The sequence below is a fragment of the Streptomyces sp. NBC_00210 genome (genome assembly GCF_045160975.1).
Classification (GTDB): Bacteria; Actinomycetota; Actinomycetes; order Streptomycetales; family Streptomycetaceae; genus Streptomyces.
This window is the reverse complement of sequence record NZ_CP108120.1, coordinates 3,171,359-3,228,438: the sequence shown is the minus strand read 5'-3', so window position 1 is coordinate 3,228,438 and position 57,080 is coordinate 3,171,359. Positions and strand designations below refer to the sequence as shown.

The 57,080-nt window shown below is 69.5% G+C and carries 54 protein-coding genes (2 of these 54 running past the window's edge); 33 read left to right on the top strand and 21 right to left on the bottom strand.

All coding sequences use genetic code 11. The features are described from left to right. Nucleotides 1-867: the 5' portion of a chitinase gene (locus OG729_RS14510; protein ID WP_405806400.1), read on the bottom strand. It extends 852 nt beyond the left edge of the window; 867 of the gene's 1,719 nt are visible here — the first part of the coding sequence; its start codon is at nt 865-867; its stop codon lies beyond the left edge, outside the window. Nucleotides 868-1,256: 389 nt separating this feature from the next. Here OG729_RS14510 and OG729_RS14505 point away from each other — a divergent pair, with 389 nt between their 5' ends. The 15 genes from OG729_RS14505 (at nt 1,257) to OG729_RS14435 (ending at nt 14,667) form a co-directional block, all read left to right on the top strand. Further along, complete coding sequence (locus tag OG729_RS14505) at nt 1,257-2,135, top strand: hypothetical protein (RefSeq protein WP_405806398.1); 879 nt, start codon at nt 1,257-1,259, stop codon at nt 2,133-2,135. Nucleotides 2,136-2,253: 118 nt separating this feature from the next. Continuing rightward, nucleotides 2,254-2,967, top strand: coding sequence for a Flp pilus assembly protein CpaB (gene cpaB / locus OG729_RS14500; protein ID WP_405806397.1), 714 nt, complete (start codon nt 2,254-2,256; stop codon nt 2,965-2,967). A 7-nt stretch (nt 2,968-2,974) separates the two neighbouring features. Further along, entirely contained in the window at nt 2,975-4,225 is a 1,251-nt protein-coding gene (locus OG729_RS14495; RefSeq protein WP_405806396.1) for a CpaE family protein, read from the top strand. Between the two features lie 27 nt (nt 4,226-4,252). After that, nucleotides 4,253-4,654 carry a pilus assembly protein gene (locus OG729_RS14490; protein ID WP_360879332.1) on the top strand — a complete coding sequence of 134 codons (402 nt, stop codon included), beginning with the start codon at nt 4,253-4,255 and terminating at the stop codon, nt 4,652-4,654. Nucleotides 4,655-4,657: 3 nt separating this feature from the next. Next, a complete protein-coding gene (locus OG729_RS14485; RefSeq protein WP_405806394.1) occupies nt 4,658-5,014 on the top strand; it encodes a TadE/TadG family type IV pilus assembly protein in 357 nt (118 codons plus the stop codon). 40 nt (nt 5,015-5,054) lie between these two features. Continuing rightward, nucleotides 5,055-6,395, top strand: coding sequence for a CpaF family protein (locus OG729_RS14480; protein ID WP_360879326.1), 1,341 nt, complete (start codon nt 5,055-5,057; stop codon nt 6,393-6,395). Between the two features lie 59 nt (nt 6,396-6,454). Further along, nucleotides 6,455-7,396, top strand: coding sequence for a type II secretion system F family protein (locus OG729_RS14475; protein ID WP_360879323.1), 942 nt, complete (start codon nt 6,455-6,457; stop codon nt 7,394-7,396). Nucleotides 7,397-7,477: 81 nt separating this feature from the next. Beyond that, nucleotides 7,478-8,365, top strand: a complete 888-nt coding sequence (locus OG729_RS14470; protein ID WP_360879320.1) for a DUF5936 domain-containing protein — start codon at nt 7,478-7,480, stop codon at nt 8,363-8,365. A 7-nt stretch (nt 8,366-8,372) separates the two neighbouring features. Beyond that, nucleotides 8,373-9,791 carry a sensor histidine kinase gene (locus OG729_RS14465; protein ID WP_405806393.1) on the top strand — a complete coding sequence of 473 codons (1,419 nt, stop codon included), beginning with the start codon at nt 8,373-8,375 and terminating at the stop codon, nt 9,789-9,791. A gap of 57 nt (nt 9,792-9,848) precedes the next feature. After that, a complete protein-coding gene (locus tag OG729_RS14460; protein ID WP_405806391.1) occupies nt 9,849-10,949 on the top strand; it encodes a response regulator in 1,101 nt (366 codons plus the stop codon). Between the two features lie 182 nt (nt 10,950-11,131). Then, a complete protein-coding gene (locus OG729_RS14455; RefSeq protein WP_405806390.1) occupies nt 11,132-11,404 on the top strand; it encodes a hypothetical protein in 273 nt (90 codons plus the stop codon). Then, nucleotides 11,401-12,021: a pilus assembly protein TadG-related protein gene (locus tag OG729_RS14450; RefSeq protein WP_405811137.1), complete on the top strand. Its 621-nt coding sequence runs from the start codon at nt 11,401-11,403 to the stop codon at nt 12,019-12,021. The genes OG729_RS14455 and OG729_RS14450 overlap by 4 nt, the downstream gene beginning before the upstream one ends. 39 nt (nt 12,022-12,060) lie before the next feature. Continuing rightward, nucleotides 12,061-12,639, top strand: a complete 579-nt coding sequence (locus tag OG729_RS14445) for a hypothetical protein (protein ID WP_405806388.1) — start codon at nt 12,061-12,063, stop codon at nt 12,637-12,639. Then, nucleotides 12,639-13,265 (top strand): OmpA family protein, encoded by a 627-nt coding sequence (locus tag OG729_RS14440; RefSeq protein WP_405806386.1) that lies wholly within the window; start codon nt 12,639-12,641, stop codon nt 13,263-13,265. The genes OG729_RS14445 and OG729_RS14440 overlap by 1 nt, the downstream gene beginning before the upstream one ends. Before the next feature lie 103 nt (nt 13,266-13,368). Then, entirely contained in the window at nt 13,369-14,667 is a 1,299-nt protein-coding gene (locus OG729_RS14435) for a hypothetical protein (protein ID WP_405806384.1), read from the top strand. Between the two features lie 136 nt (nt 14,668-14,803). Here OG729_RS14435 and OG729_RS14430 read toward each other — a convergent pair whose 3' ends face one another. Beyond that, nucleotides 14,804-15,163: a DUF192 domain-containing protein gene (locus OG729_RS14430; protein ID WP_405806383.1), complete on the bottom strand. Its 360-nt coding sequence runs from the start codon at nt 15,161-15,163 to the stop codon at nt 14,804-14,806. A 68-nt stretch (nt 15,164-15,231) separates the two neighbouring features. Here OG729_RS14430 and OG729_RS14425 point away from each other — a divergent pair, with 68 nt between their 5' ends. Both OG729_RS14425 and OG729_RS14420 read left to right on the top strand, forming a co-directional pair. Continuing rightward, a complete protein-coding gene (locus OG729_RS14425) occupies nt 15,232-16,050 on the top strand; it encodes a prepilin peptidase (RefSeq protein ID WP_405806381.1) in 819 nt (272 codons plus the stop codon). 154 nt (nt 16,051-16,204) lie between these two features. Continuing rightward, nucleotides 16,205-17,758, top strand: coding sequence for a DUF2079 domain-containing protein (locus tag OG729_RS14420; protein ID WP_405806380.1), 1,554 nt, complete (start codon nt 16,205-16,207; stop codon nt 17,756-17,758). Here OG729_RS14420 and OG729_RS14415 read toward each other — a convergent pair. Continuing rightward, nucleotides 17,736-18,890, bottom strand: a complete 1,155-nt coding sequence (locus OG729_RS14415) for a winged helix DNA-binding domain-containing protein (RefSeq protein WP_405806378.1) — start codon at nt 18,888-18,890, stop codon at nt 17,736-17,738. The two genes, OG729_RS14420 and OG729_RS14415, sit on opposite strands and share 23 nt — an antisense overlap. Before the next feature lie 143 nt (nt 18,891-19,033). Between OG729_RS14415 and OG729_RS14410 the strand changes: the two genes are divergently transcribed. Then, a complete protein-coding gene (locus OG729_RS14410; protein ID WP_405806377.1) occupies nt 19,034-19,387 on the top strand; it encodes a winged helix-turn-helix transcriptional regulator in 354 nt (117 codons plus the stop codon). A gap of 223 nt (nt 19,388-19,610) precedes the next feature. Here OG729_RS14410 and mgrA read toward each other — a convergent pair whose 3' ends face one another. Further along, entirely contained in the window at nt 19,611-20,687 is a 1,077-nt protein-coding gene (mgrA, locus tag OG729_RS14405; RefSeq protein WP_405806376.1) for an L-glyceraldehyde 3-phosphate reductase, read from the bottom strand. Between the two features lie 186 nt (nt 20,688-20,873). Here mgrA and OG729_RS14400 point away from each other — a divergent pair, with 186 nt between their 5' ends. From OG729_RS14400 to OG729_RS14370, 7 genes are all read left to right on the top strand, one after another. Next, nucleotides 20,874-21,635, top strand: a complete 762-nt coding sequence (locus tag OG729_RS14400; RefSeq protein WP_360879284.1) for an isoprenyl transferase — start codon at nt 20,874-20,876, stop codon at nt 21,633-21,635. 298 nt (nt 21,636-21,933) lie between these two features. Further along, nucleotides 21,934-23,256: a PhoH family protein gene (locus OG729_RS14395; protein WP_404724333.1), complete on the top strand. Its 1,323-nt coding sequence runs from the start codon at nt 21,934-21,936 to the stop codon at nt 23,254-23,256. A gap of 371 nt (nt 23,257-23,627) precedes the next feature. Then, nucleotides 23,628-24,338 (top strand): transglycosylase SLT domain-containing protein, encoded by a 711-nt coding sequence (locus OG729_RS14390; protein WP_360879278.1) that lies wholly within the window; start codon nt 23,628-23,630, stop codon nt 24,336-24,338. A 129-nt stretch (nt 24,339-24,467) separates the two neighbouring features. After that, nucleotides 24,468-25,817: an AI-2E family transporter gene (locus OG729_RS14385; RefSeq protein WP_405806374.1), complete on the top strand. Its 1,350-nt coding sequence runs from the start codon at nt 24,468-24,470 to the stop codon at nt 25,815-25,817. Next, on the top strand, nt 25,814-26,566 hold the full coding sequence (locus tag OG729_RS14380; protein WP_405806373.1) for a hypothetical protein: 753 nt from the start codon (nt 25,814-25,816) through the stop codon (nt 26,564-26,566). The genes OG729_RS14385 and OG729_RS14380 overlap by 4 nt, the downstream gene beginning before the upstream one ends. A 75-nt stretch (nt 26,567-26,641) precedes the next feature. Next, complete coding sequence (locus OG729_RS14375; protein WP_405806371.1) at nt 26,642-30,004, top strand: PQQ-binding-like beta-propeller repeat protein; 3,363 nt, start codon at nt 26,642-26,644, stop codon at nt 30,002-30,004. A 14-nt stretch (nt 30,005-30,018) separates the two neighbouring features. Continuing rightward, nucleotides 30,019-30,324, top strand: a complete 306-nt coding sequence (locus tag OG729_RS14370) for a hypothetical protein (RefSeq protein WP_405806369.1) — start codon at nt 30,019-30,021, stop codon at nt 30,322-30,324. Between the two features lie 68 nt (nt 30,325-30,392). Here the strand turns inward: OG729_RS14370 and OG729_RS14365 are convergent, their stop codons facing one another. Then, complete coding sequence (locus OG729_RS14365; RefSeq protein WP_405806368.1) at nt 30,393-30,926, bottom strand: alkyl hydroperoxide reductase; 534 nt, start codon at nt 30,924-30,926, stop codon at nt 30,393-30,395. A gap of 6 nt (nt 30,927-30,932) precedes the next feature. After that, nucleotides 30,933-31,487 carry a peroxiredoxin gene (locus tag OG729_RS14360; protein WP_360879260.1) on the bottom strand — a complete coding sequence of 185 codons (555 nt, stop codon included), beginning with the start codon at nt 31,485-31,487 and terminating at the stop codon, nt 30,933-30,935. A gap of 138 nt (nt 31,488-31,625) precedes the next feature. Here OG729_RS14360 and OG729_RS14355 point away from each other — a divergent pair, with 138 nt between their 5' ends. Then, nucleotides 31,626-32,576 (top strand): LysR substrate-binding domain-containing protein, encoded by a 951-nt coding sequence (locus tag OG729_RS14355; protein WP_405811135.1) that lies wholly within the window; start codon nt 31,626-31,628, stop codon nt 32,574-32,576. Nucleotides 32,577-32,595: 19 nt separating this feature from the next. Here the strand turns inward: OG729_RS14355 and OG729_RS14350 are convergent, their stop codons facing one another. The 5 genes from OG729_RS14350 to OG729_RS14330 form a co-directional block, all read right to left on the bottom strand. Continuing rightward, entirely contained in the window at nt 32,596-34,962 is a 2,367-nt protein-coding gene (locus tag OG729_RS14350; RefSeq protein WP_405806366.1) for an FtsX-like permease family protein, read from the bottom strand. Then, entirely contained in the window at nt 34,959-35,645 is a 687-nt protein-coding gene (locus tag OG729_RS14345) for an ABC transporter ATP-binding protein (protein WP_360879254.1), read from the bottom strand. The genes OG729_RS14350 and OG729_RS14345 overlap by 4 nt, the downstream gene beginning before the upstream one ends. Continuing rightward, nucleotides 35,642-36,166 (bottom strand): PadR family transcriptional regulator, encoded by a 525-nt coding sequence (locus OG729_RS14340; protein WP_405806364.1) that lies wholly within the window; start codon nt 36,164-36,166, stop codon nt 35,642-35,644. The genes OG729_RS14345 and OG729_RS14340 overlap by 4 nt, the downstream gene beginning before the upstream one ends. A 121-nt stretch (nt 36,167-36,287) precedes the next feature. Next, nucleotides 36,288-36,557 (bottom strand): hypothetical protein, encoded by a 270-nt coding sequence (locus tag OG729_RS14335; RefSeq protein WP_405806363.1) that lies wholly within the window; start codon nt 36,555-36,557, stop codon nt 36,288-36,290. Further along, entirely contained in the window at nt 36,503-37,438 is a 936-nt protein-coding gene (locus OG729_RS14330; RefSeq protein WP_405806361.1) for an SPFH domain-containing protein, read from the bottom strand. The genes OG729_RS14335 and OG729_RS14330 overlap by 55 nt, the downstream gene beginning before the upstream one ends. A gap of 269 nt (nt 37,439-37,707) precedes the next feature. Here OG729_RS14330 and OG729_RS14325 point away from each other — a divergent pair, with 269 nt between their 5' ends. After that, nucleotides 37,708-39,930: a transglycosylase domain-containing protein gene (locus tag OG729_RS14325; protein ID WP_405806359.1), complete on the top strand. Its 2,223-nt coding sequence runs from the start codon at nt 37,708-37,710 to the stop codon at nt 39,928-39,930. Between the two features lie 78 nt (nt 39,931-40,008). Here OG729_RS14325 and OG729_RS14320 read toward each other — a convergent pair whose 3' ends face one another. From OG729_RS14320 to OG729_RS14310, 3 genes are all read right to left on the bottom strand, one after another. Further along, nucleotides 40,009-41,859: a SpoIIE family protein phosphatase gene (locus OG729_RS14320; protein ID WP_360879238.1), complete on the bottom strand. Its 1,851-nt coding sequence runs from the start codon at nt 41,857-41,859 to the stop codon at nt 40,009-40,011. Nucleotides 41,860-42,220: 361 nt separating this feature from the next. Continuing rightward, nucleotides 42,221-42,898, bottom strand: a complete 678-nt coding sequence (locus OG729_RS14315) for a DUF402 domain-containing protein (RefSeq protein ID WP_360879235.1) — start codon at nt 42,896-42,898, stop codon at nt 42,221-42,223. A gap of 58 nt (nt 42,899-42,956) precedes the next feature. Beyond that, nucleotides 42,957-44,351, bottom strand: coding sequence for a class II fumarate hydratase (locus OG729_RS14310; RefSeq protein WP_405806357.1), 1,395 nt, complete (start codon nt 44,349-44,351; stop codon nt 42,957-42,959). Nucleotides 44,352-44,498: 147 nt separating this feature from the next. On the opposite strand from OG729_RS14310, the gene OG729_RS14305 reads away from it, so the two are divergent. Beyond that, complete coding sequence (locus tag OG729_RS14305) at nt 44,499-46,031, top strand: ricin-type beta-trefoil lectin domain protein (RefSeq protein WP_405806356.1); 1,533 nt, start codon at nt 44,499-44,501, stop codon at nt 46,029-46,031. Between the two features lie 80 nt (nt 46,032-46,111). Here the strand turns inward: OG729_RS14305 and OG729_RS14300 are convergent, their stop codons facing one another. After that, nucleotides 46,112-47,788: a fumarate hydratase gene (locus OG729_RS14300; protein ID WP_405806355.1), complete on the bottom strand. Its 1,677-nt coding sequence runs from the start codon at nt 47,786-47,788 to the stop codon at nt 46,112-46,114. 198 nt (nt 47,789-47,986) lie between these two features. Here OG729_RS14300 and OG729_RS14295 point away from each other — a divergent pair, with 198 nt between their 5' ends. Both OG729_RS14295 and OG729_RS14290 read left to right on the top strand, forming a co-directional pair. Next, entirely contained in the window at nt 47,987-48,652 is a 666-nt protein-coding gene (locus tag OG729_RS14295; protein ID WP_405806353.1) for a DUF1707 domain-containing protein, read from the top strand. Between the two features lie 151 nt (nt 48,653-48,803). Continuing rightward, nucleotides 48,804-49,157 (top strand): WhiB family transcriptional regulator, encoded by a 354-nt coding sequence (locus OG729_RS14290; protein ID WP_360879220.1) that lies wholly within the window; start codon nt 48,804-48,806, stop codon nt 49,155-49,157. 118 nt (nt 49,158-49,275) lie between these two features. Here the strand turns inward: OG729_RS14290 and glpX are convergent, their stop codons facing one another. Beyond that, entirely contained in the window at nt 49,276-50,307 is a 1,032-nt protein-coding gene (gene glpX / locus OG729_RS14285) for a class II fructose-bisphosphatase (protein ID WP_405806352.1), read from the bottom strand. Nucleotides 50,308-50,439: 132 nt separating this feature from the next. Between glpX and OG729_RS14280 the strand changes: the two genes are divergently transcribed. Next, nucleotides 50,440-50,964: a DUF4245 domain-containing protein gene (locus OG729_RS14280; RefSeq protein WP_405811133.1), complete on the top strand. Its 525-nt coding sequence runs from the start codon at nt 50,440-50,442 to the stop codon at nt 50,962-50,964. Between the two features lie 54 nt (nt 50,965-51,018). Here OG729_RS14280 and OG729_RS14275 read toward each other — a convergent pair whose 3' ends face one another. Next, the gene (locus tag OG729_RS14275; RefSeq protein ID WP_405806350.1) at nt 51,019-51,789 is read right to left on the bottom strand and encodes a hypothetical protein; all 771 of its coding nucleotides are present in this window, start codon (nt 51,787-51,789) and stop codon (nt 51,019-51,021) included. Nucleotides 51,790-52,041: 252 nt separating this feature from the next. Between OG729_RS14275 and OG729_RS14270 the strand changes: the two genes are divergently transcribed. Next, the gene (locus tag OG729_RS14270) at nt 52,042-52,245 is read left to right on the top strand and encodes a hypothetical protein (RefSeq protein ID WP_360879209.1); all 204 of its coding nucleotides are present in this window, start codon (nt 52,042-52,044) and stop codon (nt 52,243-52,245) included. A gap of 192 nt (nt 52,246-52,437) precedes the next feature. Here OG729_RS14270 and OG729_RS14265 read toward each other — a convergent pair whose 3' ends face one another. The 4 genes from OG729_RS14265 to OG729_RS14250 all read right to left on the bottom strand — a co-directional run bounded on the left by OG729_RS14265 (nt 52,438) and on the right by OG729_RS14250 (nt 56,219). Further along, nucleotides 52,438-53,028: a malonic semialdehyde reductase gene (locus tag OG729_RS14265; RefSeq protein WP_360879206.1), complete on the bottom strand. Its 591-nt coding sequence runs from the start codon at nt 53,026-53,028 to the stop codon at nt 52,438-52,440. A 143-nt stretch (nt 53,029-53,171) separates the two neighbouring features. Next, the gene (locus tag OG729_RS14260; RefSeq protein WP_360879203.1) at nt 53,172-53,408 is read right to left on the bottom strand and encodes an exodeoxyribonuclease VII small subunit; all 237 of its coding nucleotides are present in this window, start codon (nt 53,406-53,408) and stop codon (nt 53,172-53,174) included. 115 nt (nt 53,409-53,523) lie between these two features. Beyond that, nucleotides 53,524-54,732, bottom strand: coding sequence for an exodeoxyribonuclease VII large subunit (gene xseA, locus OG729_RS14255; protein WP_405806347.1), 1,209 nt, complete (start codon nt 54,730-54,732; stop codon nt 53,524-53,526). Nucleotides 54,733-54,851: 119 nt separating this feature from the next. Continuing rightward, on the bottom strand, nt 54,852-56,219 hold the full coding sequence (locus OG729_RS14250) for an APC family permease (protein WP_405806346.1): 1,368 nt from the start codon (nt 56,217-56,219) through the stop codon (nt 54,852-54,854). A gap of 78 nt (nt 56,220-56,297) precedes the next feature. Here OG729_RS14250 and OG729_RS14245 point away from each other — a divergent pair, with 78 nt between their 5' ends. Then, nucleotides 56,298-57,080, top strand: the 5' portion of a protein-coding gene (locus OG729_RS14245; protein ID WP_360879193.1) for a 4-hydroxy-3-methylbut-2-enyl diphosphate reductase. It continues 222 nt past the right edge of the window; only the first 783 of its 1,005 coding nucleotides appear in the window; the start codon lies at nt 56,298-56,300; the stop codon falls past the right edge of the window.

Below are 57,080 nucleotides of genomic sequence, written 5' to 3'. Positions count from 1 at the left end.
CTGCCAGTAGCCGGTCACCGCGTGCTTGGGCACCGTCCCGCCGCCACCTCCGCCGCCGGAGGCCGAGGTGGTGCCGGTCACCGCCGCGGACTTCGCGGACTCACCGGCCGCATTGGTCGCGGTCACCTGGAACTGGTACGAGGTCGAGGCGCTCAGCCCGGTCACGGTCGCCGAGGCGCCGGTGGCCGACTGCACCTTGGTGCCGTTCTGGTAGACGTTGTAGCCCGTCGCGTTGGACACGGCGTTCCAGGACAGAGCCACGGAGGACGAGGTCACGGATCCGACCGCGAGGCCGCCGGGGGTGGCGGGCACGGTCGGCGAGGGGTCGCCGCCACCGCCGCCGTCCGGGCCGAAGACGGATACGTCGTCGGCGTAGTAGGCGGCCTGCCCGTACCAGCCGTGGGTGTAGACCGTCACGGAGGTGGTGCTGCCGCCGGTCGTAAAGGTGGTGGACAGCTGCTTCCAGCCGGCGGAGTCCGGGGTCCAGGTGGAGACATCGGTCGTGCCGGTGCCGGTGGCGCCGAGGTAGGTGTACCCGCCCTGTACCCAGGCGCTCAGCGTGTACGTCGAGTTGGGCTTCACCGCGACGGTCTGCGTGCACTTGGCGTTGTCCTGCCCGGCGGGCGTGGCCTTGAGGGCGGAGGCGCCGCCGTGCACCGGGGAGGAGACATTGGCCCCACTGCCGCCGGAACAGGTCCAGTTGGCGAGCCCGGACTCGAAGCCGGCGTTCTTGGCGACATTGACGTCGGCGGCCTGCGCGGTTCCTGTGATGCCCACGAGAGTGAGACCGGCCCCGACCGCGAGCGCAAGCGCTCCGCCGAGCCACTTCCGGGACGGTCGTCTTCGTGAGCGTGTGGTGCGGTCCACTTGCTGCCTCCGGTGGGGGAGTTGGGGATGTGGAGGGGTAGGGGGAACGGTGGCCACCGCTGGGCGTACAAGTTGGTCCAGACCAATCGCGTTGTCAAGGCCTCTGGCGACGATTCGTATACGGACGCGCATCGCGCATCCGTGGTAAGTGCGGCGATCGGGCCTCGCCCCGAAGCGCCACCCTGGAATTCACCCGAGGGTTACGGGAGTTAACTCCTGACCCCTTCGTCCCATTTAGCCTGTGCGCAGCGTGTGCGGGTTGAGGCTCTCGGTTCTGAAAGGTGTTCTCTGCCTCCTCACTCGTGGATAAAGTGCTGGAACAGGAGCACGGAGCAGTAGGGATCTGCGGGCGTCGGAACTCCGGCGGCCGGAGCGAACGGGGAACCAGCGTGCCGACCGCGATAGCTGTCACCAGCGCAGATCTGGTGCTGCCGCCGACCGACCAGCAGACGCCCACCGCGGCTCTGCTGAAGTCGCCGGACACTCAGCCGTTGGATGCCGCCCTCGCCGACATGACCGTCCTGCTGGAGCAGCACGGCTATGTGATCGCCCTCTATTCCTCCTCCCTTCCGGTGGCTCATGAACGCCGGCTGCATACGGTCCGTTCCGTGCTGGAAAGCGACCGCATCGCGCTGCTGAAGGTCGACCTGCCGCCGCTCGGCCTCGCCGTACTCGTACGCCAGATGCGGCAGTTATCGGTCTGCGACTTCAGTGCGGGAGTCGTCGCATCCGCGGCCCGGCTGCTCTCGCACTATGTCTACGCGGGTGCACTGCTCGGCTCCGTCACCAAGCTGGACCGGGTTTCGGTCACTCTCAAGTCCCATGCCAAGTCCTGGGTCCCGGGCTCCCAGTTCGGCGTGCTGGCCAATCCCCACCCCCAGCTGGTCAAGGTCGGCAGCGGCGACCTCGCGGGACCCGAATTCGGCACCCAATTGATCGTCGCGAGAGGCCAGTTGCAGTCGGACTGGGTGACAGGGACCCTCGCGCCGTCCTGGCAGGTCCAGAACGTGCAGGAATCCGCACTGCCCGCCGAATCCCCCCGGTGGTGGGGCACCGGCAGGATGATCGAATTCGCCGCCTACCTTGCCGACATCTCCGTTCTCTACCAACTGGTTTCGTCCGTACGGCGAGAGGTGTGCTCCTGGTGCGGCATTCAACTGATCGGTGACCGCTGCGGGTTCTGTCTGTCCCCCCTTTCCTCCGCCGAGGACCAAACGCGTGCGCCCGGTGTCCTGAACCACTCAGCACCTACGCACCAAGGCTCGTGATCCCGCCTCCCGGGCGATCGGCACGGGCCGTGGCGGCCTGTCGAAAGCGCGCACCCACCCGCTCCGCTCGCCCTGTCCGCTCCGTCAGCCCACGTATCCGAACGAGGTTGTCCCGCCCATGAATTCACGGCAGCGCCGCGGCGTCGTACTTCTGCTTCTCTCGATTCTCTGCGCCTTCGGTGCGTTCGCCGGTGTGCTCTCGGTGATCAGTGACGTGAATTCAAAGGTCGGTCCCGAGGTCGCCGCCTACCGGGTCAAGACTGATATCGCGCCCTATACGCCCCTGAAGCCGGACCAGTTCGAGAAGGTCACCATGCCCAAGCGCTGGCTGTCGCGGAGTGCCGTGACCGATCTCGGTGCAATCAACGGAAAGATCGCGGTCACACAGCTCCGCAGCGGCTCACTGCTCCAGGACGACATGATCGTGAAGCGGCCGCAGCTGGAGAGCGGGCAGCAGGAGATCGCCATCATGATCGATGCCGCCACCGGAGTCGCGGGCAAGATCAGGCCCGGCAACCTGGTCAATATCTTCGCCACCTTCGCCGCGCAGAACGACTCCGAACGGGACCAGTCCCGGATCATCGTCGCCAATGCCAAGGTCCTGGACGTCGGCGAGCTCACCGCGCTGGGCCCCAAGAAGGGCGAACGCAGCAGCGGCCCCACCGAGGCGGTGCCGATCACCTTCGCTCTGGGCACCACCGACGCGCAGCGCGTGGCCTACGCCGAATCCTTCGCCGAGCACGTACGCCTTGCCCTGCTGCCCGACGGCAGCCCCACCACGCTGCGCCCGGGAGACGGCAGCTACGACCTCTCCGAAGACAAGAACAAGTGAGGGCCGGATGACGACTCGTATCCTCCCGGCCGTCGGTGATGCCGACGCCTCCCGATCCATCACCACTCTCCTCAGCCAGCTCCCGGACGTGGAACCGGCCTCGCCGGTGGGCGACTCGACCTCACTGCTCGACCTGCTGTCCCGGCTCGCGGGCGAGTCCCTCGACGAACTGCCCGAGGTCGTACTGGTCCACGAGCGGATCGGACCGGTGCCGGCTCTCGAGCTGATCCGGGAGGTGGCACTGCGCTTTCCGGCGGTCGGGGTCGTCCTGGTCACCTCCGACGCAAGCCCGGGTCTGTACTCGGCCGCGATGGACTCCGGTGCCCGGGGGCTGGTGGGACTGCCGCTGTCGTACGAGGTGCTGGCGCAGCGCGTGCAGGCGGCGGCGGGCTGGTCCGTCGGAGTACGACGCCATCTGGGCCAGGGGGCCGACGTCTTCACCGGCCCCGGCGGCAGAGTCGTCACCGTCAGCGGCGCCAAGGGCGGAGTCGGCACGACCGTGACCGCGATCCAGCTCGCCCTCGCCGCCCGGGCCTCCGGGCACACCGTCGCGCTCGTCGACCTGGATCTGCAGGGCGGTGATGTGGCCTCGTATCTCGATGTGCAGTTCCGCCGGTCCATCGTGGACCTGACGACCATCCAGGACATCTCGCCCCGGGTACTGCAGGACGCGCTCTTCAGCCATGAGACGGGGCTCGGGCTGCTGCTCGCGCCGAGCGAGGGCGAACGCGGCGAGGACGTCAGCGACCGGCTGGTCCGCCAGATCATCAGCGCGCTGCGGCACCGCTACGAGGTCGTCGTCATCGACTGCGGCACCTATATGAACACGGCCAACGCCGCAGCCATCGAGATGGCGGACACCACGCTGCTGGTGACCACGCCGGACGTCGTCACCGTCCGGGCCACAAAGCGCATGGTCAGGCTCTGGGACCGGCTCCAGATCCGCAAGGCGGAGGAGACCGTTGCCGTCGTCAACCGCCATACGCGCCATACGGAGATCCAGCCCGAGCTGGTCGAGAAGATCACCTCGACGCGGGTGGCCCGAGTGGCGATCCCCGCCAATTTCAAGGAACTTCAAGCCGTCGTCGATGCCGGCCGGATGCAGGACCTGGAACCCAAGTCCACGGTGAAACAAGCACTGTGGCAACTGGCGGGAGAACTGGGGCTCGTGAAGAGGGGATCGGCCGGGAAGCCGAGCAGGTTCCGCGGAGACCGGGGCTCGCTCGGCGGTGGCCGCCGCCCGGGCCGCGGAAGGTGACACCGAGGTGAGGGGGAGCGTTGCGTCATGAAGGGCCGAGCCGTACGCGTGCGTTACCGGGGCCCCTGCCTGCGTGATGACCGGGGACAGTCCGTCATCGAGTTCACGGGCATGGTCCCGATCATTCTGGTGACGATGGTCGTGCTGTGGCAGGCGGCGCTCGTCGGCTACACCTTCGTGCTCGCGGGCAACGCCGCCGACAAGGCGGTCAGCGCGGGCGCGGTGGCGGAAGGAGACCGGGACGCGGCCTGCAAACGGGCAGGCGAGGTGGACGTGCCCGGAGCGTGGACGCGCCGTATCACCTGCCACCAGGAGGGCGATCTGGTCAAAGCCCAGGCAGACCTCGAAGTCCCGCTGCTCTTCCCCGGCGGCTTCAGCCTCCCGATCACTGTGCCCGGCCGTGCCGCCGCCGCGACGGAGAGGAACTGAGCCATGCGCAAGCAGTCGGTCCGTCGGGACGACAGGGGCCAGGCGGTCATCGAGTACGGGGGATGGCTCGTGATGCTGCTCTTCGTGGCCATGGTCGCGGTCCAGGTGGGCCTGGCCGTGTACGCCGCGCAGCAGGCGGGCACGGCGGCGCGGGCAGCGGCCCGGGTGGCATCGCAGCACCAGCCGCGCATCTCCTATCAGCAGGCGGGCCGGGAGTCGGTGAGCTCCTGGCTCCAGGCGAGCTTCACCTGCTCCGGTCAGGGCGACGAGGTCACGGTCGAGGCCACGGTCACCGTTCCCTCCCTCGTCCCCGGCCTCGACTTCACCACCACCAAGAGCGCCACCATGCCCCGCGACTGAACCGACAGCACCAGGCAAGCCGTACGAGGGAGTTGAAGTCATGAGTCTGCGGGCGCGCATCAACAACCCCGAGCCGACGAACGGGCAGAGCGAGGAGAGCCGCCTCGTCGGCGTCTACCGCGCCAAGCTCCTCGAGGAGATCGACCTCGCCGAGATGTCCGCCCTCGCGGCAGCCGAGCGACGCGCTCGTCTGGAGCGGGTCCTGGGCCACATCATCAGCCGTGAAGGCCCGGTGCTCTCCACCGTCGAGCGCTCCCAGCTCATCCGCAGGGTCGTCGACGAAGCCCTTGGCCTCGGTATCCTCGAACCGCTGCTCGAAGACGCCTCCATCAGCGAAATCATGGTGAACGGACCCGAGCAGGTCTTTGTGGAGCGCAGCGGGCGGCTGGAGCTGCTCCCGATGCGCTTCTCCTCCACCGAGCAGCTGATGCAGACCATCGAGCGCATCGTCTCCACCGTCAACCGGCGGGTGGACGAGGCCAATCCGATGGTCGACGCCCGGCTGCCCAGCGGGGAACGCGTCAACGTCATCATTCCTCCGCTCTCCCTGACCGGCCCGATCCTCACCATCCGGCGCTTCCCCCGGGCCTTCACGCTCCAGGAGATGATCGGCCTGGGCTCGCTGGACGAACAGATACTGATGCTGCTGGCGGGCCTGGTTCGCGCGAAGTTCAATGTGATCGTCTCCGGCGCCACCGGTACCGGAAAGACCACGCTGCTCAACGCTCTGTCGGGACTGATCCCGGGCGGCGAGCGCATCGTCACCATCGAGGACTCCGCCGAGCTCCAGCTTCAGCAGTCGCATGTGATCACGCTGGAGAGCCGTCCCGCCAACGTCGAGGGCAAGGGCCAGGTCACCATCCGCGATCTGGTGCGCAACTCACTGCGGATGCGACCCGATCGCATCATCGTCGGCGAGGTCCGCGGCGGCGAGACGCTCGACATGCTCCAGGCGATGTCCACCGGCCACGACGGCTCGCTCGCCACCGTCCACGCCAACAGCGCCGAGGACGCGCTGATGCGACTGCAGACCCTGAGCTCCATGTCCGAGGTCGGGATCCCCTTCGTGGCGATCCATGACCAGATCAACAGCGCGGTCGACGTCATTGTGCAGCTCACCAGGCACGCCGACGGCGCCCGCAAGATCACCGAGATCGCGATCGTCGACTCGTACGGCCGTGAGGACTACCGGTTTGTCACGGTCTGCCGCTTCGACGCCCAGCCCATGGCCCCGGACGGGCGTATCTACGGGAAGTTCGAGTACTTCCCGCTGCCCCGACGGGTCGCCGACCGCCTCTACATGGCCAGCGAGTCGATTCCCCCGGCTTTCGGCGTCGCGCTGTCCGAGGAGCAGCTTGCCTCGCGCACATCGACGGCCTGACCGGCCCGCCGCACCCACCCGCCCCCGTCCGTCCGCTCACACAGAAGGCCCCGCCCGAGATGAATAACCTCCCGCTCCTGACGATGGCCGTCACGCTGCTCGGCTGTGTGCTCGCCGTCGTCGGCGTGCATGTCTACGCATCGGGACAGGCCCAACGACAGGCACTGCTGGAGCGGATGACGCAGAGCGGACAGCTCGCGATCGAGAGCGGCCGACGCCGTCGGTTCAGGGGCGTCGACCGGTGGCTGCGCAGGACACGCCTCGGCAAGCGCATCGAGCGCAAGATCTCCGCGACCGGTCTCGACCTGAGTCCGGGCGAGTACTTCGTCTACGTACTCGGCACGCTGCTTGCCCTGTACTTCATCGCCGCATCGGTCTTCGCGCCCTTCTTCGGGATCATCGCCGCCGTCATCGGGATCTGGGGCGCCAACGGGTTCCTCAACTGGCAACGCGCCAAGCGCACCGAAGCGTTCATCAACCAGCTCCCCGAACTCACCCGCGTACTGGCCAACGCCACCCAGGCCGGTCTCGCGTTGCGCACAGCCATCGGCATGGCCGTGGAGGAGCTCGACGACCCGGCCAGGGAGGAGCTGCGGCGCGTCACCGATCAGCTGGCTCTGGGCCACTCGCTCGACGACGCGCTGAACGATCTCGCCGCGCGTCTGCCGTCGCGCGAGCTGACCGTTCTCGTCACCACCCTCATCCTGTCCAACCGGGCCGGCGGCACCATCGTCTCCTCGCTGCGCAACCTCACCGAGACGCTGGAGGAGCGCAAGGAGACCCGCCGTGAGGTCACCACCCTGCTCTCGCAGGTCAAGGTGACCGCGGTGGCGGTCCCCGTGCTCGGCACGGGCTTCCTGCTGCTCATCAACGGGATGCGGTCCGGTGCCCTCGACGACATGACCAGCGCTTTGGTCGGCAGGCTCGCCGTGCTCGTCTCGGCGGGCCTCTACGCGCTCGGCTTCTTCCTCATCAACCGTCTCACCCGCGTCCGTATCTGATCCGTGTCCGTCTCTGAATCCATGTCCGTCTCTGAATCCGTGCCCGTCTGACGATCCGTATCCGAAGGGAGGGAGTACACCATGGGACTGCTGCTCGCGGCCGTCATCGGACTCGCCGTTTACGGAGCCTTCCTGGGCGTCCGCATGTACCGCGCCGAGGCAAAGCTCCCCGGCGACCTCGCCGTCGCGCTGGAGGTCGGCGCCACCCGCACCACCGCAACAGGCTCCGTCATCGACCGCCTGGGCATGCGGTACGCCCCGTCCGTCCAGCGCTTGATGGGGCCCAAGAGGGTCGATGCGGTCCGCCGGAAGCTGGACATGGCGGGCAACCCCGGCGGTCTGACCGTCGACCGCTACGCTGCCCGCCGCGCCGTATACGGCGGCCTCGGGTCGCTGGTGGCCCTCGGCATGCTGATGAACGGCCGGTTCGTACTCGCCGTGTTCTTCGTCCTGTACGGCCTGTTCTGGACCGACGTACTCCTGTGGGCAGCCATCAGCAGGCGCAAGGACGACATCGAGCGCACACTCCCCGACTTCCTCGACGTCCTCGCGGTCGTGGTCTCCGCCGGACTCGGGTTCCGGCAGGCGCTGGAGCGTGTCGCGGAGAAGTACGAGGGGCCCTGGGCGGACGAAGTGCGTATCACCCTGCGCCAGATGGACATGGGTGTGAGCAGGCGCGAGGCCTTCGAGCAGCTGCGCAGGCGCAACCAGTCGGACCAGGTGTCGATGTTCGTGTCCGCGCTGCAGCAGGGCGAGGAGCTCGGAGCGCCGATCGTCGACACCCTCATCCAGATCGCCAACGACATGCGCAGGACCGATGCGCAGAACGCCCGCCGCAAAGCAGCCAAGGCCGTCCCCAAGGCCACGCTCATCGTCACCAGCTTCATGCTCCCGGGGACGATGATCCTGATCGTGGTCGGCTTCTACTACGCCTCCAATGTCAATTTCAACGACATCTTCGGAGGTTGAACCGGACATGGGACGACTTCCGCGGCCGACCAGGACGGCGCTGACCGGTGGGGCCGAGGCGAGCGCGCCGGCGAGCGCCCCGGGACATGTGCCGTCGCTGCCGATCCAGGTCAACGCGCTCCAGGCGCTGTGCCGCCAGCTGTTCGGCTTCCGCCTGGCCATGACCGCGCTCGCCACCCCGTTCGCCCTCGCGCGCGTCGACCGGGGGCTGGGCGGCTGGCTGGTGGGCGCGGCCGTTCTCGTCACGGTCATGGTGTCCTATGTGCTGCTGCGCGACTGGGAGCGCTTCGGCCCGGTGCTGCTGCGGCACCCTTCGCTGCTCGCCGTCGACATGCTGTTCGGGGCACTGCTGCTGTTCTCCGCCTCGCCGGGTTCCACGCTCACCTATGTCACGTTCTGCACCCCGCTCCTCGCCGGGCTCGTGTACGGGTGGCGCGGCGCCGCGATCTTCGCGCCGCTCCAGTCCCTGCTGCTCGCCGCCGCCTACGCCGTCAACCAGGAGATCGAGGCGGACGCGTCGGCGCTGCTGATGGTCGGCCTCTGTGTGATGGCGGGAGCCGTCGGCAGCACGCTGCGCAACCTCCTGCTCGGATTCGGCGCCGCGTCCCAGGCGCTCACCGAGACCCGGGCCCGGCTCGCCGTCAGCGACGCGGTGGAGATGGAGCGGGCCCGGCTCGCCCGCGAGATGCACGACTCCGTCGCCAAGACGCTCCACGGCCTGGCACTGGCGGCCGACGGCCTCGCCCGCACCGCCGACCGGATGGACCCGCTGACCGTCAGGCACCAGGCCGAGCTGGTCGCCCGCTCGGCCCGCCGGGCCGCGACCGAATCACGTGAGCTCCTGTCGGATCTGCGCCGGGAGTCCGGCCTGGACGGCGGGGTCGACATCCTCGCCGAACTGCGGGCCAGAACTGAGGACTTCGCCCGGCGCCACGGCATGCAGGCCGGCTTCCGCGGGCTCGGTGACATTCCCGTGCCGCCGGTGCCCCAGGCCGTCGCCCGGCAGGCCCTGACCATCGCGACCGAGGCCATGGACAACGCCCAACGCCATGCGCACTCCAGCTGTCTGGACGTTTCGGCGGGTCTCGTGGGCGAGGTGCTGAGAATCAGCGTGTACGACGACGGGCAGGGCTTACCTCCCGGGACCACACTGGAAGACCTGCGGCGGACGGGCCACTTCGGCCTGGTCGGCATGGTCGAGCGTGCCGCCTCCATCGGGGCCCGTATCCGGATCGGCAGAGGCCGGGCGGCGAAGGGCACCGAAGTCCGCCTGGAGCTGCCTGCCGCCGCACTGAGACTCGCGCCCGGCATCCCCACACAACCGGCTCGGCCCGCGCACCACCGGACCCCCGCTGCGCAACTGACCTGCTCAACCGACCTGCTCAACCGACCTGTTCACCGACCTGTTCACAGATCTGTTCACTGACCTGTTCACGGCGTCAAATCAACCCACCGTCCCCCACTTCCGAGAGGAGGCTGCAGCATGCAGGACGACATCTCCCACAGCTCGGGGCAGAACTGGACCCAGCAGTCCCATGTCTCGCAGCACACGTCCTCGCACGCCACCTCGCTCAGCTCCGGCCGCACCACGGGCATTCCGCTGGCCTCCGCGCCACCCGCGTCACCCGCGCCCACCGGCGAATTCCCCGCCCTGCCGGGGCCGGCCGCCATGCCCGAGGCCCCGCCCCTGCGCGTTGTCGTCGCCGACGACAACCCGGTCGTACGAGCGGGCCTGACCGTCCTGCTCCAGGGCCGCGACGACCTCGAGGTCGTCGCGGAGGCGGCGGACGGACGTCAGGCCTATGAAGCCGCGGTCCAACTCCGCCCGGATGTGGTGCTGTTGGACGTCCGCATGCCCGGCGTCGACGGTATCTCGGCCCTGCCGCACCTGGTGCGACTGGCCCCGGTGCTGATGATGACCTACAGCCGGGAGAGCGAGATCGTCCACGAGGCGCTGCGCCTGGGCGCGAGCGGCTATCTCGTACACGGCGAATTCACCGCCGACCAACTCGTCACCGCAGTACGGGACATCAAGCTGGGCCGGGTGCACTTCACGCACTCCGCCTCCAGCGCACTGCTGGCGAAGGTGCGGGAAGAGGGGGCGGGCGGGGGCTGTGGCCCGGCGCTGCCCGACGGTCTGGGCACGGCGTTCACCAGCCCCTGCCAACGGTCGGCTTCGCCCGAGCAACCGTCTGCGACCGTTTACGGAGCGGACGCCCACGCTGGGGACGACCGGTCAACGAGCCAGTCGTCAGCTGCCTTTCACGCCGACCCGGTCGCACAGGGATTTGCTCGAATGCCTTCGCTTTCGCAAGCGGATGTGGCACATTCGTCTCGGGGCCGCGGAGTAGCCGTAGGGCTGCGCGGAGTGATCACGGAGCTGAGCCGGCGGGAGGTGGAGGTCATGGAGCTGATTGCGTCCGGCATGACCAACCAGCAGATCGCCGCGTCCTGCTTCATCAGCCAGAAGACCGTCAAGAACCACATCAACCGCATCTTCGGCAAGCTGAACGCGGGGAGCCGCGGCGAAGCCATCGCCATCTGGCACGCCGTTGCCCGAGGAGGGTCGGCAGCGCATGGCTGAGCGTGCGCCGACCCGCTGGCGGAGGGCCCAGCCCGGGGTTTGGGCCCGGAGTTGGGCCCTGAGGCCCATGGCGGTGGATTCCTTACGGTCGTACGTTTCCGGTGTCGCCGGGTCCGGTCAGGGGGAAGCCGGAAACGCGAGAGCCGACATCAGGGAGTCGTACAAAACCGGAGGGGAACGCCATGACGGACGTCGGGCTGAAGGCCGCGACAGCGGCCAGGGTCTATGTGGCCGGCTGGAGGAACTCGGTCCTCGAGGGCATCAAGAGCCGCAAGGACAGGGGTCAGGGCGCGATCGAGTACGTGGGCATCACGATTCTGGTGGTGGCCATCGTGGTGCTGTTGCTGCAGACCAACATGGGTACCCAGATCGCAAATACGTTCCGGGAGAAGATCAACTCGGTCCTCAACAGCGGCGGTGGGGGCGGTGGCGGAGGGGGCGGCGGAGCCGGCTGATTCTGCCAGAACGGACAGACACGGGGCAGGCCACACCGCTGTACATCACAGCGGTGGTTGGCCTGCTCTTTTTTGCGCTCGTATACCTCGCGTTCGGCCAGGCGGACATCAGCCGCAACGGCACCCAGACCGCGGCCGACGCCGCTGCCCTGGCGGCCGCCCAGGAGTCCAGGGACCAGCTGGACCTGACGGACTTCCGCGATGACTTGCAAGGCCTCTTCGACGGGGACGAGATCGGTACGGCCAACGGCTGTACGGAAGCCAGTCGGTTTGCCGCCCGCAACGGCGCGCGCGTTGGCTGCACCCAGCTCACGGATGGGCGCTGGGGTTTCACCGTGGAAGCCACGTCCCTCAAACCGATGGGGGACAACATCGTCGAGGGGACGGCAGACCGACACGCGACGGCTAGAGCCACGGCTGTGGTCGAGCCCTACTGCTCCTTCACGCCTCGTGAGCCGGATGAGTCAAAGGGGCCTCCCGGGAGTGGGGACGAGAAGGAGAAGCCGCCTCTGGGCAAGCTCGTCTGCGATAACCAGGAGTGGGAGATCGACCCCGGGCACCTGGAGCTGCTTCCCGACGTTGCGGACCTCTTCACCGTCCGACTGGCAGAGGACTGACATGAGTGCAAAGGAACAGGATTGATGAGTATGCGGCACATGAGGACCATGCGCCGGGCCGGGGCGGCTGCCTTGCTCTCTGCGGCCCTGACCTTTTCGCTGACCGCTTGCGGGGGTGACGATGGGGAGGACAAGGGCAAGGAGCCGGCCTCCTCTTCCTCGGCCCCGGACAAGAGCGAGGACGGGAAGAGCGACAACGCGACCGCGCCCACGTCTGGAGACCCCATCGCGAACGTGAAAGGTGATGGAGGGCTGGAGCTGGCCGTCTATTCGGCAAAACGTGATGACGGCGGATTTCTCACTGTGGACGGACAGTTCAAGAACCCCGGCAGTGAGGGGTATACCGTTCCCGTGAGCTGGAACGGCCTAGAGCAGTCTGTAGCAGCTACGGGCAACTCATTCGCGGGAATGACGCTAGTCGATTCCAAGGGCAGGAAGCGCTACTACGTACTGCGCGACACCGACAACCGCCCCCTCACCACGTATGCCTACAACAGCTACATCAAGCCCGGCCAGACGCTCACCTTCTTCGCCCAGTTCCCTGCGCCGCCGACCTCCACCACGAAGGTCGCCCTCCAGCTCCCCGGGTTCCCCAGCACGACGATCGAGCTCTCCTGATGAGCGCCCTCACCACCCACACCCGGCACCGCTCGCGCACGGCGGTGACCGTCCTCGTGGGCGCACTCTCTCTGGGCCTTGTGGGACCCGTGGATGCCGTGGCCGAGGACGGACCGTATCCCACCCCGTCCGCTTCCGCGCCCGTCCAGATCGATGCCAAGGATTCCGACCTCAAGCTCCCTGAAGGGGCAACTCTCGCCGCGGCCAAGGTGATCGACATCAAGTCGGTCGTCGAGGAGATCGGCGGCGAGGAGCGCCGCGAGGACACCAACGCCGACATCACGTTCGCCCTCCAGGCCGAGGTGCTCTTCGGCAAGGACAGCGCGAAGCTCTCCAGTGAGGCGAACGCCCGCATCGCCGCGATTGCCGCGGAGATCAAGAACCAGGACGCCAAGAAGGTTCGCGTCTTCGGCTTCACCGACAATCTCGGTACTTCCGAGCACGGTGACGTGCTGTCGAAGCAGCGCGCGAATGCCGTACACAGTGTGCTGTCACAGCAGTTGAGTTCCCTCGGCATCATCTATGAGATCCGTGGGTACGGCGAGCAGTACGCCATCGCGAACAACGCGACCGAAGAAGGACGCAAGAAGAACCGCCGGGTCGAGGTTTCCTTCCCCAGGGGGTGAAAGTCCCGGCGAGGGCCGGCCCGCAGCGTGCCGCGGGCCGGCCCTCGCCTGTGCGGGCAGACCTGTGCGGGCAGACTGGTCGGGTGCGGAGGAGAGCGGATCAGTGACAAGTGGCAGAGCCGGAGCGGTCATCGTGCTGGCCCTCTGTACCCTCGGTTTGGCGGCCGTGCCGGTCGCCGCCTCGTCTCCGGCCGGGCCGGAGAACCTGGCGCCGTACCGGACGGCCCAGGGCGCCATTCCCGTACGAGGTACCGCAGCGAGCACCGACGGGCCGAGGCTGCGGCCGGGGACGTACACCGACACCATCTCCGCGGGGCAGAAGAAGTACTACCGGGTGGAACTGGATGACAGGACCAATGCCTACGTCTCGGCCGTTCTCGCTCCACCGCCCGGGAGCGCGGTGCAGCCCACGGACGGAATCCGGGTCACGCTGGAGTCCACCGACGGCGTGAAGTGCAGCGTCAGCAACGAGGTCAGCTTCGGGAGCGCCACCTCCCGTCCCATCGCCGACTACGCCACCCGGCGCATCGAGGACGGCCGGGATTGCCAGAGCGCGGGCGACTATCTCTACAGCGTCGAGTGGACCGGTTCCGGCAGTGGCCCGGGCGCCGGTGGCTGGCCCGTGGAGCTGAAATACATGACGGAGCCCGGGCTGAAGGCCGGGGCGGTGGTGCCGTCGGCGCCGGCCACGTGGGGTACGCAGGCACCTCAGCCCGCTGCCGGGACAGCAAAAGGTGTGAGCGGCGGCACCGGCTTCAACGATGCGCCCGCGGTGGGACAAGGAGCCTGGAAGGACGAACTGAGCCCCGGTGAAAGCCGCTTCTACAAGGTGCCGGTCGACTGGGGGCAGCAACTGTTCCTCGACGCGGAATTCGCGAATTCGACGACCGAGCAGACGCCTGTGGTGGTCGGCGGGCTGCGGCTGTCCCTGTTCAACACCGCCCGTGGATTCGTGCGGAGCGCGGACACCAACTACCTGGGCAAGCCCGCGGCGGTCGGCTTCGGCACTGCCCCGGCCGCCTTCTCCAACCGTGCCTCGTCCCAGGACGACACGGGCGCGATGCGCTTCTCCGGCTGGTACTACGTGAGGATCACCCTAGACCGCCAGATCGACAGCACCCTCCCCATGACTCTGCGCGTGGGCATCGGGGGCGAGCCACAGCAGGGCCCGGCGTACGACGGGGACGCGACGGCGGCAGGGTTCGGCATCACGGACGCGGACCGGGCGGCCGCCCAGGAGGGCCGTGCCGAGGACGGCGGCGCGGAGAACGCGGGGCTGAAGGCGCTGGGCATCGGGGCGATCGGGCTGGGGACGGTGCTGCTGCTGGGGCTCGGCGCGTGGGCGTTTGTCGGGCGTCGCGGAGAGGTGACGGAGAGGGGCCCGTCGCCGTGGGAGCTCTGAGCCGTCACCGCGACGACCCGCGCCGCGCCCAACAGGCCTGGGCCGTCGCCACGCCTGACCGGCCCCCAACAGGTCTGAGCCGTCGCCACGACGGACCGCACAGGCGGCTGCGCGCAGGTGGCCGAGCTCGCTGAGCTCAGCCAATCACCACCTGCACCCCCGGGCGCAGGCCCCAGCCCGCCATCGCCCCCGCCGCCGCCTCCAGCACATGCCGCGCCCTCAGCCGTGGTCTGCCGAGCCGGCCCGGCTGCATCACATGCAGGTCGACGACCCTCAACTCCTTGTCCAGATACGCCACATCGATGGCGAAGCGCATCTTGAAGGTGTGCACGCTGTTGCACGGCGTCAGCAGGATCGCGCCCTCGATCCCGTCCCGCCCCAGCAGCCCCCGCCGCCGCAGCCCGTATGTGGCCGCGATTTCCACCGGCACCGCCGCGTCCCGTCCGGGGACCCGCAACGTCCCTGTGCCGCCCTGCCATTGACGCCGTCCAGCCATGGTCGTAGACCGTAGCGTCCGGCGTACCACCATGGCCCCTGGAGCGCCGGGAGTAGGCCCCAGGGCCCATGACCGGACTCGGTCGGCCGCCTACGCTCGCTGCCGTGTACGCCACGCTGATCGCCGTCGCCGCCCTCTGGGGCGCCGCCGCCGGGCTGCTCGTCCCGCGCGCCGCATACCGGCTCTCCGTCGAGCCTGGGGAGGCGTGGCGGGACGCGTGCCCCGCCGGGCACCCGTTCACCGGGCCCGCGAGGGGCTGGCTCGGTGGTTCGCGGTGTACGGCCTGCGCCGCCGCCGTTCGGGTCCGTACTGCCGAAGGCGCTGCAGAACCGGAGCCCGACGCGCCCTCCTGTTACACCGTCCCCCTCGTCACCGCCGTCAGCTGCGCCGTCCTCGCCGCCGCCACCGGGCCGCGCCCCGAGCTGGCCGTCTGGCTGCTGCTGACGCCCTTCGCCGTACTGCTTGCCGTCGTCGACCGCACGGTCCACCGGCTGCCCGACCAGCTCACCCTCCCGCTCGCCGCCGCGGCCGCCGCACTGCTCGGCCTCGCCGCGCTGCTCCCCGGCGCCGCGGGCTCCTGGCCCGCCGCGCTGCTCGGCGGGCTCGTCCTCGGCGCCGCCTACCTCGTGCTCTTCCTGATCCACCCGAACGGCATGGGCTTCGGCGACGTCAAACTGGCCCTCTCGCTCGGTGTCGTCCTCGGCTGGTACGGCTGGACGGTCCTCTTCTTCGGCGCCTTCGCCGGGTTTCTGCTCGGCTCGCTGTACGGCCTCGGTCTGATGGCCCTGCGTCGCGCCGGCCGCAAGACCGCGATCCCGTTCGGGCCCTTCATGATCGTGGGGGCGCTGTGCGGTCTGCTGCTCGGAGCCCTCGCGACGACGGGGTAGTACCGGCTGCGCACGCCGCGGCCCCCGGGGTGGAACCGGCTGCGCCCGCCGCGGCGAGGCGGTAGCACCGCCGCCGTACGGCTCGGCGACGCGCTTCCTCATCGAGGCGTTCAAGCCCGTCCGGCGCCGTCGGGCCCGTCTAGCATCCGGATGCATGCGGACATTTTCTGACAATGCGGTGGCGCGACGCGGACTGCTGCGGTCCCCCATCCCCACCCCTTCGCCGGAACCCGGATCCCGCCCGACTGCCCGCTTTCCCGTCGCCCTGCTCCCCTGGACCTGGGCGGCGGCGTTCTTTCTGCTCTACGCCACCGTGGCCGTACGGCGCCACCAGCTGCTGCGCACCACCGGCTACGACCTCGGCATCTTCGAGCAGGCCGTGCGCGCCTACTCCCAACTGCGGCCGCCCGTCGTCCCGTTGCGCGGCGACCACTTCAATCTGCTCGGCGACCACTTCCACCCGGCGCTCGCCGTCCTCGCCCCCCTCTACCGGCTGTGGCCGTCCCCCCTGTGCCTGTTGGTCGCCCAGTCCGCACTGCTCGCGCTGGCCGCCGTGCCGCTCGTGCGCCGGGCCCTGCACGTGCTCGGCCGCCGTCCGGCGCATGCCGTCGCCCTCGGCTACGGCCTGAGCTGGGGCATCGCATCCGCCGCCGCCTTCGATTTCCACGAGGTCGCGCTCGCCGTGCCGCTGCTCTCCTTCGCCCTGGAGGCGCTGGCCCGACGGCGCTGGGTCCCGGCGGTCGCCTGGGCCGCCCCACTGGTGCTGGTCAAGGAGGACCTGGGGCTCACCCTCGCCGCGCTCGGCTGCTACGTCGCCTGGAAGGGCCCGCGCCGGCTCGGCGTCGTCACCGCGGCGGCCGGCCTGCTCGCCTCGGCGATCGAGATCGAGCTACTGCTGCCCGCCTTCAATCCGGCGGGCGGCTACGCCCATGGCGAGAACCTCGCCGAGGGCGCACACAGTTCGCTGCTCACCACGATCGCCTTCGCCCCGCTCGACGCGCTGCGACCCGACATCAAGGCCATGACCCTGATCCTGGTCTTCGCGCCGTCCGCGCTGCTCGCCCTGCGTTCACCGCTCGCGCTGCTCGCCCTGCCCACTCTCGCCTGGCGGATGCTGTCCCAGAACGGCTTCCACTGGGGCACGTCCTTCCACTACAGCGCCGTACTGATGCCGGTCGTCTCCGCCGGGCTCATCGACACGCTGCGGCAGTGGCGCGGCGCCGACCATCCGCTCGCCACCCGCCACATCCGCGCCTCGCTCGTCACGGTCCTCGCGGTCACCGTCGTCATGCTGCCGTCCTTCCCCCTCGCCCAGCTGGCCCAGCGCGCCACCTGGCAGGCGACCCCCCATATCGAGGCCGCCCGCTCACTCATCGCGAAAATCCCCGACGGCGCCACCGTCGCGGCCTCCAACCGCCTCGCCCCACAGCTCACTTCACGCTGCGAGGTGGTTCTCTTCCCGACCTTCCCGGTCCACGCGCGGCTCTACGAGTACGACACGAAGCGGCTGCCCCGCCCCACCGCCGAGTGGATCATTCACGACAGCAGGGCGCCCGAGGCCTGGCCGTACCGCACGGGCCACTGGCCCTACCCGCTGGCGCAGCAGGTAGCCGAACTCGACCTGGCGCAGCGCAGGTACGGGTATGAGCGCATCGCCCAGCGCGACGGCATCACCCTGCTGCGTCTCAGGCATGCGGCCCGACCGTGATCCTCCCCACCGTCAACTCCGCCCGGCCTTCCAGGACTTCGCCGATCCGCCGCACCTGCTGGGCCAGCTCGCCGCGCCCGGCAGCAAAGTCCAGGCTGTCCCCGATCGGCTCCACCGTCACCGCGATCCGCCGCCCGGACCGCCGCTGGTGCCAGACGCCGGCGACGGTCCCGTCCACCAGCACCACCGGGTAGTTCCCGGCCTGTCCGCCGGCCAGCGCCCGCTCGTATGCGGCACCGGGGAAGAGCAGCTCGCGAGGCTGGGAGGCGATGGTGTACGCGTCGAAGTACGGCAGCAGCCGCACACCCCGTGGCGGGGTGTCGGGGAAGGCGGTGTCACCGGCCGCCACCCACGCCGGGCCGCCCTCGAACGCCGCCTCCTCGATCGTTCCCTCGACCGCCAGCCTCGTGAACAGCTCGTCAGCCCAACTCTTCGGAGTAGCAAGCCACTTTGCGAAGTGCTGCGGCGTTGCGGGCCCGTAGGCGTGCAGATAACGCCGTACGAGCTCCGAGAGTGCGGCGGCTGACTCCATGGGGGTCACGCCGGGGCTGGTGTAGGTGACTTTGCGGCCGTGGTTGGGTCCGAAGGCAAGCACCCCGCGGTGCGCGGCCGTGTGCGTCATCTGCCGCCAGCGCGGCCACTTGTCCTGGAAGGCGTCCATCACCCGGTCCCCGGCCCAGGTCCCGGTGCGCGCCACGATCGCGTCCGTCAGCTCGTCGATGGTCAGCTCGGCACCGTCGAGTGCGTCCCCGATGGCCGCGACGACCTGGTCGGTCTGCTCGGCGGTCATCCGTACGTCCGGGGGCATCGGGTTCGCGCCGGAGGGGATCGCGGACAGCGCCCCGGTCCACATCGGCAGATCCGCCGTGGCCAGCAGATGGATCGTGCCGCGCGGTCCGTACGTCTTCACCAGGCTGCGGTCCGTCCACAGCGCCTCGCGCACATCGGCCCGGGTCGCGCCGCCGTCCAGCCGCAGCGCGAGTGACAGCTCGGCGGCGGACAGCACCTGCGCATGCGCGCCGAGCATGGCGGCGGCCATCGCACCCGGGGAGCCCTTGGCGGGTTCGGCCAGCCCCTGGCGCAGCAGCCGGCGGGCGTTGGCCTCGTTCCACGTCACACTGTGCGTCGTCATGGGGACGACTCTAGGGTTGAATTAGGCCAGGTTCTGTCCGCATTGCCGCTCCGGCCCCGCGCCCTCGTCCCTCGCCCTCGTACGGTCGTGTACTGGCGAAACGGTAAGCGTCGCCAAGTGTCGTACATCTCCCAGGAGTTGCGGTGGCCAAGATCAAGACTTCCTACCGCTGCGGCCTCGACGCGGCTGTGGACGTCGTCGGCGGAAAGTGGAAGCCCCTCATCCTGTGGGTCCTGCACGACGGGACGTACCGCTTCGGAGAGTTGAAGCGCCGTGTGAGCGGCGTCAGCGAGAAGATGCTCATTCAGCAGCTGCGCGAGCTGGAGGCGGACGGCATCGTCCACCGCGAGGTGTACCGAGAGGTCCCGCCGCGCGTCGAGTACTCCCTCACCGAAATGGGGCAGGCCCTCAACGCCGCTCTGCTCCCGCTCGGCGAGTGGGGTGACACCTTCATGGGGCGGATTCTCGCCAACAAAGCCGAGCAGTCGCCGGTCTGACCCGCCGTCAACCTGACGCCCGTATTCGGGGGTCGCTCTTGTGGGGTACGGCCCCGGCAGCGGCCCGCCGCTGACCGTGCGTTGTACGCCGAATCCGCTGCATGGTTGCGGCATGGCGTGGCACCCAGCACGACTGGCGAAGGGTTATGGTGGAAACCCCCCCTCGGGCCGGTCCGTATCCCCCCCCACGGACCGGCCCGTTTTCTCTTCCCGGCTCCACCCGTCAGCTCCGCCCGGCCCAGATGTTGGTGCCCTCGGTGTCGACCGCGAAGGTGTCGATCTCCTTCAACTCCTCGGCGCTCAGCGGCGGTCCGGCCAGCGCCGCGACGTTCTCCTCCAGCTGCTGCACGCTGGACGCGCCGATCAGCGCGGAAGTCATCCGCGGGTCCCGCAGCACCCAGGAGATCGCCAGCTGGGCGAGCGACTGCCCGCGCGCGGCCGCGATGTCGTTCAGACCCCTCAGCCGCCGCAGGACCTCGTCGGAGAGCAGGTTCGGGTCAAGGGACTTGCCCTGGGTGGCCCGCGAGCCCTCCGGGATGCCCTTGAGGTATTTGTTGGTGAGCAGGCCCTGCGCGAGCGGCACGAAGGAGATGCATCCCATGCCGGCTCTCTCCAGTGTGCCGAGCAGTCCTCCCCCAGACTCCGTCCTGGGGGACCCCCATCTCGCTTCGCTCCCCTCGATCCAGCGGTTGATCATCGAGTACGAGGGCTGGTGGATGAGGGCGGGGACGCCCATCTCCTTCAGTAGCCGGGCCGCCTCGGCACTCTGCTCGGCGGTGTACGACGACACACCCACGTACAGCGCCTTGCCCTGCTGTACGGCAGAGGCCAGCGCGCCCATCGTTTCCTCGAGCGGAGTGTCCGGGTCGAAGCGGTGGGAGTAGAAGATGTCGACGTAGTCCAGGCCCATCCGCTTCAGGGAGGCGTCGAGGGAGGAAAGCAGATACTTCCGCGAACCCCACTCGCCGTAGGGCCCGGGGTGCATCAGATAGCCCGCTTTGGTCGCAATGATCAGTTCGTCGCGGTATGGCGTGAAATCCTGTGCAAAGATCTTGCCGAAATTGAGCTCGGCCGAGCCGGGCGGCGGACCGTAGTTGTTCGCCAGATCGAAGTGCGTCACACCCAGGTCGAAGGCGCGGCGCAGGATTGCGCGCTGCGAGTCCAGGGCGCGGTCGTCGCCGAAGTTGTGCCAGAGGCCGAGCGAGATCGCGGGGAGCTTGAGCCCGGAGCGGCCGCTGCGCCGGTACTCCATCGATTCGTAGCGGTCCGTGTCGGCTCGGTAAGAAGGGGTATCAGTCACGCATCCCTCCTTATCACGGACTTGTGACAGACCGGGTTGGGTCGCTGTGGCCCGTGCGCAGTACTGTGGCGGCTTCGGGGACTGCGGCCCGGAGGGGTCTGGAGCGGTGCCGCATCTCGCGGGGGCCGGTCCCCGGGACCCCGCCAGGGGACGGACGATCCCCGACGGAACCGAGAGGTGGACTCAGTGAACTTGCGCGACCTGGTGTACGGGCTCTACGCACGCCGGGTGGAAGGCCGACTCGACCACGCCCAGGTGCCCAAGCACATCGGCGTCATCCTCGACGGCAACCGTCGCTGGGCCAAGGCCTCCGGCGGTACGGCCGCGCAGGGCCACAAGGCCGGGGCCGACAAGATCTCCGAGTTCCTCGGCTGGTGCCACGAGACCGATGTCGAGGTCGTCACGCTGTGGATGCTGTCCACGGACAACTTCGACCGGCCCGAGGACGAGCTGATCCCGCTCCTCGGCATCATCGAGAACACGGTCCGCGGCCTCGCCGCCGACGGCCGCTGGCGCGTCCACCACGTCGGCACGCTGGACCTGCTGCCCGCCCGCACCCAGTCCGTACTGAAGGAAGCCGAACAGGCGACCGACGGCATCGACGGCATACTCGTGAACGTGGCCGTCGGCTACGGCGGCCGCCAGGAGATCGCCGACGCGGTCCGCTCCCTCCTGCTGGAGCACGCCGACAAGGGCACGAGCTTCGAGGAGCTCGCCGAGATCGTCGATGTCGAACACATCTCCGAACACCTCTACACCCGTGGCCAGCCCGACCCGGACCTGGTCATCCGCACCAGCGGTGAGCAGCGTCTGTCCGGCTTCATGCTCTGGCAGAGCGCTCATTCGGAGTACTACTTCTGCGAAGTTTTCTGGCCGGCCTTCCGCAAGGTCGACTTCCTGCGTGCGCTGCGCGACTACGCCGCCCGCCACCGCCGCTACGGCACCTGACGAGGGACACGCGCGACTCCCGCGCACCCGCGTGAGCGCTGTCACCCCCTGTTCACCCACGCGCCGTCATATGCCATGGCATGGCTGCGCTTGTTCGAGGGAATACCCCTTCCAGAGTGAGTGGCACAGAGTCCGCTCACCCGGGAGGCCCTTTGCACCAGGACGACCGTGCAGTACCTGTACGGACGACGCGGAGGGCCGGTGTTCGGCCCGCGCAGCGAGGCCCGAGCCCGGCCCCATCCCCCCGCGACGCCGTCGCAGTCGCACCCCGACCTCATCCGAGGGGGTACGTCCTTCCGTGGTGAACAGCACAAAGCGCCGCATGCCCGACAGGCGCACCTACGTTCTCGACACCAGCGTCCTGCTGGCCGACCCGAACGCCCTGAGCCGCTTCGACGAGCACGAAGTCGTGCTCCCGATCGTGGTGATCACGGAGCTGGAGGCCAAGAGGCACCATCCGGAGCTCGGTTACTTCGCCCGTCAGGCACTGCGCCTGCTGGACGACTTCCGGATCCGGTACGGACGCCTCGACGACCCCATCCCCATGGGTGACCTCGGCGGCACGCTCCGTGTCGAGCTCAACCACTCCGATCCCGGTGTCCTTCCGGCCGGCTTCCGATTGGGGGACAACGACTCACGGATTCTGGCGGTAGCGCGCAATCTGCAGGCCGAGGGGTATGACGTCACCGTCGTCTCCAAGGATCTGCCGCTGCGTATCAAGGCGTCTTCCGTCGGCCTGCTGGCCGAGGAGTACCGGGCAGAGCTGGCCATCACCGACTCCGGCTGGACCGGCATGTCCGAACTGCCTCTGTCGGCCGAACAGGTGGATCTGCTGTACGGAGAGGACACGCTGTACGTCCCCGAGGCGGCCGAGCTGCCCGTGCACACCGGCCTCGTCCTCCAGTCCGAGCGCGGCAAGGCGCTGGGCAGGATCACCGCCGAGGGCAATGTCCGGCTGGTGCGCGGCGACCGGGAGGCCTTCGGTATCCACGGCCGCAGCGCCGAGCAGCGCATCGCCCTCGATCTGCTCCTCGACCCGGACGTCGGCATCGTCTCGCTGGGCGGGCGGGCCGGCACCGGAAAGTCGGCGCTGGCGCTCTGCGCCGGCCTGGAGGCGGTCCTGGAGCGCAGGCAGCACCAGAAGGTGATGGTCTTCCGGCCCCTGTACGCGGTGGGCGGGCAGGAGCTCGGCTATCTGCCCGGCACCGAGGCCGAGAAGATGAGCCCCTGGGCGCAGGCGGTCTTCGACACGCTGTCGGCCGTGGCGGGCCGCGAGGTGATCGAGGAGGTGCTGGGGCGCGGCATGCTGGAGGTCCTGCCGCTCACTCATATCCGGGGCCGCTCGCTGCACGACGCGTTCGTCATCGTCGATGAGGCCCAGTCGCTGGAACGGAACGTCCTGCTGACGGTTCTGTCCCGTATCGGGGCGAATTCCCGGGTTGTACTCACGCATGACGTGGCACAGCGGGACAATCTGCGCGTCGGCCGATATGACGGAGTCGTCGCAGTTGTCGAGAAGTTGAAGGGCCATCCGCTCTTTGCGCATGTCACCCTCACCCGCTCCGAGCGCTCGCAGATCGCCGCGCTCGTGACCGAAATGCTGGAGGACGGCCAGATCTAGTACGGAATAAGGCAGTTGGCGCCGCCCGGCAGAACGCAAGAGCGTAGCCGGGCGGCGTCGTGCTGTGCGCCGGTTTCTCCAAAACTCCTGGCGTAAACGGGGTGTGAGCTTTCACACGTAACGAAGAATTGCCTTGCGGCGTCGGCTTCCGGCAGAGTCTTGCTTCCGTCAGGCCCCGCATACGACACACCAGCACCACCCGGTGCACCGCACCACACAACTCAAGACCCGCCGTCGTGTGCCGCCCGAGAGCATCATGCGGCTTCTCCCGTGAGGGAGTTGCCCACCGGGTCCGCGCCTCCCGTGACCCAGGTAGTAGGGAGGCCAGCGCCAGGGGCACGATCGCGCTCGCAAGGTCACCGAAGCGGGCGATGCTGGAAGGAAACCGTGTGAGCCGGATCTCGGTCCGGGGATTCGCGGTGGCATCTGCCACTGCGGTCACCACCGTCGGCGCCGTCGTGGGCGTTGCGTCGGGCACTACGCAGCCCTCGAACGACAACCTCGAGGCTACGGCGGCCGACGCGACTCTCCTCGCAGACATACCCATGGGCCAGCAGGCCCAGGTTCAGGTCTCGTCCCTGACGCAGCAGGCCGAAGCGCAGGCCGCTGCCGCGGACGCGGCTGCGAAGAAGTCTGCCGAGGAAGCCGCCCGCCTCCAGGCTGCCAAGACCGCCGAGGCGAAGAAGGAAGCCGCCGACAAGGAGGCCGAGCGCAAGCGCGAGGAAGCGGAGGCGCGCGCCAACCGCGACTCCCTGCGCGACGCGTCGAGCTTCTCCGCGAAGAGCTCCTACACGGTCGAAGAGGTCAAGGCGATCGCGCGGCAGATGGTCCCGGCCGACCAGTTCCAGTGCTTCAGCAACATCGTGAATCACGAGTCCACCTGGAACTACCAGGCGCAGAACGCGTCTTCCGGTGCTTACGGTCTCGTTCAGGCGCTGCCCGGCTCGAAGATGGCCTCGGCCGGCGACGACTGGCGGACAAACCCGGCAACCCAGATCAAGTGGGGCCTGAACTACATGAACAGCCGCTACGACAGCCCTTGCGGCGCGTGGTCGTTCTGGCAGGCCAACAACTGGTACTAGGACCAGCCCGGGTTCGCCCCCCGCTCAACTTCACGCAGCCCCTCGCCGTCCTACGGTGGGGGGTTCCGTGCGTGTACCGTCGGACCGGAACAGCTCCCGGGGGGAGTGGTGGGGGGAAGAGGAAAGATCATGTCACGAGTGCCTGGATGGCTCGCCGGGCTGGGCGCCGGGCTGACCCGGATCAGCGAGCGCCTGGACGAGCGCCGCAACGAGGCCGAGGCGGACGACGTGCCCGACGTCGCCGTCCCGGCCGCCCGGGACAGCATCCCGCCGCCGCCCGCCTACGCCCCCACCGTCGCGGCCCGCCCCGATCCGGTCGCCGCGATCCCCTGGGGCATGCGCGTCGCCGCCGAGGCCGGCTGGCGGCTGCTCGTGCTGGCAGGCACGCTCTGGGTGTTGATACGCATCATCAGCGCGGTCCAGCTGGTGGTCCTCGCCTTCGTCGCGGCGCTGCTCGTCACCGCGATGCTCCAGCCCACCGTCGCCCGGCTGAAGAGGCTCGGCCTGCCGCGCGGTCTGGCCACCGCGGTCACCGCGATCGCGGGCTTCGTCATCATGGGCCTGGTCGGCTGGTTCGTGGTCTGGCAGGTCATGGACAACCTCGACAATCTCTCCGACCGGGTCAGGGACGGCATCGAGGAGCTCAAGCGCTGGCTGCTGGACAGTCCGTTCCATGTCACCGAGCAGCAGATCAACGACATCGCGAAGAACCTCAGCGACACCATCGGGACCAACACCGAGGAGATCACCTCGGCGGGTCTGCAGGGCGTGACGGTGATGGTGGAGATCCTCACCGGGATACTGCTGGCGATGTTCTCCACGCTCTTCCTGCTGTACGACGGGAAGCGCATCTGGCAGTGGGTGCTCAAGCTGGTCCCGGCACAGGCCCGTGAAGGGGTCGCGGGGGCGGGGCCGCGCGCCTGGCGCACGCTGACCGCGTATGTGCGCGGCACGGTGATTGTCGCCCTGATCGACGCGATCTTCATCGGACTCGGCATCTACTTCCTCGATGTGCCGATGGCCGTGCCGCTCGCCGTCTTCATCTTCCTGTTCGCCTTCATCCCGCTGGTCGGCGCGGTCATCTCCGGTGCGCTGGCGGTGGTCGTCGCGCTGGTCACCCAGGGCGTGTTCACCGCCCTGATGGTGCTGATCGTCGTCCTTGCCGTGCAGCAGCTCGAGGGCCATGTGCTGCAGCCCTTCATCCTGGGCCGGGCGGTGCGGGTGCATCCCCTCGCCGTTGTCCTGGCGGTGGCGGCGGGTGGCCTGACAGCGGGGATCGGCGGCGCGGTGGTGGCCGTACCGCTGGTGGCCGTCACCAATACGGTCGTCGGCTATCTGCGCGCGTACGGCCAGGAGCAGGCGCTGCGTGGTGCGGCGGTGGTCGAGGCCGCGCCGACGGCTGCGCCGGCGCCACTCACGGCGTCCGGGCCGGCTGCGGCGGGTACGCCGGGCACGGCGGGCGCCGAGGGGCGCGAGTGATATCCGAGCCGGAACTGGTCGGGGAGGACGAGCCGTTCGGCGGCGCGGAGATTCCCGGCCCGCGGGCGGAGCTGAACGCCGGGCCCGAGACGGTCGGAACGGACGACGTCTCGCGCGTTCGGCGGCGGCCGCTGAAGTCATGGCTGTGGGCGCTCGGGGGCGCGGTGGCCGCGTCGGCGGTGTGGGCGGGTGGCCTGTACGCGTACGAGAGGCCGGACCCGGACGTCGGCGCGTACCGGACCAGCCGCAACCTCTGCGTCGAGACCGAACTGAAGGCGCTGTCCACGGCACTCGGCAAGACGGAGACGCCGACGCCGACGGGGCGCGAGCACGAGGGCAGGGATGTGGCGTTCTGCTGGATCACGCTGCGGGACAGTACGCAGAAGCAGCAGTCGTACGAGTCGATGCCGACGAGTGCCTTTCTCACCTACACGCTGCACAAGAAGACCGACCCGGGGCCGGAGTTCGAGGCAAGCGTCGTCTCGCCGACGACGGCGCTGTTCGGCGGGGAGAACCAGGTCAAGCTGGAGCGGGTCCAAGAACTCGGCGAACGCGCCTTCTTCGCCCAGGCCGAGGGCGACGACTCGCCCGTCCTCCATGTCCTGGACGGCCAGGCGGTGCTGACGCTCGGCGTCCTGGCGGGCAGCACGCCGGGGTCGGACGGCCAGGAGGCGCCGACGGATCTGTCGGGGATCAAGCCCTTCATGATCGAGGACATGCGGACGCTGATGGCCAAGCTGCAGAGCTGAACTCTTGCGGACGGCTCGATGAAAGTCGTTCGATCTTGGCGGAATTCGAGCGGATGCTCGCTAGCGTCCGCTCTCATGAAACATATACGCACAGCGGCCGGGCTCTGTCTCGCGCTGCTGTTCCTTGTGCTGGGCGTCGGAGCCCAGCCCGCGATGGCGCATGTCTCCCGCGAGCACGCCGAACTCGTCGTCGCCACCGGTGACAACGTCACCAGCGGCCGTCTCATCGTGCATCGCGACGTGGTGTCCCCCGAGAGGGCCGGCACCTGGGCATCCTCGATGCTGTCGGCACCCTGCCCGGCCACCGGCTCGGGCGTGCCCGGCGACGACGGCGGGGTGCCCGGCGGTGTCGTCATCGAACTCGCGTGGAGCTGCCACATCGACGCGCTGGACATGAGCCCGCTCCTCGACAAGGGCGGACTGACCCGGGTCGTCGTCGAGTTCGACGGCACAGCGGTCGACGCCTCCGCGGCAACGCCGCTCGTCGACGCCAAGGGTGCGCACGCGCTCCCGACGTTCCCCTGGCTCGCCGTCGTACTCGTGGCTGCGGCCGGTGCCGTGTTCGTACTCGCCGCCCGGCGGCTGCCGTCCCTCGTCCGCGGGCTGCGCACAAGCCGTCGGTTCCGGCTCGCGACCGCGGGAGCCGTCGCCCTGTCGTGCCTCGCGCCCCAGGCGGCCTTCGCCGACGACACGACACCGGCCACCGCCACCGTCGAGGGCACCGTCTTCAAGGATCGCAACGGCAACGGCGAGCGGGACAAGGGCGAGCGTGCCATGCCCGGCGTCGACGTCACGGACGGCGCCGCGTGGGCCACGACCCGCGCGGACGGCTCGTACACCCTGGCCATCGACCCGACGCGGCGTGAGACCGACCTCGTCAGCATCGTCTCGCCCGACGGCTACACCCCGGCCCTGCGCAAGGACTACATCCCGCAGTTCTTCCACAAGGTCCCCCAGACCGGCGGCACCGGCATCGACTTCGCGCTCGTACCGGACCGCAACGCCTCGGACCCCACCGAGAAGTGGGTCATGAACTCCGACCCCGAGGTCGGCAACCGCACCGACGCCGAGGCCCGCACGGCGCTGCCCCAGTGGACCGGCCAGGTGCAGGCGATGTCCGAGGTCGACGGCGCGACGATGCAGATCGCGACCGGAGATCTGACCGTCACGGACTATGCGGAAGAGCCGCGCCGGCAGGGCGCGTACGACCTCTTCAGCAAGGGGTTGGAGCAGGGTCGGCTCGGCCACCCCTTCTACCCCGTGATGGGCAACCACGACTTCGGCGGCACGGCCGCCTCCAAGGGCTACGCCGGCAGCCTGGAGTACTACCGCCGCAACCTCGCCCCCGAGTGGTACAGCTTCGACCGCAACGGCCGCCACATCGTCGTACTCGAGGACAACTACGACGCGAGCGGGCTGAAGCCCCAGCTGGAGTGGCTGGGCAGGGACCTGGCCCAGCACGCGGTCGGCAAGCAGGTGTTCGTCTTCGCGCACCGCTCGCTGTTCACCCAGTGGGGACCCGGCGCGGGCATGCAGCCGACCATCGACGAGCTGGCGAAGTACGACGTACGGATGGTCGCCGCCGGTCACAACCAGCAGGCCGAGTTCCGGCGCGGTGCCTTCAAGCGCTCCGTCGAGATCAACAACCAGGGCACGTACGGTATCGACGGCGCCCACCCCGACTACAAGGTCCTCGACTTCAGCGGCATCACCGACGATCTGCGCACAAGCCGCAACGAGGACACGGGTCATGTGACCGGCATCCACCGGCAGTTCGACATCGACGACGACTCCGCGCTGGTCAGCCCCGCGCAAGGCAGCGTGCACGGCGCGCAGGCCGGAGTCCCCGTCGAGGTGTACGCGGAGGACGACGGCCGCACGCCCGCGAAGGCCACGCTGACCCTGCGCGACAGCCACGGCCATACGGTGAAGCGCACTCGCCTGCGCTTCGGCGACTCAGGGGACAGGCCGGGCATCGAGAACTGCTACACCCCGCCCGGCGGCAGGGCCGAACCCTGCCCGGACGCACGCGGTGCATGGACCCGGGCGAGCGACAGGCTGCACGGACTGAGGCCCGGCACCTACACGGCCGAGACGACCGTGTACGACACCCGGGGCAAGGCGTTCCCCGCGCTGCCCGCAGTGAAAAGCACCTTCCAGGTCGTACACGACTCCGCGCTGCCGAAGCCGAGCACCGGGCAGGACTGGCTGCGGCAGGGCGGCAACGAGGCGGGACAGTCCGCGAGCGGCGACAACCCGGGCGACCGGCTCGACCTCAGGTGGACCCGGCACACGGGCGAGCAGTTCAACCTGAACGGTTCCGTGATCGCGGATGGCAAGCTGATCGTCTCGTCCCGCGCCTTCGACTCTCCGTACAGCATGATGCTCGCCTACGACATCACATCCGGCCGCGAGATCTGGCGCAGCTATCTGGACGGCGACGCCGAATCGGCGCCGACACTCCACGACGGACGGGTCTATCTGACGACCGGCGTCGGACGGATCTACGCGCTGGACGTCAAGGACGGACACATCGCCTGGGAGTCGATCGACCGTGAGGAGCAGCACGGCGACACCGTGCGCCGCTACGGCCGAGCGGGCGGGCCGGTCAGCGTCTTTCCGCTCGTCGGCGACGACCGTACGGTCGCCGTCTACCAGGACTGGGACACCGTGCGTTGCCGTGACGCCAAGACGGGCGAGAAGCAGCCCGGCGGCTTCGGGGCCGCGGCCTCCTGGGGCCAGTCCCACAGCACGGCGGTGCGCCGGCCCGGCTCCAACACCGCCTATCTGCACTCCTCGTCGAGCAACACGGTCATCGCGATGGACCTCGCGAGCTGCAAGCAGCTGTGGGTGACGGACACCGCGGGCGACATCGACAGCCACTCGTCGCCCGTGCTGACGCAGCCCGCCTCGGGCCCGGCGAAGCTGGTGACCTTCACGGCGTACGGAGTCCGCGGGCACGACCCGAAGACGGGCGCGGTGACCTGGGAGTCCAAGGCGGGCGGCGGCAGCACCTGCGAGCCGGGGCGGGCCCCGCTCACCAGCCCGGCCGTGTGGGGCGACAGCGCCTATGTCGCGGGCCGCGACGGTGTCGTACGCGCCTATGACACGAGCGCGGCCGATCCGTCGAAGCCCGTGTGGGAGACCAAGGCCGGATATCTGGCGGGCGAGAGCCCGATGGACGACAAGTGGCGCGTCGCCATGGGCTGCTCGGCGGGCGCGGGTTCGCCGACGATGCATCCGCTGGTCACCAAGTCCCTTGTGTATGCCGGGACATGGGACGGGCGGCTGCTCGTGCTGGACCGCGCCACCGGCACGCAGCTCGCCGCGTACAACCTCGGCGCGGGAGTGACTTCGGCGCTCTCCGCGAGCGGTGACTGGGTCGTCGCCCTCACGGACGACGGCACCGTCCACGCACTCGCCGCCCGCCGGGACTGAGGGGAAGCACCACCGTGCGATCACTGCGCACCTGGGTGCTGCTCCTCCTGGCCGCCGTCCCCGCGCTGCTGTTCGGCAGCGCGGGGACGGCCCAGGCGCACCCCTTCGGCACACCGCCCGTCGTCAAGGTCGAGGCGAAAGGCTCGGCCGTGGTCGGCCTGATCGTGCTGCGGGGGCGTGACGCGCTGCTGGACCGCGTCTCTCGCTCCCCGGCCGTGCGTACCTGGACCCGGAGGGTTCCGCTCTTCGCTGCCTCGGCGGTGGTGGCCGGAGGCGCGGTGGCCTCGGCGCTGGCGGCGGGCCAACTCCTCGCACCGTAAAGCCGTCCGCAACAAGGCGCCCCGTCCGGCTCGCAGCCGGTCCGGGCGCCCTTGCCATGGCGCGGGACTCAGTCCGCGAGCACGGCTTCCGCGTCCAGGGTCGTACCCACGGCCTGGATCACCGAGGCGATTTTGAAGGCCTCCTGGATCGTCTCGCGGTCCACGCCCGCCTTGCGCAGTACCTGCTCGTGCGAGTCGAGGCACTGGCCGCAGCCGTTGATCGCGGAGACGGCGAGCGACCACAGCTCGAAGTCGACCTTCTCCACGCCCGGGTTGCCGATGACGTTCATCCGCAGACCCGCGCGCAGCGTCCCGTACTCCGGGTCCGACAGCAGGTGCCGGGTCCGGTAGAAGACGTTGTTCATCGCCATGACCGCGGCGGCGGACTTGGCGGCGGTGTACGCCTCCGGGGAGAGGTTGGCCTTGGCCTGCGGCTCCAGCTCGCGCAGCACCTTCGGCGAGCGCGAGGCGATCGCGCAGGCCAGGACGGTGCCCCAGAGCTGCTGCGGCGGCAGCTCGCTGTTGCCGATCACCGAACCGAGGTTCAGCCTCAGGTCCTTGGCGAAGTCCGGTACCGCGGACTTCAGTTCATCGAGAGACATCCGGGATCACTCGCCCGACAGGAGCGCGGCCGGGTCGAGCGTGTTCTCGCCCTTGTTCCAGTTGCACGGGCACAGCTCGTCGGTCTGCAGGGCGTCCAGCACCCGCAGGACCTCCTTGGGGTTACGGCCCACGGAACCGGCGGTCACCATCGTGAACTGGATCTCGTTGTTGGGGTCGACGACGAAGACGGCGCGCTGCGCGAAGCCGTCCTCGCCCTCGATGCCGAGGTCGCGCATCAGCTCGTGCTTGGAGTCGGCCATCATCGGGAAGGGCAGGTCACGCAGGTCGGCGTGGTCCTTGCGCCAGGCGTGGTGGACGAACTCGGAGTCGCCGGAGAAGCCGAGGATCTGGGCGTCACGGTCGGCGAACTCGTCGTTCAGCTTGCCGAAGGCCGCGATCTCGGTGGGGCAGACGAAGGTGAAGTCCTTGGGCCACGCGAAGATGATCTTCCACTTGCCCTCGTAGGACTTGTGGGTGATCTCCTCGAACTCCTTGCCGCTCTCCAGCGAGACGCAGGCGGTCAGTTCGAACGTGGGGAACTGGTCACCGACAGTGAGCACGCGCTCTCCTTGCGGATGGGAAGCCCCTTTTGAGGGCTTCCGTGGGGGTTGGACGGATTCTTGATCCTGTCACAGGGTCTATTGATCACAGAAATAGCTAGACTGGGTCAGCGTGATCGGAGGTGCCTATCAGTGGTCGTGGCGAACGGTGCCGTACCCAGAGGCAAGCAGCCCACTCTGGCGCAGCTGCGCGCCTTTGCCGCCGTGGCCGAGCATCTGCACTTCAGGGACGCGGCCGCGGCGATCGGGATGAGCCAGCCCGCCCTGTCCGGCGCGGTCTCGGCGCTGGAGGACGTCCTCGGCGTGCAGCTGCTGGAGCGTACGACCCGCAAGGTGCTGCTCTCGCCTGCCGGTGAGCGGCTGGCGGCACGGGCCAAGGCCGTCCTCGACGCGGTCGGCGAACTGATGGAGGAGGCCGAGGCGGTACAGGCGCCCTTCACCGGGGTGCTCAGGCTCGGGGTGATCCCGACCGTCGCGCCCTATCTGCTGCCCACCGTGCTTCGGCTGGTCCACGAGAAGTACCCGGACCTCGATCTGCAGGTCCATGAGGAGCAGACCTCGTCATTGCTCGACGGGCTCGCGGGCGGGCGGCTCGACCTGCTGCTCCTCGCCGTGCCGCTCGGCGTGCCCTCCGTCACCGAACTCCCGCTGTTCGACGAGGACTTCGTCCTGGTCACGCCCGAGGACCACTGGCTGGGCGGCCGCCAGGACATCCCCCGCGAGGCGCTGAAGGAGCTCCATCTCCTGCTCCTCGACGAGGGGCACTGCCTGCGTGACCAGGCGCTCGACATCTGCCGGGAGGCGGGCCGGGCGGACGGTGCCGCGGTGACCACCACCGCGGCAGGTCTGTCCACCTTGGTGCAGCTGGTCGCCGGCGGACTCGGTGTGACGCTGCTGCCGCGGACCGCCGTCCAGGTGGAGACCGGACGCAACGAGCGCCTGGTGACGGGGTACTTCGCGGATCCGGCGCCGACGCGCCGGATCGCCCTGGCGATGCGCGCGGGTGCGGCACGCCAGGGCGAGTTCGAGGAGTTCGCCGAGGCCCTGCGGGACGCGATGCGGCCGCTGCCCGTGCGGGTCCTCGGCTGACCGTTCCGTACGCCGGCGACTACTCCGTACGCAGCCCGTCGGGGCGCATCAGACGCCACAGCGGCGGCAGGCTGAGCAGCGTCACCAGCGCGATCAGACCGCCGCCGACCCCGACGATCGGCAGGAAGCCCCACCAGTCGGCGACCTGCTTGTCGACCAGTCTCAGCAGGACGAGCCCGAGCCCGATGCCGCCGGTGACCGCCAGCGCGAGCCCCAGTGCGATCGGCACGGCCGTCTGCCACAGCACGGACCAGCTCAGTGTGGCGCGCCGGGTGCCGAAGGCGACCAGCACCGACAGCAGCCGCTTGCGGTCGCGGAGCTGCTCCAGCGTGGAGACGAGCATCGACGCGGCGATCAGCAGCATCGTCGCGGTCGCGCCGACGAACAGACCGGTGCGCACGCTGGAGTACTGGCTGTCACGCTCGAAGTTCTGCAGCGTGGAGACGCTGGTCAGCGGGTCGATGGCGGCCGCACTGTTACGGGCGTACTCGGCCGCATCCTCCGCGTCCGGGTCGAGCCGGATCATCGCCCTGGCCATCGGGCTCACCAGCTTCGACACATCGACGGTGGACGGCGTCGCCATGATGCCGAAGGAGACCTGCCCGACCGGGTCGGTACGCGATTCCACCGTCCTGGCGGATGCGGGGATACGCCACAGCACCGGCTTGGTCGTCTTCGCCTCGCCTCCCGGGCCGAACTGCTGCCGGTTGAGGTTGACCTGGGCGCCGGGCCGGGCAGTCTCGGCGAGATATTCGTCCGACGGTCCTCGAGTGCCGTGCGTACGGGCGATGAAGACGTCGCCGTCCTTGCAGGAGGGCAGCTTCGCCAGCTCCCGCAGCGACGGGCAGTCGGCGACAGTGATCTGGGTGATGGGGATGAAGTCCTCGCCCGCACGTATCGGTCCCGGCCGGTCGACGGACGCCTCGATCATCCCGATCACGCTGGAGACGCCCTTGGTCGCCGAGTACTTCTCGATCATCTTGCGCGCCGCGGAGCCGTCCGTGGCCTTCGCGCTGGTCTCGAGCTGGGCGCGGGCCGCGTCCATGCCCGTCGGCTTCATGAAGTCGCTCTGCACGGAGCTGAGCAGCATCTGCAGCGCGATGGCACCCGCCGCCGCGACGACGATGCCGCTCACCGCGCGGGCCGCCGTTCCGCTGCTCAGCTGGAGCCGCCGTACGGCCAGTTGCCAGGGCACGGGCCCGCCGCGCAGCCGGCCGACCACCGCCTCCACCAGCCACGGAAGCAGCAAGGTGACCCCGGTCAGCACCAGCAGCGCGCCGCCGGCGATCTGATAGGTGGCGATCTCCGTGTCCCCGAGGCCGACCTGGCCCGACTGGGGCAGCAGCAGGGCGAGACCGGCGAGCGGCAGGAGCAGCCGCCACCACAGCCTGCGGCGTCGCGGAGCGGTGTTGCGTACGACTCCGAGCGGCTCGATCGACACATTGCGCAGCGCGAAGAGGGTGACCCCGATCGCGGAGGCCGGTACGGCGACGGCGATCAGCGCGGTCAGCACCGGGCTCGGCACGATGTCAAAGGGGAAGGCGTTGACGTTCCAGATCGTCACCGAGCCGATGAACTGCCGTATCAGCGCGAGGAATCCGGCGCCCGCGACCAGCCCGAGCAGTGCGCCGCACAGTGACTCACCGGCCGCGATCCGCCGTGTCATCGCCCGGTCGGAGCCGACCAGCCGGAGCGCGGCGAGCCGCCGGTCGCGCTGCTCGCCGCCGAATCGCACGGCGGTGGCGATGAACACGGCCACCGGCAGAAGCAGGGCCACACAGGCCATGACCATGATGAGCAGGAGCACCGCGCTCATCGGGTCGCCCTTGCCCTGGTTGCCGCCGTAGCTGTCCGCGCGCCATTCGGCCGCTGCCGGGGAGAGGGTGGAACTGCCCGCGTAGTAGAACAGCTCACCGGGGCCGATCAGACCACGGTCCCCGATGGTGGCGGTGACCCGGTACGGCAGCCGGTCCTTCAGCAGTGCCCCTTCGGGGGAGTTGAGCAGGTCGGCGAGGGCGGGGGAGACGGCCATCTCGCCGGGGCCCGGCAGCTTCGCCAGGCCGGGCGGCGCCGGGGCGTCGCTGCCGTCGGGCCGCAACACGGCGCCGTTGACGGTGTCCGAGCGGTAGAGCGTGCTGGTCTGGGCGAAGAGGAACGAGCGCTCGGAACGCTTCACCTCGTCGTTGTAGGTGACCGCGCGGTCCGCTTCGCGGGTGTCGCGGCTCTCGATGAGATGTGGCACGGACGCGGCGACCAGCAGCAGGGAGACGCCCAGGCCGACGCCGATGGCGGTGAGGATCGTACGGATCCAGCCGCGCCGGCCGCCGGTGACGGCGAACCGGGCGCCCAGGGCGAGATCCCGTATCCAGGTGGCGCCGCCGCTCATGCCACGCCCGCCATGTCGCGCACCTTGCCGTCGCGGACGATGACTTCGCGGTCGGAGTACGCGGCGACCCGGGCCTCGTGGGTCACCAGGACGACCGCGGCGTTGGTGTCCCGGGCGGCGTCGGTCAGCAGCTCCATCACCCGCTCACCGTTGAGTGAGTCGAGTGCTCCGGTGGGCTCGTCGGCGAAGAGCACCCGCGGCGAGGTGACCAGCGCGCGGGCGACCGCGACGCGCTGCCCCTGGCCGCCGGAGACCTCACCGGGCCGCTTGTGCCCGACGTCGGCGACTTCGAGGCGCTCCATCCACTCCTGCGCGGTGCGCTCGGCGGCCTTGCGCCTGACGCCGGTGAGCCGCAGGGGCAGGGCGACGTTCTCCGTACAGCTCAACTCCGGTACGAGCTGGCCGAACTGGAAGACGAAGCCGAACTCCGTACGGCGCAGAGTGCTGCGCTCGGTGTCCGACATCGCGGTGAGGTCGCGTCCGCCGTAGCTGATCGACCCGGCGTCCGGCCGCACGATCCCGGCGAGGCAGTGCAGCAGGGTCGACTTGCCGGAGCCGGAGGGCCCCATGACGGCGACGACCTCGCCGGGATGGATGGAGAAGGACGCGCCGTCGAGGGCAGGGGTGGGGCCGTACGCCTTGTGCAGATCGGCGGCGACGAGGAGGGAGCCCGCGGGGGTCATCCGAGCACCGCCTTCTCGAGCTGGCCGAGCCGGGCGGCGGTCAGCTCCAACCAGCGCAGATCGGCTTCGAGGTGGAAGAGGGCGTGATCGCAGATGAGCTGGTCGGCGAGGTCGCCGCGGCGCTTGCGGTCGGTGAGGATGCGCATGAGCCGCAGATGTTCGGCCCGCTGCGTATCGAGGAGATCGGCGGCACTGCGGCCGGTGAGCAGGGCGAGGACGACCTTGGTGTAGAGGGTCGACTGGAGATACGGCTCGGGCTTCTCCGGCTGCGCGAGCCACTGCGAGACGTCGGTGATCCCGGCGTCGGTGATGGCGTAGCGCTTCCGCTCGGGTCCGCCGCCGGCCTCGATCCCGTCGACCTCGACGAGACCGTTCTTCAAGAGGCGGGACATGGTCGAGTAGACCTGCCCGTAGTGGAGGGGCCGGTCGTGGCCGAACTTTTCGTCGAAGGTGCGCTTGAGGTCGTATCCGTGGCGCGGGCCGGACTCGAGGAGCGCGAGGAGGGTGTGACCGATGGACATGGGAAGCACTGTACACGTGGTGTATACGCCCTGTGTATAGCTCGGGTGAATCCGCGCGGAGGCGCCTTCGGGAAGCGGGCAGCGGACCCGCGCCGCGCGGGTCCGCTGGTGGTCCTGCTCGCTACTCCGGGCCCGCCGGGGGCTTCGGCGGACGCCCCCGGCGGGGGATCGGGCCCACACTGCCCGGGAGGCGGCCCGCTTCCGACAGGGCGCGGCGGAGGATGAACTCGATCTGCGCGTTCGTACTGCGCAGCTCGTCCGACGCCCACCGCGCCAGCGCTTCGTACACCGCCGGGTCCAGCCGCAGCAGTACCTGTTTGCGTTCGGGGGGCGGCGTCACTGGTAGAGCGTGCCCGTGTTGAGGACCGGCTGTGCCGCGCGGTCTCCGCACAGCACCACCATCAGATTCGACACCATCGCCGCCTTCCGCTCCGCGTCCAGTTCGACGATGTCCTGCTCCTGGATCCTCACCAGCGCCGCCTCGACCATGCCCACCGCGCCGTCCACGATCTGCCGCCGCGCCGCGACCACCGCGCCCGCCTGCTGGCGCTGGAGCATCGCGGACGCGATCTCCGGCGCGTACGCGAGATGCGTGAAGCGCGACTCGATGATGTGCACGCCCGCCGCCTCCACACGCGCGTGCAGCTCGACCGCCAGCTTCTCGGTGATCTCCTCCGCGTTGCCGCGCAGCGAAAGCCCGTCCTCGTCGTGCGCGTCGTACGGGTACTCGATCGCGATGTGCCGTACCGCCGCCTCCGTCTGCGTGGAGACGAACTCCAGGAAGTCGTCCACCTCGAACATCGCCTGCGCGGTGTCCTCCACCTTCCAGACCACGACCGCCGCGAGCTCGATCGGGTTGCCGTACGCGTCGTTCACCTTCAGTACCGCGGTCTCGTGGTTCCGTACCCGCGTCGAGATCTTGGACCGTGAGGTGAGCGGGTTGACCCAGCGCAGCCCGTCCGTGCGGATCGTGCCCCGGTAGCGCCCGAAGAGCTGCACGACCCGCGCCTCGCCGGGCGCGACCGTGTTCAGCCCGCACATCGCGACGAACGCCGCGACCGCTATCACGATGCCGGCCAGGATCAGCGCCACCTTCGCGCCCGTCGCGGCGAGAGCCGACCCGGCCACGATGAGCACGATCCCGAGGCCGAGACCGACCAGACCCAGCAGCAGGGCAAGCCCGCCGCCGATGTTGTGGGCCGGAAATTCACGAACGTGTGGTGCCGGCATCTGAGGCAGGTCGTCCGTCGTTCCGGTGCTGGTGGCAGGCATGATCGCTCCCCGTTTCCGCGGTCGGCGACCATCGCCGACGCTTTAGCAGAGTGATATCACATTATCTTCGACAGCAACCCTGCGCACCTCTCGTGAGTCGGTTCCTTGAGACGGGGTGCTGATTCTCACGTCCGGAAAAGGCCGGATCGGTCGCCCTTTGTCTGGACGAGCGGTGTTAGCTTTCTGAGCCGATTCCGAGCGGGTGGGCGGTCCGCCCGGGCCGAATCCGGCAAGAGACCACACAAGACGACGAGCGGAGCGACGAAGCGATGGGCCGAGCGGAAGCGCGAAAGGCGCGGGAGCGCGGGGCGCGCCGGGCGAAGAGAGCCAAGCCCACGGGCATACGGCGCTTCTTCACCTGGAGGAAGCTGCTGGGCACCTTCCTCGGCCTCTGCCTGCTGGTGATGGGCGCGTTCTTCGTGATCTATCTGCTGGTCCCCGTGCCCACGGCCAACGCCCAGGCCGAGATGCAGAGCAACGTCTACAAGTACAGCAACGGCAAGATCCTCGCCCGCACCGGCAAGATCAACCGCGAGATCGTCGGGCTCGAGAAGATCCCCAAGGACGTCCAGTTCACTTTCGTCGCCGCGGAGAACAAGACCTTCTTCAAGGACAACGGAGTCGACTTCAAGGGCACTGCCCGCGGCCTCATGAACACCCTCACGGGCGAGGGCAAGCAGGGTGGCTCGACCATCACCCAGCAGTACGTCAAGAACTACTACCTGAACCAGGACCAGACGGTCACCCGCAAGCTCAAGGAGCTGGTGATCTCGCTCAAGGTGGACCAGAAGAAGGAAAAGAGCGAGATCCTCGCGGGGTACATCAACACCAGCTACTACGGCCGCAATGCGTACGGAATCCAGGCCGCGGCCCAGGCGTACTACCGCAAGGACGCCAAGGACCTGAACGTCGCCGAGGGCGCCTACCTCGCCGCTCTCCTCCAGGCGCCGAGCCAGTACGACTGGGCGGTCGCGTCGCCCACCGGCAAGAAGCTGGTCACCGAGCGCTGGAACTACGTACTCGACAACATGGTCGAGGAGGACTGGCTCGACGCCTCCGTCCGCAGCGGCCTGAAGTTCCCCGAGCCCAAGACCCCCAAGGCCGCCCCGGGCATGGAGGGCCAGACCGGCTACCTCGTCGACGCCGCCAACGCCGAGCTGGAGCGCCAGGGCATCAGCGAGGAGGACATCAAGGCCGGCGGCTGGACGATCACCCTCAACATCGACGAGAAGCGCCAGAAGCAGCTGGTCAAGTCGGTGGACAAGCAGCTTGAGGAGAAGCTGGAGCGCAAGAAGGACAAGGCCGACGCGACCGTCCAGGCGGGCGCGACGTCGGTCGACCCGAAGACCGGCCATGTCGTCGCGCTCTACGGCGGCATCGGCGCCACCGAGCACTGGCTGTCCAACGCCACCCGCCGCGACTACCAGCCCGCGTCGACCTTCAAGCCCATCGTCCTCGCCTCCGCCCTGGAGAACGGCGCCGAGACCCAGGACGGCGAGAAGATCGGCCTCAACACCAAGTACGACGGCACCAGCAAGCGGCCGGTCGAGGGCAGCGACACCCCCTTCGCGCCGGAGAACGAGGACGACCAGGACTACGGCCCGGTCACCGTCCAGCGGGCGACCAACAGCTCGATCAACTCCGTCTTCGCGCAGATGATCGTGGACGTCACCCCGCAGAAGGCGAAGAAGACCGCGCTCGACATGGGCATGAAGGACGGCCAGGGCTGGCCGGAGCGCCCCGCGATGTCGCTCGGCACGATGGGCGCCTCCACCTGGGACATGGCCGCGGCGTACGCGACCCTCGACAACCACGGCAAGAAGGTCACGCCGACGATCGTGAAGTCCGCCGAGCACGCGGTCCGCAAGGCCGATCCGAAGGACCCGATCGGCGACCAGGTCATCAGCCGCGAGGCGGCGGACACCGTGACCAAGGCCATGACGGGCGTGGTGAAGAGCGGTTCCGGCACGAACGCGGCCGGCGACTACTCGGCGGCCGGCAAGACCGGTACGTCGGAGAACAACCGCTCGGCGTGGTTCGTCGGCTACACCCCCGATCTCGTCACGGCCGTCGCCCTCTTCGGCGAGAAGCCCGACGGCACCGGCCAGGTCACCCTGACCGACACCGTCAACGAGGGCCGCGCCAACGGTGGTGGCGTCCCGGCCAAGATCTGGAAGCAGTACACGACGGGCGCACTCGACGACGAGGCGGCCGGCGACGAGTTCGACCTGGAGGTCGACGAGAGCGCGATCGTGGAGCCGGACCCGACGCCGTCGGACAGCCCGTCCCAGACGCCCTCGCAGAGCCCGTCCAAGTCGCCGGAGAACACTCCCTCGCACACTCCGAGCAAGTCGCCCACCAGGACGCCGACGAAGGACCCGACGGGGACGCCGAGCAGTACGCCGTCGGTGACGCCGAGCCTCAGCCCGCCGGTCGAGCCGGGAAGCGGCGACCCGGGCGGGCCGAACGGCAATTCCGTCGCCAATCCCTGACGGCACGGCTGTGACGGCATGACTGTGCCCGCGGCACCCGGCTCCCGGGTCCGCGGGCACACTTGGGCCAGATCTGGGCTACGTACGGGTCGGCAGCTCGAACCAGACCACCTTGCCGGTCGAGAGGCGAGTCGCTCCCCACCGTCTGGCAAGCCGGTTCACCAGGAACAGACCGCGGCCGCCCTCGTCCGTGTCCCGGGCGCGACGCTGCCTCGGCAGCTGCGGAGAGTCGTCACCGACCTCGCAGCGCAGCACGTCCGTACGCAGCAGCCGCAGCGTCACAGGACGCTCCGCATACCGCACGGCATTGGTGACCACCTCGCTGACCAGCAGCTCCACCGAGTCGCTCAGCTCCTCCAGGCCCCAGCGGGCCAGTGCCCTGCGGGCCAGGCGGCGGGCCCGGCCGGGGGCCGCGTCCTCCGGCTCCAGGAACCAGTACGCGACATCGCTCGGCGCGATGCCGTCGAAGCGGGCCGCGAGCAGCGCGATGTCGTCGTCCCGGTCGCCCGGCCCCAGCATGTCCAGCACGTCGTCGCAGAGGGCTTCCAGCGGCGGCGAGTGGTCGGGACCGGTCAGCTGAGCCGTGTCGGCGAGCCGCTCCCGCAGCTGCTCGATTCCCGTCCACACATCGCGCAGCCGGGACTCGACGAGGCCGTCGGTGTACAGCAGCAGGGTCGCGCCGGCCGGGGCATCGAGCTCCACGGCCTCGAAGTCGACGCCGCCGACCCCGATCGGTGCGCCGGGCGGCACCCGCAGCACCTCGGCCCGCCCGCCCAGGTGCAGCAGGATGGGTGGCGGGTGGCCCGCGTTGGCGATGGTGATCCGGTGCGAGACCGGGTCGTAGACGGCGTACAGGCAGGTCGCCATGCGGTCGGTGCCGAGCCGCTGGGCCTGCTCGTCGAGGTGGTGCAGGACCTCTTGGGGCGGCAGATCGAGCCCGGCCAGGGTCTGCGCGGTGGTCCGCAGCTGACCCATGATCGCGGCCGAGGTCATCGAATGCCCCATGACATCGCCGACCACGAGCGCCACCCGGCTGCCCGGCAGCGGGATCGCGTCGTACCAGTCGCCGCCGACGCGGGCCGTCTCGGCGGCCGGCAGATAGCGGGATGCCAGCCGTACACCGGTCGGCTGGGGCAGCGAGTCGGGCAGCATGGTGCGCTGCAACTCGTCGGCGATGTACGCCTCACGGCCGTACAGCACGGCCTTGTCGATGCCGAGCGCGGTGTGCGTCGCCAACTGGGCCGCGACCAGCAGATCGTTGGGCTCGAACCCGGCCCGGTCGGGCCGGCGCAGAAAGACGGCCGCGCCGATCACCCGGCGCCTGCCGCGCAGCGGGGCCAGTATCGCGCGATGGCCGCTCGGCACGGTCCGTCCGTCGCCCAGCAGCTCGGGCAGCGCGGCCCGGGCGGCGGCGGAGTCGCCGAAGACCGGCCGTACCCCGCGCAGCACCTCGGAGAGGGCACCGCCGGACCGCACCTCGCACAGCTCGGAGGCCGGAATGAGGTCGGTCTGCGGGTCGATGACGGGGAGGGACGCGGACGGGCCGAGGTCGGTGTCCTCACCGGCTAAACGGAGCCGGTCGGTGCGGCGCAGCCGTAGTACGAACGGGGAGACGGGCCGCTCGTCGCCCACCGGCAGCGGATCGCGGAGGTAGACGAGGATCGCGTCGGAGAAGGTCGGCACGGTCGCCCTGCACAGACCGAGGACGATCTCGTCCAGGTCTATCCCGCGCGCGATCCGCCGGGTGGCCGCCCCCACGAAACGCAGCCGGTCGCCCTCGCGCCGCGCCGTGCCCGCCAGATCCTGCGGCGGCGGCCCGGGCGGCGACGGCACGGCCGAGGGGCCTGCCTCCGACCGCGGCCGGGTGCGCTCGTGCGACCGGGCAGCCATGGGCTGCCGGCCTTCGTGGGACGTGGGCTGCTCCGTCACGCGTGGGATTCCGTCCGTCCGGGCCGGTTGTGCGATGCGATGGCCTCGTGAAGCGGTGCTGCACTCTCTCGGGGGATAACCCCCGAGCCCCCGGCCGAAACAACCGTTCTGGGGGTGGCGTCGACAGGGTGGCCGGCATCCGGCACAGCTCCACCCCCTTGAATGACTCGAGATGACTTACGGTCAGGTCGTCTGCTGCGCTCAATGGTTGTCGAAACGACGCAGCCTTGCGGACGACGATCCTACGTTTGCCCCCCGGGGGCGCATCAAGAGTCTCATGAGGTCGTACGCGCCGGAGCTTGTTACTGGACAGGAGTCAGCCAAGGCGATCACGCCCCCGGATCACCGCCCCGCGTGGCGCTCAGGACGTCAGCTGCGCGGCCGTACGCCCCCAGTCCGCGGGCAGTTCGGGTACCCGCCAGGCCGGGTCCGGGCGCCAGCGCTCCCAGCCGTCGCAGAACGGCGCTCCCCAGGCCCGGATCACCTCGACGGCCGCCTGGCCCGCCTCCCGTACCCGGGAGGCCTTCTGCGGGTCCATCATGCCGACCAGCTGGGCCTGGGCGAACTCGTCCTCGTCGTGCCAGCGCCAACTGCGGTCCGGATGGACCGAGAGGTCCAGGAAATGGTCCTCCGAGTCGATGCCGCCCGACCAACGGGTGTGCGGCTCCTCGAGGTTCACGTACCAGTTGCGGAACGTCCAGCCGCGCTCCCAGAACAGCCACACCGACCACGGCTGCCCCGGCCGGGCCAGCTTCAGCACCCCCGCACCGAACCACCGGGAGCGGGTCACCGTGCGCGGGGCGGTGTAGCGGGTGGCCAGCGGCTCCTGGTGCACCGGGGTGCCGTCCGCGAGGACCGGCTTCACACACTCCGTGCCCGGCGCCATCCACGCCGCGAGCAGGTCCTCGGTGTCCTGTACGACGGTCACCGGGCGGCAGATGTGAATGCCCGAGCCCGACAGGTCCGGGGCATGGCCGCGATAGCGCCAGAGGATGTGGTCCCCGGGCGTCCAGCGTGTGCTGCGTTCCGTACCTGTCATGAGCAGATCTTAGGAGGACGGCCCGGTCCGCGCAGCGATCCAGGTCACGGGCGCCGCGTCAGGGGTGCGTCATACGCAGCACGTCAAGGGCCTCGTCCAGCTGCTCAAGGGTCAGCGCTCCACGCTCCACATAGCCGGACTCGAGGACGACCTCGCGGATCGTCCTCCGCTCAGCGAGCGCCTTCTTGGCGACCTTGGCGGCCTCCTCGTAGCCGATGTACTTGTTCAGGGGGGTGACGACGGACGGTGAGGACTCCGCGTACTCCCGGGCCCGCTCGACGTTCGCCGTGATGCCGTCGACGGTGCGGTCCGCGAGCAGCCGCGAGACGTTCGCCAGCAGCCTGACCGACTCCAGCACATTCTTGGCGATCACCGGGAGCATGACGTTCAGCTCGAAGTTCCCGGCGGCCCCGGCGGTGGCGACCGTGGCGTCGTTGCCGGTCACCTGTGCGGCGACCATCAGTACGGCCTCGGGAATGACCGGATTGACCTTGCCGGGCATGATCGACGAGCCCGGCTGGAGGTCGGGGAGGTTGATCTCCGCCAGACCCGTGCGCGGGCCCGAGGCCATCCAGCGCAGATCGTTGGAGATCTTGGTGAGCGAGACGGCGATGGTGCGGAGCTGACCGCTCGCCTCCACCAGTCCGTCCCGCGCGCCCTGCGCCTCGAAGTGGTTGCGGGCCTCGGTCAGCGGCAGCCCGGTCGCGCGGGCGACCTCGGCGATGACCGCGGCCGAGAAGCCGGGCGGGGTGTTGATGCCGGTGCCCACCGCCGTGCCGCCGAGGGGCAGTTCCGCGAGGCGGGGGAGCGACGCCTCGAGCCGCTCCACGCCGTACCGGATCTGGGCGGCGTAGCCGCCGAACTCCTGGCCCAGCGTCACCGGAGTGGCGTCCATCAGATGCGTACGGCCGGACTTGACGACGTCCGTGAACTCGGCCGACTTGCGCTCCAGAGAGGCCGCCAGATGCTCCAGAGCGGGGATGAGATCGCCCGTCACCGCCGCCGTCGCCGCGATGTGGATGGAGGAGGGGAAGACGTCGTTGGACGACTGGGAGGCGTTCACATGGTCGTTGGGGTGCACCTCGCGGCCGAGGCGCTCGGTGGCGAGCGTCGCGATGACCTCGTTGGTGTTCATGTTCGAGGAAGTGCCGGAGCCGGTCTGGAAGACGTCCACCGGGAAGTGCTCGTCCCAGCGGCCCTCGGCGACCTCGGCGGCGGCGCCGGCGATCGCACCCGCGATGTCCTTGTCGAGCACGCCCAGTTCGGCGTTGACCTGCGCGGCAGCCGCCTTGATCCGGGCCAGGGCCTCGATGTGCGCGCGTTCGAGGCGCTGCCCGGAGATGGGGAAGTTCTCCACCGCCCGCTGGGTCTGGGCCCGCCACTTGGCGTGGGCGGGGACCCGTACCTCACCCATGGAGTCGTGCTCGATCCGGTACTCGCTCGTGTCGTCCATCGCCGCCACGCCTCCTCATCACTCGGCTGTGTCTCTCCGGGGCGACCCCCGAACCCCCAAAAGGTGAGCACTTGTCTTGTTACGCCTATTCCCAAGTGCACTACCCGCCAGTAAATACCCGGATTAACCACGAACCGGGGAGGCGCAATGACGCGCACCAGGCACAGACTTCGCTGTACGGTCGCGGCCGCCGCCGCACTGGCCGCGGGCCTGGGAGGAATGGCGGCCACGGCCACCACCGCCCGGGCCGCCGAGGCCGGCACCTCCCGTACGGCCGCAGCCTTACCGCTCCCGCCCGAACTGGAATCCATCCGTGCGGCCGAGGCCGTCAAGCTCTACGGCAGCCCCGCCGAACGCCCCCTCGCCGACCGCAAAACTGGCCTGATCTCGCTGGGCGACAGCGAGATCTCGGGCGAAGGAGTCGGCACCTACGAGCCCGGTACCAACGGCCCCGACAACTGGTGCCACCGCTCACCCGACGCCGCCATCCATCGCACCGGCATCGCCGCGGACCTCACGTACAACGTCTCCTGCTCCGGCGCGGGCACCGGAAACATCAGGATCGGCGGCTCCAAGCAGCACGCCGACGAACTGGTCCAGAGCGACGCTCTCGCCATCAAGGCGCGCAACACCCGCATCAAGATGGTCCTGTTGGTGGCCGGCGCCAATGACGACCTGCAGTTCGGGCCCGTGATGACCGACTGCGTCACGCGCTATGTGCTGTTCCAGGGGCCGTGCGAGCCCAAGTACGCCCCCGGCTGGCAGACCCGCGTCGACGGCCTCGTACCCAAGGTCGAGCAGACCGTACGCGACCTGCGCACCGTGATGCGCGAGGCAGGCTACGCGGACGCCGACTACAAACTGGTCGTGATGGGCTACCCGAGCCCGGTCGGCCCGGACTTCCGCGACAACCCGCACTTCCCCGGCAAGCTGATCTGCGGAGGCATGGGCTACGACTCCGACACCGTCTGGGGCCGCAACACCGCCGTCCCCGCGTTCGAGCGCGGCATGCGCAGGATCGCGCAGTCCACGGGGGCGGTCTATCTCGACAACTCCCGGCTCTTCCACGGCCATGAGGTCTGCATGGAGGACACCTGGGCGCGCGGGCTGTACATCGACCTGTCCAACCCCTTCCCGCCGGACTCCAATTCGGTCCGCCAGTCCTTCCACCCGAATGTGCGCGGACATGCGGCCTTCGCCTCCTGCCTCACCCAGCTGTACAACTCGGGCCTGCGCGAGGCCAGTTGCGCGGATGTGGCGTCCAGCGGGAAGCCGCAGCTGTACGCGGGTGCGTGGGACGAGGCGTACCGGCCGCTGAAGAACGAGGCGACGGGTGCGTGCGTGGACGTCTCCGGCGCGGTCAGCCGCAATGGCACGGCGGTTGTCGGGTGGGACTGCCACGGCGGCCGCAACCAGGGCTGGTGGTACGACGCGGCGCGCGGCTCGCTGCATACGGAGCTGACGCAGGACCGGTGCCTGGATGTGCCGGGGGCGAGGTACGAGGCGGGGGCGGCGCTGATTGTCTGGAACTGCTCGGGCGCGGCGAACCAGCGCTTCGTCCGCGCCTCGGGCACGCTCCGCCCGGCGTCGGCGGAGGGCCTGTGCGCGACGCTGGGCTCGGCGAGGGAGGCGTTGCGCCTCCAGCCCTGCAACGGCTCGGCCGGACAACGCTTCGCGTGAGTTTCCCTCACCCCGCCCTCCCCCTACAGCCGCCAGGCCGCAGGGGGAGGGCGGGGTGGGGAACAGCTCCGCCGCAGGCGTTAGCCCAGCCCCGGGCCCCGCACCGGGATCGACGTGAACGTCGGCGCCGGCGCAGGCTCAGTGAAGAAGTCGTTCCCCTTGTCGTCCACCACGATGAACGCCGGGAAGTCCTCCACCTCGATCCGCCACACCGCCTCCATCCCCAGCTCCTCGTACTCCACGACCTCCACCTTCTTGATGCAGTCCTGCGCGAGCCGCGCCGCGGGCCCGCCGATCGACCCAAGGTAGAAGCCGCCGTGCGTCCCGCACGCGTTCGTCACCTGCTGCGAGCGGTTGCCCTTCGCCAGCATGACCTTCGAGCCGCCCGCCGCCTGGAACTGCTCGACGTACGAGTCCATACGGCCCGCGGTCGTCGGCCCGAAGGAGCCGGAGGCGTAACCCTCGGGAGTCTTCGCCGGACCGGCGTAGTAGACAGGGTGGTCCTTCAGGTACTGCGGCATCTCCTCACCCGCGTCCAGCCGCTCCTTGATCTTGGCGTGCGCGATGTCGCGCGCCACGACCAGCGGGCCGGTCAGCGAGAGCCGGGTCTTGACCGGGTACTTGGTGAGCTCGGCCAGCACCTCGTCCATCGGCCGGTTGAGGTCGATCTTCACGACGTCACCCGCCTCGTCCAGGTGCTCGTCCGTCGTGTCGGGCAGGAACCGCGCCGGGTCGGTCTCCAGCTGTTCCAGGAAGACGCCCTCCGCGGTGATCTTCGCGACGGCCTGGCGGTCGGCCGAGCAGGACACGGCGATGGCGACGGGCAGCGAGGCGCCGTGCCGCGGCAACCGGACAACGCGCACGTCGTGGCAGAAGTACTTGCCGCCGAACTGCGCGCCGATGCCGATCTTCTGGGTGAGCTCGAAGACCTTCTCCTCCAGCTCCTTGTCCCGGAAGCCGTGACCGGTGGGGGAGCCCACGGCGGGCAGCTCGTCGAGGTAGTGCGCGGAGGCGTACTTCGCGGTCTTCAGCGCGAACTCGGCGGACGTGCCGCCGACGACGATCGCGAGGTGGTACGGAGGACACGCGGCCGTGCCCAGCGAGCGGATCTTCTCCTCCAGGAACTTCATCATGGAGGCCTCGTTAAGGACCGCCTTGGTCTCCTGGTAGAGGAAGGACTTGTTGGCGGAGCCGCCGCCCTTTGCCATGAACAGGAACTTGTACGCGCCGCCGTCGGTCGCGTACAGCTCGATCTGGGCGGGGAGGTTGGAGCCGGTGTTCTTCTCCTCCCACATGGTGAGGGGAGCCATCTGCGAGTAGCGCAGGTTGAGCTTGGTGTACGCGTCGAAGATGCCGCGCGAGAGGGCTTCCTCGTCGCCGCCCTGCGTCAGGACGTTCTGGCCGCGCTTGCCCATGACGATGGCGGTGCCGGTGTCCTGGCACATGGGCAACACACCGGCCGCGGCGATGTTGGCGTTCTTGAGCAGGTCGAGCGCGACGAACTTGTCGTTGGAGGAGGCCTCCGGGTCGTCGACGATACGGCGCAGTTGCGCGAGGTGGGCGGACCGCAGGTAGTGCGAGATGTCATGCATGGCCTCGGCGGCGAGCTTGCGCAGCGCCTCCGGCTCGACCTTGAGGAACGTACGCCCGTCGGCCTCGAAGGTGGAGACTCCCTCGGCGGTCACCAGGCGGTAGGGCGTGGTGTCCTCTCCCAGCGGGAGCAGATCGGAGTACGCAAACTCTGGCATTACGGCCATTCCTTACTCGGCAGACGGCGGCGCGGCCTCCATTGGCAACGCGCCCTCAAGCGTAGAACGCGGTTGGCTGACGCAGTCTGTGAGGTAAGGCTCACCCGCGGGACCGCGGGACCCGAACCAGGGGTGGGGCCCGGTTCGGAGGCGACCCGCGGCCGCGCCCCCTAGTCGCGATCTATCGCGTTTCGCTACGCTGGCTCCGTGGACCTCGACAAGCACCCCCAGAAGCCGGTCGCCCCCGCGGACCCCGCCGGCGGCACCGACATCCGTGCCTCAGACGCCGACCGCGACCGGATCGCGGACATCCTCAGGGACGCGCTGGCCGAGGGCCGGCTGGACGCCGAGGAGCACTCCGAGCGCATCGACGCCGTCTACAGCGCCAAGACCGTCGGTGAACTCGAGCCGCTCGTCCGGGACCTGCCCACGACCCGCAAGCGCCCGGACCCCACCGCGCAAGCGTACGGGCCCGAAGAGCCCGCCGGACCTGCCGACAACCTGATCGCCGTCTTCTCCAGCTCCACCCGCAAGGGGCGTTGGCGCGTCGGCCGCCGGACCAATGCCTTCTCGCTCTTCGGCACCATCGAGATCGACCTCACCGAGGCGCTCTTCGAGCAGCGGCTCACCGTGATCAACGCGACGTCCATCTTCGGCAATGTCGAAGTGCGGGTCCCGGAGAACATTTCGCTGCGCGGCAGCGGCACCGGATTCTTCGGGAACTTCGACGTCCTCAGCCTGGAGGCCGCCGACCCCGAGGCCCCGGTCGTCGTCGTCAACGGCTACTCGGTTTTCGGCAATGTCGAAGCCAAGCCGAAGAGGGGCCGGCTGATCGCCGATCTCCATGACCGCCTGCGTAAACACCTCGACTGACGGCTCCGCCCCGGAGTGCTTTCCGGCCGCGAGCGCCCGTCCGCAATTCCGTACCCCGGAACTCAGTGCCACTCAGTGAATAGGAGTGCGTACAGCGGGTAGGGAGTGCTGCATCGTCTCTCGCTCGCGAAGCCGTCGTCAGGAGTAGACCGTGCTGCAACTGCCGCATCAGTCCTTGCAGGTAGCCGCCCTTGCGCCCCAGCGGATTCCCGCTCGGGAAGATCAGGCCGGACCCTGGCACGCGGAGGCGGTGTGCCGCCGGGACGAGGCCGGGCTTTTCTTCGCGCCATCCAAGGAGCCAACGGCCGCACGGCTGTCGCGCGAGGAGGCTGCCAAGCGGGTCTGCGCGCGCTGCCCGGTGATGGTCGAGTGCCGGGAACACGCCCTGCTCCAGCCCGAGCCGTACGGCGTGTGGGGCGGGCTCACCGCGGCCGAGCGCCGCGTGGTGCTGGCCCGGCGCAGGCGGCGGGAGGTCGAGATCAAGAAGCCGGCCTCGGCGGCCTGAGGGGTACCCGCGCGGGGACGCGTACCTACGGGATGGGGCGCCCCACCGCACGTGGGAGCGCCCCTTCCGTATGCATCCGTGTGTCCCGTACGTACGCGGAACTGCTTCCGTACGGGACCTACTTCGCGCGGTCGAAATCGATCGCGCTGTACGCGCGCAGCTTCGACAGCCGGTGGGTCGAGTCGATCTGCCGGATCGTGCCGGACTTGGAGCGCATCACCAGCGAGGACGTGGTGGCGGTCTCCGCGCGGTAGTGCACGCCGCGCAGCAGCTCGCCGTCGGTGATGCCGGTCGCGACGAAGAACACGTTGTCGCCGCTGACCAGGTCGTTCGTGTGCAGCACCCGGTCGAGGTCGTGGCCGGCGTCGAGCGCGCGCTGCCGCTCGGCGTCGTCCTTCGGCCAGAGCTTGCCCTGGATCGTGCCGCCGAGACACTTTATGGCGCAGGCGGAGATGATGCCCTCCGGCGTGCCGCCGATGCCCATCAGCATGTCGACGCCGGTGCCTTCGCGTACGGCCATGATCGAGCCGGCGACGTCGCCGTCCGAGATGAACTTGATCCGGGCGCCGGTCTCGCGGATCTCCTTGACCATGCCCTCGTGGCGGGGGCGGTCGAGGATGACGACGGTGATGTCCTCGGGATTGGCGCCCTTGGCCTTGGCGACGCGCCGGATGTTCACCGAGACGGGGGCGTTGATGTCGACGAAGTCGGCGGCCTCGGGGCCGGTGACCAGCTTCTCCATGTAGAAGACCGCGGACGGGTCGAACATGGTGCCGCGGTCGGCGGCGGCCAGGACGGCGATGGCGTTCGGCATGCCCTTGGCGTTGAGCGTGGTGCCGTCGATCGGGTCGACGGCGATGTCGACCTCGGCGCCGGTGCCGTCACCGATGTGCTCGCCGTTGAACAGCATCGGGGCTTCGTCCTTCTCGCCCTCGCCGATGACGACGACGCCGTTCATCGAGACGGTGGAGACGAGGGTCCGCATGGCCCTGACGGCCGCGCCGTCCGCGCCGTTCTTGTCCCCACGCCCGACCCAGCGACCGGCGGCCATGGCAGCGGCCTCGGTGACCCGGACGAGCTCCATGGCGAGGTTGCGGTCGGGGGCTTCGGGCGAGACCTCGAGCTGGGGAGGCAGATTGTGCTCGGTCATCGGAGCGCACCTTTCTGTACGACGACGGCCGGAAAAGAGGGTGATGCGACTCTATCGGTACGTCGACAAATTGAGCAGAGGGGGCCACGTTTGAGCACGCCACCTTGATGCGAACATGGGGGCGTGGCAGGTATGCGAGGCAGACAGACGGTGCGGGACATGGTGCTGTCGATGGCGGTGATCGGCGCCGTCGTCGCAGTCATCTACATGTTCATTCCGCACGACGACAAGGCGGACCCGATCAAGGCGGTCGACTACCGGGTCGAGCTGGTGACGGCGCGGCGCGCGGCGCCGTACCCGGTGGCGGCGCCGGAGGGCCTTGCGAAGGAGTGGAAGCCGACCTCGGTCTCGTACGAGCGGACCGACGGCGACGCCTGGCATCTCGGCTTCCTGGACCCGGACGGCGAGTACGTCGCCGTCGAGCAGTCCACGGCACCGGCGAGGAAGTACATTCCGAAGGTCAGCCAGCAGGCGCACGAGACCGGGAAGACCCAGCAGATCGCCGGCGCGACGTGGCAGCGCTGGGAGGGCCCGAAGTACGACGCGCTGGTGCGCGAGGACAAGGGCTCGACGACCGTGGTGACCGGGACGGCGTCGGCAGAGCGGCTGGCGGAGATGGCGGCGGCGCTGGAGACCGGCAAGGCCCCTCAGCAGTAACCGCGCGGAGCCGAAGTAACCGCGCGGAGCCGAGGAGAGGTAACCGCGCAGCGCTCAGAAGGGCTCGGGCAGGTACTTCTGGATGTGCTCCGGGCGGATCTTGTCCGGGGTGAGGAGCAGTCCGAGTACGACGGGTGGGGCCGGGGGCACGGTGGCAATGATCCAGCCCCGGTCCGGGCCGTGTCCGATGACGCGGTACCAGGCCCGTTCGGCGAGGGGTGTGGTGGTCGTGTCGCACCGGTCGAACACCGACCAGACGTCGGCGTACGTCTCCAGGAAGAAGTAGAACGGCGGCGGAAACGGCAGTTCGGCGCAGAGTTCGGCCTCGTACGGCGTCGTCCGGAAGTGTTCGGCCATGTTCTGTGCCGCGCGCTGCATCGGCAGGACCGACGCGGAGTCCGGCGCGGGGCCGGTCACGGGGCTGGGTGCGGGATCGGTCGCGGAATCGGTTCGGCTGTGAGCCCGGCTGCGTGCCTGCCGCTGGGCCGCCTTCTGCAGGCGCTTCGTCTCCCGCCACCGTCCGCGCCAGTGCGCCGTGAGCTTCTCGCGGGCGTCGGCCGGGGCGTCGGCGGCGAGCAACTGGACCAGCCGCAGCGTGACATCGACCGACGGCAGACGCTTCCCGTTGAACGCGTCGCTCATGGTCGATTTGCCCACCCGGCGTCCGCGGCTCTCGACGGACCGGTCCAGCAGGCTCTGCAGGGATGGCGCGTCGTGCAGGCTGTGCAGATCGTTCAGGTCCCCGGCGAACGCATCGAGGGCACGGTCGTACGCCGCCTCCGCGTCCTCGTGCTCGGCCGCGGGCTCTTCTTGGCGCGGTGCCATGTGCTCCATCCTTACGCGCCGGTGCGGAAGTGAGATGGGCATCGTAGACGCGAAGTGACCGTTCGCTCACACTGTGCTCGTCAGTGATGCGTCCGGGGTGCATCAAGGGCGTACGGTGGGATGTTTCGCGGCCGCCGCCGGGGGTCCGGTGCCCGGTCGGCGCCGAACGCCGAACGGGCCGCGATGATCCGCGGCGGACGGGCTTGTGCGCTCGATTGGAGTAATCGCGGCAGGCTCCGCTGAGCTGGGTGCATGGACAACGACGACGCGCAGAAAGCGTCCCAAGAGCAGCTGCCCGAGGAGCGTCGCAGGGATGTGAGCGCCATCGAACTCGGCGCGCTGGCCCTGCTGCTGGGGCTGGTGACCGTGGTCTATCTGGTCACGGGCAGTGCGAACTTCTCCTTGGTCATCGCGGCGGTCACCGGCCTCTACGGCGCCTGGAGAACCCGGCGCTGACGCGCTGAGGGAAGCCGACGGCCCCGGAGCGCGGTGTGCTCCGGGGCCGCGTGACGTCCGAGCTCCCGTAGGCCGCGCCGGTGGCTCGGACGGTCGTGAGCACCTCGTCGTACTCAAGCCGCGGTGACCGCGGACTGTGTCTTCCCGGGGGCGACCCCCGGACCCTCGGCAGTGGGGTTGCCGGGCGCTTCGTCAGACGGTGGTGACGACCTCGTCGTACTCAAGCCGCGGTGACCGCGGGAACCACGCGTCGTCGCCCGGCTTGCCGATGTTGACGATCATCAGCGGGGTGTGGTCGCCGTCCAGGAACTCCTTCTGGACGCCGGCGAAGTCGAAGCCGGTCATCGGGCCCGCGGCCAGACCCGCGGCACGGACGCCGACGATGAAGTACGCGGCCTGCAGCGCGGCGTTGAAGCCCGCAGCCTGCTCACGGACCGGGCGCTCCGAGAAGAACGCGTCCTTCGCCTGCGGGAAGTGCGGGAACAGGGCCGGGAGCTCCTCGTGGAACTCGTTGTCGGCGGCGAGGATCGCGACCAGCGGGGCAGCCGCAGTCTTCGGCCGGTTGCCCTCGGCCATGTGCTGCACCAGGCGCTCGCGGGCATCCTCCGAGCGGACGAGGACGACGCGCAGCGGGCTCTGGTTGAAGGCGGTCGGGCCGAACTTCACGAGGTCGTAGATCGCCTGGACCTGCTCCTCGGTCACCGGCTCGTCCGTGAACGTGTTGGCGGTGCGGGCCTCGCGGAAGAGGAGGTCCTGGGCGGCGGGGTCAAGAACGAGAGACATGCTGGCGTACCTTCCGGGACGTGCAGTGGAGCTTTACGGCGGGTGTAACCGCACCCCAGTAGATTAAATTTCAACTACATGGGGATGGTGACCCGACTCACACCGACACGTCCGCGCCCGGCTCGCCCCCGGTGTCCGCGGTGTCAGTCCTCGTCGGTTCCTGCGGCCTCGTCCGCTCCGCCGGACAGCGCCGCGTCCAGCCGCGCTCGGGCGCCCTCCAGCCAGTGGCGGCAGACCTTCGCCAGCTCCTCGCCGCGCTCCCACAGCGCCAGCGACTCCTCGAGCGTCGTACCTCCCGCCTCCAGGCGGCGTACGACCTCGATCAGCTCGTCCCGTGCCTGCTCATAACCGAGCGCGGCCTCGTCCGTGTTCGCAGCCATGCGATCCACCCTATGTGTGAGGTACGACAACGACGTTCACCGCGGCACGACGTTCACCGCGGCACGACGTTCACCCCGGCCTGGCGGTCGTCCCGCCATCGCGCGGCGACGGCGGTCACTCGGCGACCCGTACCGCGAACTCGCCCTCCGAGACCCGTGCCCGCAGCTCTTCGCCCGCCGCCACGTCCTCCGGCGAGCGCACGACCGCCCCGTCCGCCCGCTGCAGCACCGCATACCCCCGCTCCAGCGTCGCGGCCGGCGACAGCGAGACCACGCGCGCCCGGGTGTGTGCCAGCTCCGAGTCCGCGCGGTCGAGGAGGTGGCCGAGCACCCGCCGGCTGCGGGCGACCAGTGCGTCCACCTGCGCCTCGCGCTCGTCCACCATCCGCTGCGGATGCTCCATCGAGGGGCGGGCCAGCGCGTGCGCCAGACCGCGCTCCTCCCGCTCAAGCAGCCCCCGGACGGTGCGCAGCGCGCGCTCGCGCAGCTGGTGCACCCGGTCCAGCTCCTCGCCGACGTCCGGGACGACCTTCTTTGCCGCGTCCGTCGGCGTCGACGCCCGCAGGTCCGCCACCAGGTCGAGCAGCGGTGAGTCCGGCTCGTGCCCGATCGCCGACACCACCGGCGTACGGCACTCGGACACCGCCCGCACCAGCTGCTCGTCCGAGAACGGCAGCAGGTCCTCCACGCTGCCCCCGCCGCGCGCCACAATGATCACGTCCACGTCGGCGAGCTCGTCCAGCTCCTTGACCGCCTGAACGACCTGCGCGACCGCGTGCACCCCCTGCACCGCGACATTGCGCACCTCGAAGCGGACGGCGGGCCACCGCCGCCGCGCGTTCTCCAGGACGTCGCGTTCGGCTGCCGACGCCCGCCCGCAGACCAGGCCCACCCGGTGCGGCAGGAACGGCAGCGGCATCTTGCGGTCGACCGCGAACAGCCCCTCTGCGCCGAGGGTCCGCTTCAACTGTTCAAGCCGTGCGAGCAGTTCGCCGATCCCCACCGGCCTTATCTCCACGGCCCGCAGCGACAGTTGCCCCCGCGGCGCGTACCACTCGGGCTTGGCGAGCATGACGACACGCGCGCCCTCCGCGACCACATCCGCGACCGCGTCGAAGACCTGTCGGAAGCAGGTGACGCTGACGGAGATGTCGTACGAGGGATCGCGCAGCGTCAGGAAGACGACCCCGGCGCCCGGCCGCCGTGACAGCTGGGTGATCTGCCCCTCCACCCAGACCGTGCCGAGCCGGTCGATCCACCCGCCGATGAGCCGTGACACCTCGCCGACCGGCAGAGGAGCTTCCGCGGACGTGTTGAGAGCCATACGGGCGAGCGTATCGGCCGCGTACGACAAAGCCGCCCGCCGCGACCGCGCCGACGGCTGTTCCAAGGGCCCGCCGCGACCGGGCCGACGGTTGTTCCAAGGACGCGCCGCGACCGCGCCTACAGCTGTTCCGAGGGCCCGACGCGTCCCCACTGCACCGCCAGCACGATCATCCCGACCCCCAGCCACACCACGCCGACCACCTGCGCCGTGCCCGCCGCCGTCACGATCACCGCGGTCAGCACCCCGGCGCCGAGCAGCGGCACCAGGACATGCCGCAGCCAGTCCGGCGGGCCGTCCATCCGGCGCACCACGAACCAGCCGATCACGCTCGCATGCAGCAGAACGAACGCCGTCAGCGCCCCGATGTCGACCACCGACACCAGATGGTCAATGCCGTCGTCCCGCCGCGCCGCCCACAGCGCCGCGACCATCGTCACCGCGGCAGCCATGAGCAGTGCGATCCGCGGCACGCCCGAGTCCGTACGGGACAGTGCGTGCGGCAGCCGCCTGTCGCGTGCCATCGCGAACAGCAGCCGGCCCGCCGCCGCCTGCCCGGCCAGCGCCGCGAACGCCGCACCAATGGCCTTGCTCACCGCGACCAGGTCGTGCAGCCACCCTCCGACCGAGGCGTCCACCGCGTCGTAGAAGGCCGACCCCTGCCTACCCGGCTCCGCGGCCAGCTGCGCCGACGACAACGGCTCGAGCAGGGCCACCAGATACGTCTGCGCCGCGAACAGCACGCCCGCGAGCGCCAGACAGAGCAGCACCGCCCTGGCCACCTGTCGCGAGCCGCCGGTGACCTCCTCCGCGAACGACGCGATCGCGTCGAAGCCGAGATACGACAGCACCGCAACCGACACCGCGCTCAGCACCGCGGTCAGCGAGAAGCCCGCATCCCCGGAGAACGGCGACGCCCAGCCGCGCTCCGCCCCGTCCCGTACGAGCACCACCACCGCCGACACCACGAACACCAGCAGCACCACGATCTCCATCGCGAGCACCGCGAACCCGACCCGGGCCGCCGCCCGTACGCCCCAGAGGTTCAGCAGCGTGGTGACGACCACCGCAATCGCGGTCCACACCCACCGGTCCACCTCCGGAACCAGCGCCTCCATCGCGATCCCGGAGAAGAGATACGCCACGGCCGGGATCAGCAGATAGTCGAGCATCGCCATCCACCCGGCGATGAACCCGGGCCCGTCGCCGAGCCCCTTACGGGCGTACGTGAAGACCGAGCCGGCCTGCGGCGCGACCCGGACCATCTGGGCATAACTCACCGCGGTGAACGCCATGGCGATCGTCGCCACGACATAGACGAGCGCGACGGCCCCGTGCGACTTGGCGTCGAGTGTGCCGAAGATGCCGACCGGAGCCATGGGCGCGATGAACAGCAGTCCGTAGACGAGCAGATCCAGGAATCCGAGTGTGCGCCGCAGCTCACCGCCCGTGCCGTTCCCCTTGTCCGGCACCTCCGCTGCCGCCATCGGGTCCCTCCGTCGCTCGCGTCCCGCCTCAGTCTTCCCGCTGTGGGTGATCTCCCGCCTCTTCTGGGCGGCCTTACGATGGGGGGCATGACTGCTGCGACTCCTGCCCGACGCGTCCTCCTCGCCGCTCCCCGTGGCTACTGCGCGGGCGTGGACCGTGCCGTGATCGCCGTGGAGAAGGCCCTTGAGCAGTACGGGTCGCCGATCTATGTGCGCCACGAGATCGTCCACAACAAGTACGTCGTACAGACCCTGGAGAAGAAGGGTGCGATCTTCGTCGACGAGACGGCGGAGGTCCCCGAGGGGTCGATCGTCATGTTCTCCGCGCACGGTGTGGCGCCGGTCGTCCACGAGGAGGCGGCCGAACGCAGGCTCGCGACCATCGACGCGACCTGCCCGCTGGTCACCAAGGTCCACAAGGAAGCGGTCCGCTTCGCCAACGAGGACTACGACATCCTGCTCATCGGCCACGACGGCCACGAGGAGGTCATCGGCACGTCCGGCGAGGCGCCCGAGCACATCACGCTCGTGGACGGCCCCGAGGACGTCGCGAACGTTTCCGTACGGGACGAGTCGAAGGTCGTCTGGCTCTCGCAGACCACGCTCTCGGTCGACGAGACGATGGAGACGGTGGACAAGCTGAAGGAGAAGTTCCCGCAGCTGATCTCCCCGCCGAGCGACGACATCTGCTACGCCACGCAGAACCGCCAGATCGCGGTCAAGCAGATGGGCGCGGAGGCGGACCTGGTCATCGTGGTCGGCTCCAAGAACTCCTCGAACTCCGTCCGGCTGGTCGAGGTCGCGCTGGGCGCGGGCGCAACGGCCGCCCATCTCGTGGACTTCGCCGAGGAGATCGACGAG

Coding starts and splice junctions, on each gene's coding strand:
- OG729_RS14260 (WP_360879203.1), bottom strand. CDS start 53,408: ATGGCTGCGAACACGGACGAGGCCGCGCTCGGTTATGAGCAGGCACGG.
- xseA (WP_405806347.1), bottom strand. CDS start 54,732: ATGGCTCTCAACACGTCCGCGGAAGCTCCTCTGCCGGTCGGCGAGGTG.
- OG729_RS14345 (WP_360879254.1), bottom strand. CDS start 35,645: ATGACCCCCGCGGGCTCCCTCCTCGTCGCCGCCGATCTGCACAAGGCG.
- OG729_RS14455 (WP_405806390.1), top strand. CDS start 11,132: ATGACGGACGTCGGGCTGAAGGCCGCGACAGCGGCCAGGGTCTATGTG.
- OG729_RS14445 (WP_405806388.1), top strand. CDS start 12,061: ATGAGGACCATGCGCCGGGCCGGGGCGGCTGCCTTGCTCTCTGCGGCC.
- OG729_RS14365 (WP_405806368.1), bottom strand. CDS start 30,926: ATGTCTCTCGATGAACTGAAGTCCGCGGTACCGGACTTCGCCAAGGAC.
- OG729_RS14470 (WP_360879320.1), top strand. CDS start 7,478: ATGGGACTGCTGCTCGCGGCCGTCATCGGACTCGCCGTTTACGGAGCC.
- OG729_RS14375 (WP_405806371.1), top strand. CDS start 26,642: ATGAAACATATACGCACAGCGGCCGGGCTCTGTCTCGCGCTGCTGTTC.
- OG729_RS14440 (WP_405806386.1), top strand. CDS start 12,639: ATGAGCGCCCTCACCACCCACACCCGGCACCGCTCGCGCACGGCGGTG.
- glpX (WP_405806352.1), bottom strand. CDS start 50,307: ATGACCGAGCACAATCTGCCTCCCCAGCTCGAGGTCTCGCCCGAAGCC.
- OG729_RS14315 (WP_360879235.1), bottom strand. CDS start 42,898: ATGACAGGTACGGAACGCAGCACACGCTGGACGCCCGGGGACCACATC.
- OG729_RS14250 (WP_405806346.1), bottom strand. CDS start 56,219: ATGGCGGCAGCGGAGGTGCCGGACAAGGGGAACGGCACGGGCGGTGAG.
- OG729_RS14430 (WP_405806383.1), bottom strand. CDS start 15,163: ATGGCTGGACGGCGTCAATGGCAGGGCGGCACAGGGACGTTGCGGGTC.
- OG729_RS14325 (WP_405806359.1), top strand. CDS start 37,708: ATGGGCCGAGCGGAAGCGCGAAAGGCGCGGGAGCGCGGGGCGCGCCGG.
- OG729_RS14305 (WP_405806356.1), top strand. CDS start 44,499: ATGACGCGCACCAGGCACAGACTTCGCTGTACGGTCGCGGCCGCCGCC.
- OG729_RS14425 (WP_405806381.1), top strand. CDS start 15,232: ATGACCGGACTCGGTCGGCCGCCTACGCTCGCTGCCGTGTACGCCACG.
- OG729_RS14340 (WP_405806364.1), bottom strand. CDS start 36,166: ATGTCCATCGGTCACACCCTCCTCGCGCTCCTCGAGTCCGGCCCGCGC.
- OG729_RS14350 (WP_405806366.1), bottom strand. CDS start 34,962: ATGAGCGGCGGCGCCACCTGGATACGGGATCTCGCCCTGGGCGCCCGG.
- OG729_RS14460 (WP_405806391.1), top strand. CDS start 9,849: ATGCAGGACGACATCTCCCACAGCTCGGGGCAGAACTGGACCCAGCAG.
- OG729_RS14480 (WP_360879326.1), top strand. CDS start 5,055: ATGAGTCTGCGGGCGCGCATCAACAACCCCGAGCCGACGAACGGGCAG.
- cpaB (WP_405806397.1), top strand. CDS start 2,254: ATGAATTCACGGCAGCGCCGCGGCGTCGTACTTCTGCTTCTCTCGATT.
- OG729_RS14420 (WP_405806380.1), top strand. CDS start 16,205: ATGCGGACATTTTCTGACAATGCGGTGGCGCGACGCGGACTGCTGCGG.
- OG729_RS14275 (WP_405806350.1), bottom strand. CDS start 51,789: ATGGCACCGCGCCAAGAAGAGCCCGCGGCCGAGCACGAGGACGCGGAG.
- OG729_RS14490 (WP_360879332.1), top strand. CDS start 4,253: ATGAAGGGCCGAGCCGTACGCGTGCGTTACCGGGGCCCCTGCCTGCGT.
- OG729_RS14265 (WP_360879206.1), bottom strand. CDS start 53,028: ATGTCTCTCGTTCTTGACCCCGCCGCCCAGGACCTCCTCTTCCGCGAG.
- OG729_RS14300 (WP_405806355.1), bottom strand. CDS start 47,788: ATGGCCGTAATGCCAGAGTTTGCGTACTCCGATCTGCTCCCGCTGGGA.
- OG729_RS14280 (WP_405811133.1), top strand. CDS start 50,440: ATGCGAGGCAGACAGACGGTGCGGGACATGGTGCTGTCGATGGCGGTG.
- OG729_RS14465 (WP_405806393.1), top strand. CDS start 8,373: ATGGGACGACTTCCGCGGCCGACCAGGACGGCGCTGACCGGTGGGGCC.
- OG729_RS14495 (WP_405806396.1), top strand. CDS start 2,975: ATGACGACTCGTATCCTCCCGGCCGTCGGTGATGCCGACGCCTCCCGA.
- OG729_RS14390 (WP_360879278.1), top strand. CDS start 23,628: ATGCTGGAAGGAAACCGTGTGAGCCGGATCTCGGTCCGGGGATTCGCG.
- OG729_RS14415 (WP_405806378.1), bottom strand. CDS start 18,890: ATGACGACGCACAGTGTGACGTGGAACGAGGCCAACGCCCGCCGGCTG.
- OG729_RS14330 (WP_405806361.1), bottom strand. CDS start 37,438: ATGCCTGCCACCAGCACCGGAACGACGGACGACCTGCCTCAGATGCCG.
- OG729_RS14310 (WP_405806357.1), bottom strand. CDS start 44,351: ATGGACGACACGAGCGAGTACCGGATCGAGCACGACTCCATGGGTGAG.
- OG729_RS14485 (WP_405806394.1), top strand. CDS start 4,658: ATGCGCAAGCAGTCGGTCCGTCGGGACGACAGGGGCCAGGCGGTCATC.
- OG729_RS14385 (WP_405806374.1), top strand. CDS start 24,468: ATGTCACGAGTGCCTGGATGGCTCGCCGGGCTGGGCGCCGGGCTGACC.
- OG729_RS14475 (WP_360879323.1), top strand. CDS start 6,455: ATGAATAACCTCCCGCTCCTGACGATGGCCGTCACGCTGCTCGGCTGT.
- OG729_RS14270 (WP_360879209.1), top strand. CDS start 52,042: ATGGACAACGACGACGCGCAGAAAGCGTCCCAAGAGCAGCTGCCCGAG.